Source organism: Bacillus sp. 01N42_2 (assembly GCF_056399565.1).
Window position 1 is genome coordinate 113,490 of record NZ_JBFTRO010000001.1, and the last position, 55,944, is coordinate 169,433.

The following is a 55,944-nucleotide window of genomic DNA, read 5'->3' on the forward strand; positions in this document are numbered from 1 at the left end:
GTAGGGTATTTCAAAACATTTTATTTCATGATTTCGCGATTTTTTTCACGACATCCAGCAGCTCTGCAATCGCCTGCTCTCCGTTTCCGCTTTCAATGGCGCCGGCTACGCAGTGATGGGCGTGATCTTCCAGCAGATGAAACGCGACTTTCTGCATGGCCGCCTGCACGGCTGAAATCTGCACAAGAATATCCACGCAATATCGTTCGTTTTCCACCATGTTCTGAATGCCCCTGACTTGGCCTTCAATCCGTTTCAGCCGGTTCAGAATCTGGTCTTTTTCCTTGGCGCTTTTATGATTTAACGATTGATGTTCGGTATGTTTGTCCATTTTCCACCTCGTTTTTTTCTTCGTTATCTTCATTATACAGACTTGAAAAACCGGTGTAAAAAATTTTCAACACACAAGTTTTACCAGTACACCCGCGGGGTATATATTGTTATCACATATCAAGAGGGGGAAGTTCATTGAAAACGATACAGGTTGGCATATTGGGATATGGTTTGTCCGGGAAAGTCTTTCATGCGCCGCTTTTGGACGTCCTTGATGATTATCAGATCAAAAAAGTCATGACCTCCAGAACGGATGAGGTCAAACGTGATCTGCCGGGGGCTGAAGCCGTGCGCAAGATTGAAGACATCACCGGTGACCCTGATATTGATCTCGTCATCGTTACGACACCGAGCGGAATGCATTATGAATCAGCGATGAAATGTCTCCTTGCGGGGAAACACACCGTCGTGGAAAAGCCGATGACGGCGACTTCAGCAGAAGCGGAGGAGCTGAGAAGAACGGCTGAAAATAAAGGCGTCTTGCTGAGCGTGTATCACAACCGGCGCTGGGACAATGACTTTTTAACGATTCAAAAGCTGATTCGGGACGGGGCGCTTCAAGACATTCATACATATCAAGTCAACTACGATCTATACAACCCGGTTGTCCAAGAAAGATGGCGCGAAAAAAGCGGACCCGCCACGGGAACGCTGTATGATCTCGGTTCACATATTATTGACCAGACACTCCTGCTGTTCGGAATGCCGGAATCCGTCACCGCACATGTGATGAAACAGCGGGACAACAGTGAAACGGCCGATTGGTTTCTGGCCGCCCTCCATTACGGCAAGCTTCAGGTTATTCTTCAATCCGGCTCCATGAATGCGGCAAGCGGCCCGCGCTATCAGATTCACGGACGGAATGCAAGCTTTATCAAATACGGAAAGGACGGACAGGAAGCTGCGCTTTCAGCCGGCCAAAAGCCGATTGACGAGAACTGGGGCGCTGATGACCCTGACAGCTTCGGTGAGCTGACAACCGCAGCGGATGAAAAAAGACATACAGAAACAATCCCCTCTGAGAACGGATCTTACCTTACGTACTACAAACGGCTGGCAGACAGCATCTTAAACGGAAAACCGCTTCCTGTTACGGCGGAAGAAGGCATCGATGTCATCCGTGTCATTGAAGCGGTGATGAAAAGCAGCGAACAAAAACGGACGATCGCCCTTTAATATGAAAAACCTCCCAGCCGTACGGCGGGGAGGTTTTTTTAAGATCAGAATGATTTTCCGGCTTCTTTCGCGCGGGCAATCGCATCTTCTTTAATTTGCTGTGCTTTATTCGGTTCAGCATTATGACCTTCAACGATTAATCCGTCGAAAGAAGGAACGCCGAAGAAGTTCATCATGATGCCGATGTAACGGTGGCCCATTTCCATGTCAGCCGCCGGGCCTTCAGAGTAATAGCCTCCGCGCGCCTGAATGTGGAGCGCTTTTTTGTCTGTCAACAGACCGATCGGGCCTTGTTCTGTATATTTGAATGATTTTCCGGCTACAGCTACAGAATCAAGATACGCTTTCATAACAGGCGGGAATGAGAAGTTCCAAAGCGGTGTAACGAATACGTATTTGTCAGCAGATGCGAATTGATCGCTCAGCTCGTTCAGACGGCCGACTTTCGCTTTTTCATTTTCAGAAAGCTCTTCAAAACCTGTGCCGGATTGAAGTTTTCCCCAGCCGCTGAATACATCCGCGTCGATATGAGGAATGTTTTCTTTGTAAAGGTCGATATGTACAACCTCATCATTCGGGTTTGATTCTTTATAAGAATCGATAAACGCTTTTCCTGTCGCCATGCTGTAAGATGTCTTTTCATCATGAGGATGAGCAGTGATATAAAGTACTTTTGCCATTGTAAACAGCCCTTTCGTTTTCAGATTACACACATATTTATTATGAAATATGAATGTTTTTTTATACTGATCAGTTCTGTAATAATTATAGTTACAAAAAAATCTTTTAGCAACAATAATATCTCGAAATCAGTATATTTTTTTAAAAAGGCTGCAAGAAGTACTTCCAGCAAATCGAAAAAAACCTACGTTAAGCAAAATAAAAGACCGATTTTGACCATGTTAAGGCTAAATCGGCTGTTTCATTTCAGACTTAGTTGTGTGGAATTTATCCATGCGAAATGTTCCTGCTTTTATAATATTAGAGACAAACGAATTCCGCTTAATACATTCGTATTTATCACACTCTTTTATTGCAGGTCTGCTTGCCAGTTTAACAAACGCTTCATTTTCTGTTCTGTTTCTCCCTCTTGGCGAGGTTGGTAAATGGTTAACTTTAGTTCAGGAGCATCGTACACCTGAAGAGTAATATGGTCCATAATCATTTCCCCAACTAAAGGATGCAGCAGTGTTTTTTTGCCGCAAGGAGTACCTAGAACTTCATGCTTGGGCCACCAATTACGAAACTCAGGGCTCTTACTGGTCAGTTCTTTAATGATATCTTTAAACCACTCATCACCGACAAAACGTGTATATGCTAAACGAAATTGAGCAATCAAGCGTTGCGCATGATCTTCCCAATTAAGAAATAGCTCTCGGTATTCTTTAGACGCAAAGCAACGCCAGACTGCATTACGATCTCGATCATTCATTTTATTAAAGTCACCAAAAACCACGGCAGCAGCTTTATTCCAGCTTACTATGTTCAATTTTTCGTCGGTTACATATGTAGGACAGTATTCTAATTGACTCAATAAATTTTTCAGGACGCTATTTACACTTTCAACGAGAGGTCTTCCCACCTTAGATAGCAATGGCTGATTTGCTAATAAAAATAGATGCTCTTTTTCCTCTTCATTTAACCTGAATACACGCGAAATAGCCTCCAATACGTCTGAAGATACCTGTATATCACGCCCTTGCTCTAACCATGTATACCAGGTTACTCCTATTCCTGCCAGCTGAGCTGCTTCTTCTCGGCGCAATCCTTCTGTTTTTCTGCGCGGCCCAATAGGTAAACCAAAGTCTTGAGGAGATAATCGTGCCCGTCGTGTTTTTAAGAAATCCCCTAGTTCTTTCCTTCTTTCTTTGTCACTTAACATGAACTTCTCCCCTTATAAGTAGTAGTTTTAATAATAGGATAAACACACTCCTATTCCCATTATAAACCCTCATCTATTCTAATAAATGAAGGAGGTGAGTTTTATGGTTTTCAAAAATAGGGCTGAGCCTTTTCCGAAAGGATTAGTTCTCCTCATGGCTGCAGCATGTGGTTTTACGGTAGCGAATGTCTATTTAAATCAAACGCTCTTAGTCAGTATGGCAAATACTTTTCACGTTTCTGAAAACTATATAGGAATTGTAGCCACTTTAACTCAAGTGGGATATGCATTGGGAAATCTTCTATTGGTACCATTAGGTGACATTTTTGAACGAAGAAAATTGATCCTAAGTTTATTATCTATTGTATGTATTATTTTAGCTGCAACTGCTTTATCAATGAATGTAACGTGGCTGATTGCAGCAAACTTAATTCTTGGATTTGTTACCATAGTCCCTCAAATTATTGTTCCTCTTGCTGCTAATTTAGCTTCAGAAGAGAACAGAGGAAAAGTGTTAGGGAATGTTGCCATTGGCTTAGTGTGCGGGATTTTAGGCGCTCGATTTATCAGCGGCTTTGCAGATTCCCATTTTGGATGGAGATCAATGTATTGGGCTTCTTTTGCCGGCACAATCATAATGATCATTTTAATGGCAATGTACCTTCCAAAAAGCAAAGGAAATCATGCAATGCAGTATAAAAAATTACTTGCATCTTTAGGCCCGTTATTTAAAAAGGAAAAAGTGTTGCAAAAAGCTTGTCTTAGTCAAGGAATGATGTTTGGTTCCTTTAGTGCCTTCTGGACAACTCTTATTTTTTTATTAAATACTTCTCCGTACTCTTATGGGAGTACCGTGGCAGGTTTAATAGGTTTAGTGGGAATAGCTGGAGCCTTTGCAACTCCCATGATTGGCCGGGTGATCGATAAAAAAGGATCAAAATTTGCTAATACCTTATGTATGTTTATTTCTTTAATCGCTTTTCTAATCTTCATATTCTTAGGATTTTGGTTACCAGGATTAATTCTTGGCGCACTATTAGTAACAGTTGGCACGCAAGCAAATCAAGTTGCTTGTCAAGCTGCTATCTTTCAACTATCTCCTGAAAAGAGAAGCAGATTAAATGGATTATACATGGTATCTACATTCTTAGGCGGATCTTTAGGGTCATATCTAGGTGTACTTGCTTGGAGCAAATGGCATTGGTATGGAGTATGTACAGTTGGGATACTCATGATAGGTATTGCTTTTAGTTCCTTATTGAGCTTGCCTAAACAAAAAACAACAGTAAAAAATAGAGAGTTCGAGAAAGGAAGTCATATAAGATGTCTGAAAATAAAGAAAACTACAAAAAGGGATTAGAAGTATTATCAAAAATAGATCCGGACAACTATCTAAATATCGTGAACAGTTTTAAAGATTCAGCAGCACCTGAATTGGGAACTTTGGCTGTGGAATTTAATTACGGTCAAATTTTTTCCAGACCAGGATTAGACTTAAAATCCCGCCTTCTTGCAGCAGTTGCTGGTCTAACCGCTTTAGGAAATACGGAACAATTAAAGTTTTATATTAACGGAGCTTTAAATGTCGGATGGACCGAAGAAGAAATTGTGGAAGCTATGATGCAAATGTTAATTTATGCAGGCTTTCCTATCGCATTAAATACCATTTTAACAATAGCTACTGAAGTATTTTCTAAAAGACGAAATCAGTTGTCAGCCAATTTATTGGAAGGAGAGTAAAAAATGATTATTGATAGTCATGCCCACGTAGTTCTACCTGTAGAAAAACACATTGAAATGATGGATTCAAGCGGGATAGATAAAACTATTTTATTCTCTACGCTTGTTCATCCAGAAAAAAGTGAAAGCTACGATGAATTTATTCAGGAAATGGATGTACTGAATCAAATTTTAAATAACGAAATAAATCCCCTAGAAGCACGGTCAAAAGCTCTAGAAGAATTAAGGGATACTATCGCAAAATATCCTGACCGTTTTACCGGATTCGGATCAGTTCCCCTTTTAAGTTCCTCCGGGGAACTGCATGATTGGATGGAGAAGATTGTAAAAGATTATAAAATGAAGGGACTTGGAGAATTCACCCTTGGTTCAGGCCAAATTAAAATGCTTGAGCCTGTATTCCAGGCAGCTAGTGATTATAATTCCTTTCCGATTTGGGTGCATACATTCCATCCACTCAATTTAAATGACATTCAGGAATTGTTCGCTTTAACTCGTAAATATCCCACTGTCCCTGTAATCTATGGCCATTTGGGAGGGATTCATTGGCAGCAAGTTATTGCATTAACAAAAGAAACAAAGAACGCCTACCTAGATATCTCTGCATTTTATACAACCTATGCATTATCTTTGGCCATAAAAGAACTCCCAGAGAAAACTTTATTTAGTTCTGATTTTCCATATGGTGATCCATTCCTAAATAAGTTGGCAGTTGAACGCCATGCTTCAAGTGAAGAAGTGGTACAACGAGTACTAGGCGGGAACATTGCTAATCTCTTAAATATTTAACTTATTTTTATAACAATTTCTTAGGGAATATAAGTTTGAAGGATTGCATTCAACAGGTTTTCATTCCTTACGTCTTTTAAATAGTAAAGAGCCGATTTACTCTAAACGGGGTAAATTACGGCTCTTTTCTTATTAATGACGGGAATGGCAAGCAGCAGAAAAAGCAGAAACATTTAGTTTCTGCTCAAAATCGGATTTGGTTTGCAGACCGGAATATCCAATCCGAGATTCCCCCGCAGTGTATCCGCCGGATAGCTTTTTCGGTACAGCCCCTTTTCCTGAAGGATCGGTATGACATGATCCACAAAGGCTTCAAGCATGCCCGGGATGTCAGAGTGAATGATAAACCCGTCCGCCGCTTCCCGCTGAAACCATGTTTCAATTAATGATGCCACACGTTCCGGTGTCCCGATAAAGTTGGTTCGCGGAAACGCGGCTTCGCGCGCCACTTGACGCAGCGTAAGATTCCGGGCTTTCGCCTCTCTTTTGATACGGTCTGTCGTGCTTTGAAACGCGTTTTTTCCGACGTCGCCCAAATCAGGAAACGGCTCATCCAATGGAAACCGGCTCAGATCATAATCGTCAAAAAATCTGGCCACATATTTAACGGCGTTCTCTATCGGAATCAGCTCGGCGAATTCTTGGTATTTCGCTTCCGCTTCTTCTTGTGATCCGGCTATAATCGGACTGATTCCCGGAAAGATCCGCAGTTTGGAAGCGTCCCGGCCGTAATCCGCCGCCCGCTTCTTCACATCATCATAAAAAGCTTTCGTTTCCTCAAGTGAATTGGAGTGCGTAAAGACTGCATCGGCATTCCGCGCGGCAAACGACCGGCCGGTTTCTGAAGACCCCGCTTGGAAAACGACCGGCTCTCCCTGTTTGGACCGGCCGATATTCAGCGGGCCCTCCACTTGAAAATACTCGCCTTTGTGATACAGACGATGCAGTTTGTCAGGATCAAAAAACTGTCCGGTTTCTTTGTTGCGGACGAAGGCATCTTCTTCCCAGGAATTCCACAGACCGCGCACCACGTCCACATGTTCCTGGGCGATGGCGTAACGCCGGCTGTGGTCGGGAAGGCTTTCCTTGCTGTGATTGCGCGCAGCCCCCGCCTGCGGAGAAGTGACGAGATTCCAGCCCGCCCGGCCGCCGCTGATATGGTCAAGAGACATGAGCTGTCTTGCGATGGTGAACGGCTCAGTGAACGATGTGGAAAATGTGCCGATTAAACCAAGATGGGTTGTAGAAGCGGCAAGCGCCGATAAAATGGTGATCGGCTCAAACCGATTTAAGAAATGCGGGATGGACTTTTCAGAAATGAACAAGCCGTCCGCAATAAAAGCAAAGCTGAACAGCCCTCTTTCAGCGGTCTGCGCTTTTTGCCTGTAAAACGCCGCATTCGTGCTTGCTGACGGATCGACGTCGGGATGACGCCACCCGTCCGTTGTACCGCCGACACCGTGAATCATGACTCCGAATTGAATAAGATCCGTCCGGCTCATTTTCTCTCCCCCTTTTTTCCCTCGTAATCGGCAAGCGCCCGTTCTACGTGTTCAATGCCGACTTGAGTAACGGCCTGATACACCCGCCTGTCACCGCTGCCGATTTCAACGACGGGGACATGGCGGATGCCGTACTTCGTGTGAAGCACGTCACGCAATTCATCCCGCTCCGTCACATCAATTGTTTCGTACGCAATGGCCTTTTCCCGCAAATATCCTTTCACTTCCTCGCAATACGCACAGCCCTTTTTGCTCCAAACCACTACATTTGCTTCATGACTCATGTTCATCCCTCCTGTAATTGTGCGGCCGGCTGCACCGCTTCACTTAACAGCCGATAAGACAGCCGTTTTTCTTCAGCGTTTTTGATAGGCGACAAAATCACAAAATCGGTAATGCTGTATTGAACCGATAACCGTCTCAGCTCGGAAGCGGTCTCTTCTTTTGTCCCGGCAATCACACCCGTCTTTTGTGTGATCAGCTTATATGGCTGCGTGACTTGTTCAAGAAACGCATCCGCTTGTTTTCGGGAAGCGACATTCACCTTTTTGCCGTCTTCGAGAATGATTTTGACCGATTCACGCGATACGACGTGTTTTTCCGCTTCCGCTTTTGTATGCGCGGTAAAGACCATCGGCGCAAGGTGAAATTCGGCTTTTGCCCCTTTCGGCAGATGTTCGTCAAAGGCTTGGCGCGCTTTTTCTAACGCAGCGTCTTCACCGTTTATGAAATAGGCGAAAACGAAGGAAATGCCGAGTTTGGCCGCTGTGATCGCGCTTTCTGTGCTGCCGCCGAGCAAAAAGATGTCAGGCGCATACTCAGTATGCGGAGCCGGCCGCAATGACGCGTAGCGGTGCGAGTCCGGAAAATCATTGCGGATGAAATGAGTCAGCTCCTCAAGCTTTTCTTCAAATAAACGGGCGGGCTGAATAAGCTCGCGCTGCAGCGCATCGGTTGACAGCTGAAATCCGCCGGGCGCTTTGCCGACACCGAGCGCTACACGGCCGGGGGCAAGGGCGGATAAAACCCGGAACTGCTCCGCCACTTTATAAGGGCTGTAATGCTGCAGCATCACCCCGCCGGATGCGAGTCGGATTTTTTTCGTACTGGCGGCCAGATATCCCAGGACAATTTCCGGTGCTGATCCCGCTATTTCTTCATTGTTATGATGCTCCGCCGCCCAAAAACGGTCATATCCGTATTGTTCGGCCTCTTGAGCCAATCTCACCGTTTGCCGCAAAGCTTCTTCTGCGGTTTGGTTTTCCGCGGTGACACTTTGGTCTAAAATGCTTAAACGAATCATACGACAGGCTCCTTTATGTGTTCTTTTATGTCATAACCGTAATCAGGAAGAACGCGGCGGAGGAACTTCTTCGTTCTTTCTTTTTTCGTCTTGTAAAAGACCTCCTCAGGCGTTCCTTGTTCCACGATTGCTCCTTCATCCATAAACACAATTTGGTCGGACACTCTTCTGGCGAATTCCATTTCATGAGTAACAATGATCATGGTGGCGCCGGTCCGCACAATGTTAAGCATCACCTCAAGCACCTCGCCGACAAGCTCCGGATCGAGGGCTGCGGTCGGTTCATCAAACAGCATCACATCAGGATGAATGGCAAGCGCCCTGGCAATTCCGACCCGTTGCTTTTGGCCTCCCGACAGCTGATTCGGATAGGCGTGCAATTTATCCTGAAGCCCCACCTTGGCCAGTTCCCGCTCCGCAATGGCGTACGCATCTGTTTTTTTCATTTTCCTTGCGACCGTCAGGCCTTCCATGACATTTTGAATCGCCGTTTTATGCGAAAACAAATGATATTGCTGAAAAACCATCGCCGTCTGTTTCCTCAGTCTGAGAATGTCTTTTTTGGCCGGCTTTTTGCAGTTAATGACTTCACCATGTACGGAAATGGCGCCCTCATCCGGCCGCTCAAGTAAATTAAGGCAGCGCAGAAACGTTGTTTTCCCCGAGCCGCTCGGACCGATGATGGTCACGACTTCCCCTTTCCGGACACTTAAATTGACCCCTTTTAGCACGTGATGACTGCCAAAGTGTTTCTGAATGTTTCGGATTTCGATCATACTGCGCCTCCTTGATATCTGGCCGCTCTTTTTTCCGCCAAAGTGTTTACGGCCTCGAGAATCAGCGTTAATCCCCAATAGATGACGGCCGCCCCGATAAATGCTTCCAAAAACGCATAGTTATCGGATGCCGCAATCGTCGCCGTTCCTGTAATTTCAGGCACTGCAACGATTGCCGCGATTGAAGTGGTATGCAAAAAACCGATGCCTATGTTGGTGAAATTCGGCAGTGATAGCATGAACGCCTGCGGCAGAATCACGCGCCGAATCATCTGGCCCCGTGTCAGGCCGATTGAATAAGCCGCTTCCGCCTGCCCCGTATCGACGGCCATGATCCCTGATCGGAGAATTTCCGTCATATAGGCGCCTGCCGTTAATGACAGTGCCATGATGACAAACACGGCGACCGGAATCTGATTGGCCGACCAGCCGAGATGAAAGGCGCGGCTGAAATGATCGGCAATCAGCGGAACGCCTAAATAAATCAGCATAATATGGAGAATCGCCGGGGTGCTTCGGAAAAAAGACACGTAAAACGCTGTGCAGGCAAGCAGCCATTTGATGCGGAATATACGCACCGTGATATTGCCGAGAGCTATGAAAAATCCGGCAATAATCGGAATGACCGTCATTGCCAGTGTAAGCGGAACGGTTTTCATCATTTGTTTTATCGCAGTGCCGATAAACGGAATGTCCAGCTCCAATGTTCTCCCTCCTTTTCAGCTGTGCGCGCTCATGTCAAAAACCGTCACAAGGCGCGTCTCATCTTTCTTGATTCGTTTTTCACACCATCTGAAGACACATTCAAATAAAAGGGCGGCTGCGTAATACAAAACAGAAAGCGAGATATACACTTCAAGAGAATGATTGCTCGATGTTATCAATGTCTGACCTCTGCCCGACATATCCATCACCCCGATTGAAAAAGCGAGTGACGTATCTTTTAAAAAACCGATCACCATATTCCCGATGTTGGGAAAAGCCTGCACGAGCGCCTGCGGCAGAATGATGCGCCGGAATGTCTGCACCCCGTTCAGCCCGATGCTGAACGCCGCCTCCGCCTGTCCGCGGTCGACACTGTTCACACCTCCCCTGATGATTTCCGCCGCTCTAGCCGCGCTGCTCAGCGCGTACGTGGCGATGGCCGCATACAAAGGGTCCATTTTGGAAGTGTCAATTCCGGCGAGCGCCGTGAGCGCCGGAATGCCGTAAAATACAATAAACAGCTGCACCATAATGGGCGTTCCTCTGAAAAAAGAGATATACAGCTTCGCGATCTGATTCAGCACGGGAATGCGATAGATCCGGGGCAGCGCCAAAAGCAGCCCCAATAGAAAGCCGAACAGCAAAGACACCGCCAATATATACAGCGTGACGGGCAAATACCCGAGCAATGTCGGCACAAAGGATGCGATCATACTGATATCAAACGCTTTTTCCATTGCCGATCCCTCTCTTTTTCACTTAATATTGCTCCTTTGAATAATCCGCGCCGAGCCACTTTTCACTTAGCTTTTTGAGCGTGCCGTCATCAATGATTTCCTTGAGCGCTTTATCAATGTCATCACTCAGCGTTTGCTCATTTTTGTTAAACATAAAGAACACTTTGGCATTTGACAGCACCCCGCCGACCGTTTTTTCTTTGACCGCGCTCGTTTTGTTTTGGAAATCGACGGCAAACGGCGTGGAAATCGTCGCATCGGCGCGGCCGGATTTCAGCTGATTGGCCGCATCGTTGGAGCCTTGGCCCGCATAGGCGATTTCAAACGGACTGCCGTGTTTTTCATTCCATTTCTTCAGCACAAGCGCGCCGTTTGACGTCGGACTCGTAATGACCCGCTTTCCTTTCAAGTCATCAATGCCGTGAATGTTCCCGTTCTCTTGGAGCACCGTGATTTTCAGCGGGAAGTTGTTATACGCGACTTGATTGAACAGAAATTTTTTCTCCCGTTCGGCGCTTTTCTCCATTTGATGAGCCACGATATCGACTTTATGCTGGCCGAGGCTGACAAGCAAATTGGAGAAATCCATCGTTTTAAAAGTGAAACGATAGTCCGGCAGGCGCCTGTCAAGCTCTTTCACCAGCTCAACATCATAGCCCGTCAATTTTCCTTTATCATCGATAAAGCAAATATTCGGAAATTGAGTTCCTGTGCCGACCGTGATGTTCTTCACGTTTTTCTGATTGCCTGATGCCGCCTCCCCGCCCGCGCCGCAGGCTGATAACGCCGCCATTGCGGCAAATGTTAATGACATGACCGCCAGTTTTATTTTCATGTGATCGCCCCGTTTTCTGCTTCAATTATTTCGTGAAACTAGATTTTGAATAATCCGCGCCGAGCCATTTTTCACTCAGCCTTTTCAATGTACCGTTCTTCTCCAGCTTTTGAATCGCCCGATCCGTATCGTCCGCCAGGGTTTGGCTGTTTTTATTGAACATAAAATACACTTCTGTATCCAGCAGCACATCACCGACCGTCTTTTGTTTGAACGCGTGCGTCTTATTTTGAAAATCGACGGCAAACGGCGTAGATACGGTGGCGTCAGCGCGTCCTGTCTCAATTTGGTTCGCTGTATCATTGCTGCCCTGCCCGGCGTATTTCAAATGTATCGGGCTGCCGTGGGCTTTGTTGTATGCCGTCATATAATCCGCCGCGTTTGACGTCGCGCCGACGATGACGGTTTTCCCTTTTAAGTCCCGGAGCGTGTGTATCGCATCATTATCCGCCTTCACCGTGATGTACATCGGCGAGTAGTTATACGGGATTTTGTGATACAAAAAGCGTTTCTCCCGTTCCTTGTTTTTCGCCATATTGTGCGCGATCACGTCAATTTTCCGGTTTCCGAGACTTGTGAGCAGATTCGAAAAATCCATCGTCTTAAAGACAAATTTGTATTGCGGCAGCTGTTTATCAATGGCTTTCATCACTTCAATGTCATAGCCAGTCAGTTCGCCTTTTTCATCCATAAAAGCAATGTTCGGAAAATCAGTTCCCGTGCCGACAATGACGGTCTGCACGCCGCTCCCCGCTTTCGTGCTTTCTCCTTGTCCGCACCCGGCCAGCGCGCCGAGCAGCAGAAGCAGACAGCCGGCTCTGATCCGCTTTTTCATTATTGCGCCCAGGTCGGTGTGCCTAACAGCGACGCGTCAAACCGCTCCGGTATGAGCACCTTTCTCATCATGACCCCGATGTCTCCGTCTTTCTCCTGCTCAAAATACACTTCATAGCCCCTCCGTCTGTACATATCCAATAGCCAGGGATGCTTGCGCGCCGAGGTGCCGAGCGTGATGGCCGGGGCCTTCAGCGTATCCCGCAGCACGTGTTCCTCCACATAAGTCAAAAGTTTGCTGCCGATGCCCTGCCCCTTCAGCTCAGGAAGCGTCGCAAACCACCAGACAAACGGATATTTTGAAGGAGGCGTATCACTCTCCCACGGAAAACGGATCGTAATGGTTGAAAGAAGCCGTCCGTCCCGTTCCAGCACGACGGCTGAATGATTTTCAATATTTTCTGTTACCATGTCAATGTCGGCCCGCGCCGACGGCCAGTCAATCTCCAAATTGCGAATCGGCTGAAACGCGCTGTACAGCAGTTCTAAAAATTCGGGCGCATCCTTTTTCTCAGCCAATCGAAATATGTCTTCACTCATTCCGTTCACTCTCCCCGCAAATATATATAATTCCAATTTGTTTACTAAGCTTTAATTGTTTATACTATAAAGCAAACTGATTTATTTGACTAATCAAAAAAAATAAAGGAAAAGTTCAAGAAAATTAATGAACAGCCGGGAGGGGATTTCGTTGGAATTACGCACCATTAAAACGTTTCATACCATCGTACAGTCAGGCAGCTTTTATAAGGCCGCCGAAATTCTGAACTATTCACAGCCGACGATTTCAATGCGGATTAAACAGCTGGAGCAGGATGTAGGCGCGCAGCTTTTTGAACGGGGAAAGAAGCTGAAACTGACAAGAGCGGGACGGCTGTTTCATGAGCGGGCGGGGCAGCTTCTCGCACAGTATGAGGTGCTTGACCATACTCTGGCCGACATCAGACAGGGGCAGGCCGCACTTATTCAGATCGGCATATCCGAACCGACGGCAAGCCTAATCTTTCCTGCCGTGCTGCGGGAGTTTTTAGATGATTATCCTGACATGTCGGTCAATGTCAGCGTGGACGACGCCAATACATGCAGCCGCAAGCTGCTGGAGGGCGCCATTGATTTTGCAGTATGCGGCGAGCCGGAGCTGATTCTGGAAAATTACTTCGATCCATTTTTCCATGACTCGCTCAATGTCATCGTGTCCGACAGACATCCCCTTGCAGCCAAAACAAGTATCAATCTCGAAGACTTAGAAAATGAATGCCTGATTTTCACGCCTGCCAACTGCCCGATCCGGATTCAAATTGAACAGCACCTGCAGCGGGCCATCGGCAGCCGCTATCGAAAAATGGAGCTGAGCAGCAGCATGGCTCACCAATACTATGTCAGGGAAAATATCGGCGTCTCGATCTTTACGGCGACGGCGCACTCAGAGCCGATCGGAGGCACGAAGGTCATTCCGATCCGTAACTTAACGATTTCACCGCCGGTCGGGCTGTTGACAAACCAAAAAGAAGAGCATTTTGACTCCGCCACAAAAGATTTAATCAGCAGGATCATCAGCCGGTTTCAGCGTGAGCCGCATTAAAAAACCCCCGCCACTTTGCGGGGGTTTTTGTATATTCATCTTATATAATGCTCCGCACCAAGCCGCCGTCGATCCGCAAAGCAGATCCGTTAATGGCTGACGACAGCGGGCTGCTTAAAAAGGCGACAAAGTGGGCGATCTCTTCCGGACGGATCAATCGCTGAATGATCGACGTCGGACGATTTTCCTTCATAAATCGTCTCTCCGCTTCAGCCGCTGTCAGGTTTTCACCCGGATAAAGCGACTCCAGCATCGTTTCGACGCCCTCTGTTTTCGTGGAGCCCGGCATGACCGTATTCACCGTCACATTCGTCCCTTCCGTGAGCTCGGCCAGACTGCGTGACAGCGACAGCTGCGTCGTTTTCGTGGCGCTGTAATGGGCCATTTCCTGAGAAGGCATGACGGCCGCTTCACTCGCGATAAAAATCACCCGCCCTTCCTTCCGTTCAATCATCCGCTTTGCATACCGGCGTGTCAGCCGCACGCCGCTCATGATATTCACCTCGAAAAACCGGAGCCACTCCTCGTCAGGAATATCAAAATATTCCGCGGGTTCAAAGATTCCTAAATTGTTCACGAGAATATCCACATCAGGATACTGCTGAAAAATCTCGCCGCATCCTTCCGCCGTGCCTAAATCAAACGCGGCCGGATAGAGCAGGGCATCCGGCGTCTGTTTCTCTAGTTCCCGGATCGTTTCGTTCACCTTTTCTTCACGGCGGCCGTTAATGATCACCGCCGCGCCTTCTGCAATCAGCGAAGCCGCAATCGCCTTCCCGATGCCTGACGTAGATCCCGTCACAAGCGCCGTCTTCCCTTTCAACTGCAAATCCATCGTCCATTCCTCCCTATCGCAAGTCTCTTCTTATATATGGACAGAAATCGAAAGCCTGAAACCTTCCGTCCCTATTATCGGATAGAAAAATGGATGAGGGGAAGTACGCACTTTTTAGTGCCTGTCGTTTGACCCGGCTGACGGCTGTTCGAGTTGAATGAAAAACTCACCATCTAATTCTGCCTCAGCCTTTTTTAATATCCTTAATACATCATCAGCATCCGAACCCAATGCCTTCTGACTGATCTCAAAATTCTTCCACACCAAAGTCAGCGGATATTCGATCCATCCTGTCAGGCAATCCCATAAGGCATTCAGATTTTCACCATAATAGTCCGGGAAATCTAATTTATCTTTTAAGATTCGGTGTAAAGCTTCTGTGCTTGTAATATCTTTTCCGTCTATGATGACGATTTCCATTCACATTCACTCCTTTATTTCGGCATGAAAAAACCGCAGTGCGGTCATGTGACGGCACTGCGGTTCTTATGTTATGTATGGAGACGGTGGGAGTCGAACCCACGTCCAGAAACATCGATTACTTAAGCGTCTACGAGCGTAGCCTGCATATTTCGTGTTTCACTCGTCTTCGTGCCTGCGGGCGGGCCTTCCGAGAGCTAGTCTGTCAGTCTCTTCTTACGTTCTCAGACGGGAACGTAAGCGTAGCCTACTTGGATGTGCTCTTCACGGACACATAGGCAATGTCAGGAAGAGCTCGCTGCGTTTATTAGGCAGCTAGTGCTAAGTTTTGGTTAAAACTTTTAGTTTTGCCAGTTATATTTAGGTGCGTGTTAACGAGATCGCCTCTCGGCTCGCAGCTCAAGCTCGATCCATCCCTGTCGAATCCGTAACGTCCCCTTGTTAAGGGTATACGGGAGATCTATCAAGCTCTTGCTCAACTGGCTGTACTGTTATTATATCATGATCACAGACAAATTCAATTGGGAATGTCTTCAATAAACAGCCTGTGAATCTGATGTGTGAACAGTATAGCATAGGGCAGTCATCACATCAAGGCTCAGGCATCAGAAGCCTTTTTGTCTGTCTCTGAACGCTCTTTCGATTTCTCTTTTGGCGTCTTTTCGTTTTAAATCTTCGCGTTTATCGTATGTTTTCTTCCCTTTTCCGAGGCCGATTAACACTTTGGCGAAGCCGTTTTTCAAGTACAGCTTCAGCGGCACGAGGGAATAGCCTTTCTCTTTCGTCAGGCCGATCAGCTTGTTGATTTCTTTCCTGTGCATCAAAAGCTTTCTCGTCCGGAGCGGGTCGTGGTTATAGCGGTTTCCCTGCTCGTACGGGCTGATGTGCATGTTGTGGAGGAACACTTCTCCGCGCTCGATTTTCGCAAAGGAATCCTTCATGTTTACGCGGCCGGCGCGGATGGACTTAATCTCCGTCCCCTGCAGCACGATGCCTGTTTCATAGGTTTCTTCTATAAAGTAATCATGGTTTGCTTTTTTGTTTTGTGATAGCACTTTGCCTGATCCTTTTGGCATGCCTTATCCTCCTCTCTCCGCAAAAACCGTTCATGTGTGCGATACGCTTTATTTTAGCAAATGGAGCGTTCCGCGACAATGAAAATGCGGCTTGCGAAAGAAAGCAAACAGAGCATTTTGCCCCATTTGCTTTTCGCATTTACTTCTTCTTTTTGCGTTTTTGTTTCGGCGCGTTTTGGAAACCGCGTTTTTTCTTTTTCTTCTTCGGTTTTGTAAACCATTCCCCTTTTTCCTCCGATTTCGGCGGTGAAGCCGGGGTATTGCTGTTTAACACGCGTTTCCGCGCCGGTCTGCCTCGTTTTCTGCGGTCGCCTGTTGTTTCTCTCGGACGGCGGGTGCCTTTCATGCCGACAATTTCAAAGTCGATGTTTCTCTCATCTTTATTGACGTCGACGACTTTGACCGTGATTTCGTCTCCGATCCGGTAAACGTTGCCCGTGCGTTCGCCGATCATGGCGAAATGCTGTTCGTCAAAACGGTAATAATCATCCGTCATAAAGCTGACGTGCACAAGCCCTTCAATCGTATTCGGCAGCTCGACGAACATTCCGAAGTTCGTGACGGAACTGATCATGCCGTCAAATTCCTCGCCGATTTTATCAAGCATATATTCCGCTTTTTTCAGATCGTCCGTTTCCCGCTCTGCATCAACGGCGCGCCGTTCCATCGTTGACGTATGGTCAGCGATTTCCGGCAGGCGTTCGGCCCACTTTTCCTGAGTCGCTTCGTCCGATTGTCCGTTGATCAAATACGTTCTGATCAGCCTGTGAACGATTAAGTCAGGATAACGGCGGATCGGCGATGTGAAGTGCGTATAAAATTCAGTCGCCAGCCCGAAATGGCCCAAGCTTTGCGGATCGTATTTCGCCTGCTTCATGGAACGGAGCATGACGGTTGAAATCACCGTTTCTTCCGGACGGTCCCGCACTTCGTCAAGAATGCTTTGCAGCGCGCGCGGATGAATGTCTCCGGCTTTCCCTTTGACGATATAACCGAATGTGGTGACGAACTCCAGGAACTTTTGCAGTTTTTCGGCGTTCGGTTCTTCGTGAATCCGGTAAATAAACGGCACGTTCATCCAATGGAAGTGCTCGGCCACCGTTTCGTTTGCCACAAGCATGAATTCTTCAATCAGCTTTTCCGCTACTGAGCGCTCTCTGATGACGACGTCTTTTACGGCGCCTTCCTCATCGACGAGCACCTTCGCCTCTTTGAAATCAAAATCCACGGCGCCGCGGTCCATCCGTTTCGCCCGGAGAATTTCCGCCAGACGCTCCATGTCTTTGAACATCGGGACGAGCGGCTCATACCTTTCTTTCAGCTCGGCGTCGTCTTCTGTGAGAATCCGGTTGACATCTGAATAGGTCATTCTTTCCGTCGTTTTAATGACGCTTTGGAAGATCTCGTGCTCTGTCACCTGTCCCTGCTGGTTGATTGTCATTTCGCAGGAAAGCGTCAGGCGGTCGACCTTCGGATTTAAAGAACAGATTCCGTTAGACAGTCTGTGCGGGATCATCGGAATGACCCGGTCAACCAGATACACGCTTGTCCCTCTTTCCAGCGCTTCTTTGTCAATCGGGGAATTCTCCGTGACGTAATGGCTGACATCGGCAATATGGACGCCGAGCTTGTAGCTGCCGTTATCAAGCTTTGTTACAGTGACGGCGTCATCCAGATCCTTCGCATCCGCGCCGTCAATGGTGACAATGACCTGATCGCGGAGATCACGGCGGTTTTTGATGTCTTTTTCATCGATGGTATCGGGCGTGCTTGTTGCCTGCTCCATCGCTTCAGCCGGAAAATCTCCCGGCAGGCCGTGCTTATGGATGATGGATAAAATATCGATGCCCGGATCATTTTTATGGCCGAGTATTTCAACGATTTCTCCTTCGGCGTTCATTCTGCCTTCAGGGTAGCTTGTCAGTTTGACGACGACTTTATGGCCTTCCGCAGCGCCGTTATTGGCATGTTTCGGAATAAAAATATCACTCGTGATTTTCTTATCATCCGGGATGACAAAGCCGAAGCTTTTCGTTTCTGTGTATGTGCCCACGACGCGGTCGATGCTTCTTTCCAAGATGCGGATGACCGTGCCTTCCTGTCTCGATCCGCTTGACTGGGAATTGAGCCGCACCATGACGATATCGCCGTTCATAGCTGTATTCAGCTCATTCGGCGGAATAAACACATCGCTTAAAGAGGTATCCTCCGGCAATAGGAACGCGAATCCCTTTGCATGCGCGGAAATTTTTCCTTTTACTAAATTCATTTTTTCCGGAAGCCCGTAGCGGTTGCTTCTGGTGCGGACGATCTGTCCGGTCTCCTCGAGCGCCACCAGCGCTTTAACCAGTTCTTTAAATTCTTCGGCTTCCGTGATGTTCAGCATCTCCTCAAGTTCCTGAACGGTAAGGGGCTTGTACGCCTCTTCCTTCATAAACGCGAGAAGACGGTCCATAAACGCTTCTTTTTCCATTATCCGACCTCCTGTTTGTTACCAATCGAGTTTCTCTAAAAATTCGTACACATCCTGATGAACGAGGTCCCGTTCTTTGTCCAGCGTAATGACATGTCCTGACTCTTCATACCATTTCAGCTGTTTGTCGTCCGTTTCCACCTCGTTGTAAATGATGTCTGCACTGTCTGTGTTAATCATATGGTCATGCCGTGCCTGAACCACAAATGTCGGGGAATAGATCATGTCGACGTTTTTGCGCACATCGGCAATCAGCTCCTGAAGCGATTTGAGCGTATTCATCGGCGTTTTTTCAAACTCCTTCATTTCCTTTTCAATCTGCTCCGGCTGTTTTCCTTCGAATTTTTTATAATTGCGCGCGTAGGAGAGAACTCCTTCGTACATAACCTCTTCACTTTTAATGTGCATCGGAGCACACATAGGAACAATTCCCTTTATGGGTACAGTGTAACCCAATTTCAATGAAAAAACCCCGCCAAGCGACAGTCCGCAGGCCGCAATGTTTTCATAGCCTTCAGATTGTAAATATTCATACCCGTCCATGACGTCTTTCCACCAATCTTCCGGCCCCGTATGTACCAGCTCTTCCGGCGGAACGCCGTGCCCTTTATATTGAGGCGCGTGACAAGTGTAGCCGCGCTCATTTAAGTAGCGGCCGAGCATTCTGACGTCTGCCGTATTTCCCGTAAACCCGTGCAGCAGAAGCACCGCCTTGTCTCCGCCTTTAAATGTAAATGGTTTTGGTGTCACAATTTTCATGCTCATAACCCCTTTTTTGCACATTCAATTTAGTTTTCCACAGTTTTGCGAGAAACAAACGCCGTCTCTCAACAAGAAAAAGGCCTGATATTAAATCAGACCTTATACAAACATTGCCTTATACGATATACGCCAGCGAAATCGTCAACACGAAAAACAAGACTGCCAGCACAACGGTTGTGCGGTGAAGAATCAGATCAAGGCCCCTTGCTTTCTGTTTTCCGAAAAGCTGCTCCGCCCCGCCTGAAATCGCACCCGATAAACCGGCGCTTTTGCTGGATTGAAGCAATACGACAATAATAAGTGCAATACTGACGATAACCAATAAGGTAATCAATAAAGTGTGCATCCCATACACCTCCAGACTGACTGGCCTACATTGCTTCTATTTTACATGAAAAGCAAAGGCATGTCACGCCGTATCGGTGCATATCATGTCAGAAAAACGGAAATGCAATTTGAATCTTTCATCACTGTTGACTTTTGTCAACAAAATCGTAGTAAAAAAGATCTTCAAACTTCATGTCAAAGTAATAGAGCATCTTTCCGATGACCAGCTGGCCCGGCCTCCGCTCTCCATTCAGTACACGGCTCAGTGTGGCGGGAGATATTCCGATCTCCAGGGCGAGCTGGTTTAACGAGTAGTCATTATTGACCATATACTGCAGCACATAATCTCTTCTGATCTGTATCTTTTCGACCACTTTCTTCACCTTCCGTTCTGTCAAATACTTTCTTTCTTATACATAAGATACGGCTTTTGTTAACTTTTGTCAATACTTTTCCAGCCTGACTATTCCCTTTAGTCAATAAACATACTAGAATATAAATAGACCGCGGGAGGGGGAGAGACTGTGGAAAGCTTCGGGAAACAATTACGGACATTGCGGGAAAAACGGCATCTGACAGTGAACCAGCTGGCAACGTATTCAGGCGTCAGCGCCGCGGGAATCTCGCGGATTGAAAACGGCAAACGCGGGGTGCCGAAACCTGCAACCATTAAAAAGCTCGCAGATGCGTTAAAAATCCCGTATGAGGAATTGATGCAGACGGCGGGATACATAGAGACCGTTCAGGAAACGAGAGCCTCATACGACACAGGCTGCACCTTGCTGGAAAAAGCCGAAACGTATGAGCTGGATGATTTATCACTTTTGGAGCGGGAGAACTGGCGGCACCTGTCGAAAGAAGACTTGGTTCTGCTTGATAAATACTTTGCGTTCTTGTCAGCGGAAGCCAAAAAAAGAAAAAATGAAGACTCATGACTTTGCACATGTGAGGCGATCTTATTGAATACATTCGGAAAGCAATTAAGAGAGCTGCGCCGCGCCCGGAAGCTTACCGTCAATCAGCTTGCCGTCTATTCCGGCGTCAGCTCGGCGACCATTTCCAGAATTGAAAACGGGCACCGCGGCATTCCTAAACCGGCGACTATCAAGAAATTGGCGGACACATTAAAAATTCCGTACGAAGAGTTAATGGCGCGGGCCGGACACATCAAGGCATTTCAGGAGGAAATCCGCGAAACATCCGAAAGCTATCAATCCATCCGCGCCATCTATCAGACCGCCGTTGACAGAGGCGCGGAGCATCTGCCGCTGTTTGACAGCAAAAAGTGGCAGCACTTCACAAAGGAAGATATTGAAAGCGTCAGCAAATACTTTGATTTTATCGCGGCTGAAGCGAAAAAGCGCTCCCCAGATTCCTCATCCTCTTTTTGATCCTCTCCTCAACTTAACAAGCGCCAGACGTACGTTCCCTCTGATTTTGCGGTATAATAGCAGAAGACGAGGTGAAAAAGCATGAACCAATCAGAAATGTGCCCCAGATTCGAAAAAGCGGTCGACATCCTAAGTAAACGCTGGGTGGCTCTAATCGTCTTTCAGTTATTGAACGGACAGCAGCGATTTAGCGAAATTGAAGCGGCGCTTCCGAATTTAAGCGGAAGAGTCTTGTCAGAACGTCTGAAAGAACTTGAAACAGAAGGTGTGATCAAACGGGATGTTATCCCCGAAACGCCTGTCCGTATTGAGTATTCTTTAACGAAAAAAGGCTGCGCATTAGCCCCTATTTTAGAGGAAATTTCCAAGTGGTCTTCAACATGGATTGATCCTTCCTGATAAACGCTTTTCCGCATAAGCGGCTGATCTCTCAAACGGACAGCCGTTTTCATTTTGCCTTTCTTAAACAGGAAAACAAGCCCTCATGCGTGCAGGGCTTGTTTTTGTCTGATGCCTTCCAGCGGAATTCGGATTTCCGCACGGGCTCCGCCAGACTCTTGATTTTCAAGTATTAATTCGCCGTGGTGAAGATGCACGACATGATGGGCGAATGTAAGCCCCATGCCGTGATGCCCCGCCGAATGTCTGCTTTTATCCTCCGTGTAAAAAAGCTGTGTCGCCCTTTTCAGCGCTTCCTGCGAGAACCCGCTTCCGCTGTCAGATACGGCAATACTGAGTGCGGTATCGGTGCATAGGACGTCCACACGGATTTCTCCTCTTTCCGGCGTATAGTCGACGGCATTCGCCGCGATATTCATGACCGCCCTGCGAAGCAGTTCTTGATCAATCGGCGCTTCTTTTCGGTCAATGCCCCGCTCTCTGAGGACGAGATCAATCTGTTTCGGCCCCGCAAGCGCCGCTGCGTCACGATATATGTTTTGAGCCCACTCTTTGAGATCGGTATATTCCAGATGAACGGCAACTGCCCCCTCCGCTTTAGAAAGCTGAATCAGCTGCCCGACATATTGCTCGATTTTGTTTCCGGCATCAAGGATATACTGCGTGTATTCCGTCTGTTCCTCATCAGGTTCTGTTAACTGAAGCAGCTCGGCATTTCCTTTAATGATCGTTGCCGGAATTTTAATATCATGCGCAAGCGCGCCGATCTGTTCCTTCTTTATCCGCTCCGCCTCCCATTGCGCAGCCAGAGATGCCTGAAGCGCGTCTTTCATTTTCAGCAGAGAGTCAATGACATCGTCAAATTCCTTTATGCGCGGCCTTTTTGGATTGATATTTAAATTCTGTTTTTGAATGCTTGCCGTAATGGAGCTGAGTGTGCTGAAATGCCGTCTCAGCTGATTGGCGAATCGCGTCGTCACGATAAACACAGTTAAAAGAAGCAAAGTGATCAGAACCGCAAGACCCGTCCATTCATAATTCGGCAGATAGCGCCTTAGCAGCGGCGACTGAAATTCCGACCTGAGTGAATATTGGAGAACGCCGTATTCATTTTTCCGATCAACCACCATGAATCCTTTTTGAGCATAATTAAAATACGGCTGATGCTGGATCTTTTTTCTGGCGCTGGCCGCGTCTTTTTCCGTCATCGTTCCTTTCGTCATCCGCTTCGTTTTTTTATCAAAAACGGCGTATGTCATACCGTCGGGAATCATGTCTTCTGTTATCTTTTCCGCCGATTTCAGGCGGGGCTTGATCTGTTCCGCCTCATGCTCGCTGTAATTTGCCGGCAGGATCGCTCCGGCATTCAGGGCAATGGCATTTAAGGCGACGCATAATGCCGCCACCCCCATCGTGCTCAGACACAGCGTGATGGTAAATTTGACAAGCTCTTTGCGGATGCTGGATTTTCCTTTTGCTATTCCCATTTGTATCCGACACCCCACACCGTTTTGATCGGATCAGCCCCGTGTTCTTTACATTTTTTCCGGATGGTTCTGATAAACTCCGTAATGGTTGAATAGAGCGCATCGCCGTCCAAGCCGTACACTTCCTCGTAAATCTGCTCCCGTGAGAATGTTCTGTTTTTATGCTGTGCCAGAAATTCTACGATTTTATATTCGTTTTTCGTAAGAGGCAGTTTCCGGTCATCAAACCATACTTCTTTATTGTCAAAATCAAACATGAAGCCTGATATCAGACGTTTTGTCTGACGCTTTTCCCGCTGTTCCCTTCTGACATGAGCGTTTACCCTTGCCATCAATTCCTGTACGCCGAACGGCTTTGTGATGTAATCATCAGCGCCTGTCATGAGGCCTTTCACAATGGATTCTTCGTCAGACTTTGCCGTTAAAAACAGGATCGGGCTGTCCACCAGCGGCCGAATCCTCCGGCAGAGTTCAATTCCGTCGGTTCCGGGCATCATGACATCAAGAAGAATCAAATCATAGCCTTGAAAAAAATCCAATGACTGATCTTCCGCTTTTTCCAGAATCGTTACTGTATGCTGATCACGCTGTAAAATATTTCTGATCAGAACGAGAATATCTTTTTCATCATCTACCGCTAAAATGTTTGCCACCGGCCGAATCGCTCCTTGCCTTTATTCATATGAACGCCGCCCTTCCCATCTTCTGCACCAATGGAAGCCGGCCAGACATAATATCACTATAGAGAAATATAACATTATTTCTCCGAATCTCATATCGTATCTCACATAAGGGAGAAACTCTTTTTTGACTTTGTCAAAATGCAGCAGTCCTGCAAGGCCCGACAGCCGTACACTCCATGCCCACGGGAAAAAACGCCAGATGACATCGCCCAATCCCGTATTCATCAGCGCCGCCATTAATAAACCCGCTCCCCCTAAAAGCCCGGACGGTCCCATGCCGTACTGTATGCCGACAAAAAAAGACATCATATAAAGCGGAATACTGCCGGCAATCAGCCACACCCCTCCCTTTAAAAAGAGAAAGTACGGAAGGTCATTGATGTGAAGAACAAATTTCATCCCCGCCAAATAAAGACAGATGGCAAGACCTATCGATAACACATTCAAGAGCAGCAATAGAAGCAGCTTGCCCGCAAAACTGACGATTTTCGAATGCGGAACCGCGAGCATCATCTGAAAATAACCCGCCTGTTCCTCGACGGAGGCAGACATGCCGCAGACAATACTGATGATTAAAGGGTATAAAACGGCAATCACGTTGAAGAAGACGCTGTACAGCTCATAAGGCTCCTGAATCCTTCCATACATCATATATAACAGGAAAAATCCCGCGCATACGGCCGGCGCCGCAACATGCATCCATATGAGCGGCGTGCGCTTCATTTTTAATACATCGGCCCACATATATCGTAAAAGCACGGTCATGACCGGTTTCCCCCTTTTGCAAAAGGCACGGCGGAAATCAAACTTATTGCGATAAAAGAAAGGATAGAAAGAATAATAGCCGGAAAGATCACGTTTCCGTTTAATAAGCCGCTGTCTGCGGGAAGCGGAATTCCGTTCGGATGGATCCCGAGAATCGGTGACATCACCCGGACTGACCAGCTCCACGGACTCAGCCACCACAATGAACCGGACGCCGGCACAATACCCAAAACAAAGGCGGCGATCATATTCACGAGAATGACTGCCGTAAACCCGAACTGTCTGGCAATCCATAAGCACAATGGGATTTCCCAAAGCGTCGTCAGCCATAAAAGGGAGCCCGCTTCAACGCCTTTCAGCTGCAGCGCAGCAATTCCCGGAAACACAAGGCCAAGTAAAAACATGATGATGAAAAAGACGATTTGCGACAGGAGTGAATACAGCGCGATCAAGCTTATTTTTGAGAGCCATATGCTTTTTAAGTCTGCCGGCAATGAGTACACCGCGCGGTCATTCGCAGATTTTTTCTCTTTTTTAACAGATAAACCGCACATTAGAGCAATCATGAGCGGCATGAAAATAACCGCCCACCAATTGAACGTGCCCGTCATAAAATAGGCGGCATTCAGCAGAAAAGAAAAAGCTGTGTTCAGAAGCGGAATCAGAATGATCAGCTTTCTGATAAATGTTCTTTTAGATGTAAGGTGTTCCGCCTGCATGTACTGAATCATTTTCCTGCCCCCGCTTTCTCCCGTGTTGATTTGACTACCTCCAGAAACAGCTGCTCCAGATCGTCTTCCCGGCTGATTTCTCCCTGATATCCCAAAACACCGTCACTGATGATTCCGATATGGTCTGCGATCTGCTCGACTTCTGATAACAGGTGGCTTGATAAAATTACCGTCATTCCCTGTCCGGGCAGGGAGCGGATAAATTCCCGCAAATCCTGAATCCCCATCGGGTCCAATCCGTTTGTCGGCTCGTCAAGAATTAAGAGCGACGGACGGTTGACTAATGCCAACGCAATGCCGAGACGCTGTTTCATTCCCATGGAAAATTGGCCGGCGCGCTTTTTTCCGGTTCCCGTTAATCCCGTGATTTCCAGCACCTCCGCAATTCTTGAATCAGGGAGCCCGAGCATCACGCAGCGGACTTTCAGGTTTTCAGCGGCTGTCAAGTTGCTGTAAAGCGGCGGCGCTTCAATCAGGGAACTGATCTTTTTCAAATCTTCGCGCTTCCATGGATGCCCGTCGAACAGAACCTCGCCGGATGTTTGCTGCAAGATGCCGGTCAATATTTTAAGAGTCGTTGATTTTCCGGCGCCGTTCGGACCGAGCAGGCCGTAAATACTGTTGCGCTTAACCGATAGAGACACATCAGCCACTGCCTGTTGTCTGCCGAATGATTTTTGCAGCTGTCTCGTTTCTAAGATGTTGCTCATATGATTACCCCTCTGCTTTGTTATTTGATATGTAAGACTTTACAGCGCAGTTATCAAAATTTAATCAAGAAATCAAAAAAAGCATCCTTCACGCAGAAGAATGCTTTTTTTCATGAGGCTGAGCGTACGATCAGCTTTCTTTTTTGTTTTTTCACAGGGCTGAGGGCTCGTTCCAGCCACGCCATCAGCAGGTCTGCGGCTACCGCCATCAGTGCGGTCGGAATGGCGCCCGAAAGTATAATGGCGGTTCCGTTTGTCGCGTTCGAGCCTCTGACGATCATATCCCCGAGACCGCCTGCGCCGACGAAGGTGCCGATTGCCGTGATGCCGATCGCAATGACGAGCGCCGTTCGAAGACCCGCCATAATGACGGAAAGCGCAAGCGGCAGCTCCACCATGCGGAGCACTTGATATTTCGTCATGCCCATCGCTTTTCCCGACTCAAGATAAGCGTGATCAATATTAATAATGCCCGTGTGCGTATTCCTGAGAATCGGCAGCAGTGAATACAGAAACAAAGCCGTGATGACCGTATTGGCGCCAAGTCCCATGACAAGCATCAGGACGGCGAGCATCGCCAGCGCCGGAACGGTTTGAATCACGTTCGCCACAGCAAACACCCAGCCGGAGAGACGCCCGTGCCTCGCTGTCACAATGCCGGCCGGAATGGCGAAAGCGGCGGCGAAAACGACGCCGTACGCCGACATGAGAAAATGCCGCCAGCACTCATACAGAACATAGCTGCCGTTTTGAGCGTAATACGTAAACAGCTCTTTCAGCGTGTCCATCCGCACATCTCCTTTCCGTTATTCAAAGTAATGATGCTTTTCTAAAAATTCCTTTGCCACGACGGACGGCTCTTTTAATTGGCCGTCGACTTCGTAATTCATTTTCTGCATCATCTTTGTATCAATCGCGCCGATCATTTGATTGATCACGCCTTCCAGCTCGGGATGCTCGTTTAATACACGTTCCGGAACGACGGGTGAACAGTCGTACGGAGGAAAGAACCGCTTATCATCTTTCAGCGTTTTCAGTCCGTAAGCAATGATTCTTCCGTCGGTGGAATAAGCGAGCGCGATATCCATCTTCCTGCTTTTCAGCGCGTCGTAAACGAGGCCGATCTGCATCGGATACGTGCCTTCAAATGACATTCCGTATGTGTTCATAAAATCCTGATATCCGTTGCCTCTGAGCTTCATCCAATAGTTATCAACGCCGAATTTCAGATGAGACGCCTCTTTTTTGACATCGGATACCGTTTCTAAATGGTATTTGCGGGCAAGCTGTCCGGAAACGGTAAAGACGTATGTATTATCAAAGCCGTAAGAATCAAACCATTTCATATCATATCTGTTCTGAAATTCACGCTGAACGAGCCGCAAAGCTTTATCCGGGTCTTTTTCCGGCTCCATACGAAGCGTGCCCGTCAGCGCGTCCCCCGTATAGCGCGTCGCGGCGATATCAATATCACCGTTTAACAAGGATTGCTGCTGTACGGCATTGGAGCCGAGATTTTTAATAACGGTTGTTTTCAAATCGCTGTGATGTTCAATCATCTGTCCGAGCATACTCGCGATGATTTCTGATTCGGTCATGCTTTGCGCCCCGATTTTGATGGTATCCTCCGACGCGGCGCTCAATCCCGGAAGCGAACAGCCGCCAAGGAGCAGCACGCCGATACAGGCGAATGTGAGCAGCCGTTTTTTGCATCTATTCCCCACGAGAGATCTCCTCCTTATGAAGCATTTTTTATGTCCTTCAGCCCGTCAGGCGTGACTTTCCGTTCTGTCATCCCGAGCATGCAGTCAACGGCGGCCGCTAACATCGTGACCGGAACGGCGCCGGCGATAATATACTCGGGCTGATAAAGGTTCAAGCCGATAAAAATGTAATCCCCCAGTCCGCCTCCGCCGATAAAGGAGGCAAGCGTCGCCCAGCCAATCAAATAAATCGCGGACGTCCGGATACCCGCCATGATGACCGGAGCGGCAAGCGGGAGCTCTACAAGCCTGATCTGCTCCCATGCGGTCATGCCGATCCCTTTTCCCGATTCAAGAAGATGCCGGTTGACACCGAGGATTCCCGTATACGTGTTTCTGAGAATCGGCAGCACGGAATAGAAAAACAGCGCCGCAATGGCCGGAACCTTTCCCACGCCTAAAAGCGGAATAAAAAATGCGAGAATGGCAAGGCTCGGCAAAGTTTGGATGATATTGACGATGCCGATGACTGTGCCGGCGCCTCTTTTCATCCTCGTCAGCAGGACGCCGAGCGGAACGGCGGCGAGAATGCCCGCCATGACGGCGATTAAGGAGATGTACAAGTGCTCCCATGTTTTATAAAGCAGTTCTGCTCCGTTTGTCTGTAAAAATTGCACGGTCTGATTCATATCAATTGAAGCCTCCTCATGACATCACCGCGAGTTCTTTCTCTTCTCCCCAAATGGAGTCATAGACGATGTCAACGAGGCTTGCCCTTGTCACGATTCCCGTTAAACGGCCGGCTTCATCAATGACGGGCACAAATTTCATGCCTCTTTTTAAAATTTTATGGACGGCGTCGCGAAGCAGGGTGCCGCTTCTGACCGTGTATAGATCGCGCTCGAGCACTTCCGCGACGGTTGCCGCCTGTCTTCGTTTGCGGTCAATCATTTCCACATCGACATAACCTTGGAGAACGTTCTTCTCATCAATGACGAGCAGCGAATCCACCCGCTCGGCGCGCATCAGCTGAATGGCGGCTGACAGCGTTTTCTCAGGTGTTACCGTCACAGGAGCGGAATTCATGATCTGCTCCACCCGTTCAATATCAGGGCTGGATGATTGAATCAGCCGTTCTTTGCCGATAAACTCCTCGACAAATTCATTCGCCGGAAATCTGAGAATGTCATCAGGCGTTCCGGCTTGGACGATTTCTCCCGCTTTCAGAATGACGATTCTGTCCGCAAGTTTGATGGCTTCGTCCATATCATGGGTAACAAATACGATGGTTTTATGTAAGGTTTTTTGCAGTTTTTTAAATTCTTCCTGAAGGGAATCCCTCGTAATCGGGTCAAGCGCCCCGAACGGTTCATCCATTAAGATAAGCGGCGGCTCTGCGGCAAGTGCCCGTAATACACCTATTCGCTGCTGCTGTCCCCCGCTCAGTTCATGAGGGTAACGGTCTAAATATTCAGGCCCCATATCAACGAGCTTTAAAAGCTCCCGCGCCCGTTCCTTCCGTTCTTTTGCAGGATGTTTTAAAAGTTTCGGAACGAGGGTAATGTTCTGCTGAATGGTCATATGCGGAAACAGCCCGATCTGCTGAATGACATAGCCGATGCTTCTTCTGAGTTCCACCGGGTCTTGTTCCATAATGTTTCGGCCCTCTATCAGGATTCTGCCTTCCGTCGGTTCAATTAAGCGGTTGATCATTTTCATCGTCGTCGTTTTCCCGCAGCCGCTCGGTCCGATAAAACAAATAAATTCGCCCTTAGCGATATTCAGATTGATGCTGTTGACGGCTTTTTTTCCGCCTTTATACGTTTTCGAGACATTTTCTAATGTCAGCAAACACTCACACCTCCATGATTAAGTTTATTCAATTCGTTAAATTTGTATTTAACTTTTCAGACAATTGAATGTTTCCCATTATAAATTAAACTTTATAAATAAAAAAGTTTACAATTTGTCCATATTATATATAAAGGTTGTGTAAGCACTGATTTACCCGTATTGACCGGCAAAGTTCTTCTTATTGCTCCGAATTACTGCCAAATTCTCTCGGAAGAGCATTTCCGCCGGTTTAAAAATATGGTATATTGACATCGGAATTGCTGACTGAAAGGATTGAAACTGTTGGAGAAAGATCCGTTACACGTAATCGAACAAGCCGAAGATCATTTAATAGAACGAATCGCTGAAAATATGCATACATTCGGGATGCCCGCGACGGTGGGACGCATTTTAGGCATTATTTATATGAACCGCAAGCCGATGACCTTAACTGAATTATCAGAAGCGACCGGCATGAGCAAAACGAGAATGAGCCAGGCCGTCCGTGAAATGCTTGACGTCAATCTGGCGGAAAAAGTGTTTGAAAAAGGCGTCCGCAAAGATTTATACGACGTCGAGCAGGATTATTACCAAACCTTTATTACGCTGTTTACGGCCACATGGAGCAAGGTCGTCAGCAAAAATAAGATGATGCATAAAAAGCTGAACCGCGAACTGACGGCCGTTCTTGAAAACGGCGTGCCGGAGGAAGCTGAGGAAAAAATCAATGAACTGCTGAAAGAATTAAAGGATTGGCTTGATTACTACAATTGGATCAGCCGCCTGATCGAGTTTTTCGAAAGCGAAGAAATTTTCAAGCATGTTCCGAAGCCATAAGAAAAAACGCCCTGACCCGCAAGGCGTTTTTTTCATGCCGCATTCGGCGCTTTGGTTCGTTTTTTCTTTCTCCCCGGGCTCAGCGCCCGCTCCAGCCACGCCATCACAAGATCTGCGATAACGGCCATCAGCGCTGTCGGGATGGCGCCGGCTAAAATAATCGCGGTTCCGTTCGTGGCGTTTGAGCCTCTGACAATAATGTCACCGAGGCCGCCTGCGCCGACAAACGTACCGATTGCCGTAATGCCGATCGCGATGACGAGCGCCGTCCGCAGCCCCGCCATGATGACGGAGAGCGCAAGCGGCAATTCCACCATGCGAAGCACTTGAAATTTGGTCATGCCCATCGCTTTTCCCGATTCAAGATAAGCGTGTTCAATGCTGGCGATTCCCGTGTACGTATTCCGGATGATCGGAAGAAGCGAATATAAAAACAGCGACAAAATCACCGTATTGGCGCCGAGCCCCATGACGAGCATCAGCACCGCGAGCATCGCAAGCGCCGGCACGGTCTGAATCACGTTTGTCACCGCGAATACCCAGCCGCTTAATGTTCTGTATCTGGCAATGAAGATGCCGAGCGGAATCCCAACGATCGCCGCAAATAAAACGCCGTATACCGACATGAGAAAATGGCGGTAAAACTCCTGAAGCACATAGGCGCCATTTTGAGAATAATAAGTGCCGAGCTGCTGCAGCACTTCCATTTGCCCCACCTCATTTCTTATTCAAAATAATGATGTTTCTCCAAAAATTCTTTAGCGACGACGGACGGTTCTTTCAGCTTGCCGTCCACCTCGTAATTCAATTCCTGCATCGTTTCCGTATCAATTTTGCCGATCAGTTTATTCACAATGCCTTTCAGTTCCGGATGCTGCTTCAGAACGCTGTCGGGAATGACCGGCGAACAGTCATACGGCGGGAAAAACTGCTTGTCGTCTTTTAAAATTTTCAGATCGTATGCTTTGATCCGTCCGTCCGTTGAATAAGCGAGAACGGCATCCATTTTCCCGTTTTTCACGGCATCGTATACAAGTCCGATCTGCATCGGATAGGTTGTGCCGAATTCATAACCGTATGTGTCGGTGAAGCCCTTATAGCCGTCGCCTTTTCGTTTCAGCCACGCATTATCTACACCGAGCTTAAATTGATCCGCATACTTCTTAATATCTGATACTTTGTCTAAATGGTCTTTTTCCGCAAGCTCTTTCGTGACGGTAAAAGCGTATGTGTTCTCAAACCCGTAAGAATCAAACCATTTGTAATGGAAGCGTTTCTCAAATTCCTTCTGGACGATGGATAATGCTTTTTTCGGATCTTTTTCCGCCTCCATGCCGAGGGTGCTCGTTAAGTCAGTTCCTGAGTAGCGCGTCGCGGCGATATCGATTTCACCGCCGAGCATCGCCTGCTGCTGGACATAGTTTGATCCGAGGTTTTTAATTAATGCCGTATTCAAATCTGTATTGTGCTCAATCATCTGTGCGAGCATATTGGCGATAATTTCTGATTCCGTCATGCTTTGCGCCCCGATTTTAATCGTATCATCGGAAGCCCCGCTCAGCCCGGGAAGGGAACAGCCGCCTAAAAGCAGAGCAGCCGACAGCGCCAGCGCGCACATCCATCTCTTTAGGTTTCTTTTCAAAACAGCCAACTCCTTATGATACTTCCTTCAGTCCTTTCAGCCCTTTCGGCGTCACCTTCCGTTCCGTCGCCGCCAGCAGATAATCGATGATAATGGCTAAAATGGTGACGGGCACGGCGCCGCCGATAATATATTCAGGCTGATAGAGGTTCAGGCCGATAAAAATATAGTCTCCGAGCCCGCCGCCCCCGATAAAAGAAGCAAGCGTCGCCCAGCCGATCAGATAAATGGTGGATGTGCGAATGCCCGCCATGATCACCGGAACCGCAAGCGGCAGTTCCACAAGCCTGATCTGCTCCCAGACCGTCATCCCGATGCCTTTTCCCGATTCCAGCAGATTTTTGTTTACGCCTTGAATGCCGGTGTACGTGTTCCGGAGAATCGGCAGCACCGAATAGAAAAACAGCGCGACGATCGCCGGCAGCTTTCCCACCCCTAACAGCGGGATAAAGAATGCCAGTATCGCGAGACTCGGCAAGGTCTGCACAATGTTGACGGCGCCGATGACAGCGCCTGCGCCCTTTTTCATTCTCGTCAGCCCCACTCCGAGCGGAACGGCGACGAGAATGCCTAATATGACGGCGATGATTGAAATATATAAATGCTCCCACGTTTTATATAAAAGCTCTCCGCCGTTCGTCTGCAAAAACTTGATCATTTCATTCATTGTAAGCGTTCCTCCCCTTGTCAGCCTGTCACCAGCTGGTCTTCCTCGCCCCAGATTGAATCGTAAACGATGTCGACAAGGCTCGCTCTCGTGACAATCCCGACCAAATGCCTTTGTTCATCAACCACGGGTACATATTTCATTCCGCGCTTTAAAATTTTGCGTACGGTATCGCGGAGCAGCGTCCCCTGTTCGACCGTATACAGATCAGAGCGGAGCACGTCGCCGACGAGGCTTGCTTTTTTCCGGTTCTGATCAATGATTTCGACATCTACATATCCTTGCAGCACATTCAGGTCATCAACGACAAGCAGGGAATCGACACGGTGCTCCCGCATCACCTGTATCGCCTGCGAAAGCGTTTTGTCCGCCGTAACGGTGACAGGCTTTTTGTTCATCATTTGCTCGACGCGTTCAATGTCCGGTCTTGATTGCAATAACCGTTCTTTGCCGATAAATTCTTCGACAAACTCATTAGCCGGATTTCGGAGGATGTCATCAGGAGTGCCGGCCTGAACGATCTCTCCCGCTTTTAAAATGACGATCCGGTCAGCCAGCTTAATAGCTTCATCCATGTCGTGGGTTACAAACACAATCGTTTTATTCAGTGTTCTTTGCAGTTTTTTGAATTCTTCCTGAAGCGAATCACGTGTAATCGGATCAAGCGCTCCGAACGGTTCATCCATGAGAATAAGGGGAGGTTCCGCTGCCAGGGCGCGCAGCACGCCGATTCTCTGCTGCTGTCCGCCGCTCAGCTCATGAGGATAGCGGTCTAAATATTCCGGGCCCATATCGACGAGCTTCAAAAGCTCCCGCGCCCGTTCCTTCCGCTTTTGTTCCGGCCATTTCAGCAGTTTCGGCACGAGGGAAATGTTCTGCTGAATGGTCATGTGGGGGAAAAGTCCGATCTGCTGAATGACGTAGCCGATTTTCCGTCTCAGCTCCACGGGGTCCTGCTCCATGATGTTTTCGCCATCGATAAAAATCTTTCCTGATGACGGCTCAATCAGTCTGTTAATCATTTTCATCGTCGTTGTTTTTCCGCAGCCGCTCGGCCCGATAAAACAAATAAACTCGCCTTTTTCGATATTTAGATCAATGCTGTTGACGGCTTTTTTTCCGCCTTTATAGATTTTTGATACATTTTCTAATCTCAGCAATCCGTGCACCTCCGAAGGATTCCGTTATTTTTCTGAAAAGTATAATCTTTATTATAAGATGAAGTTTATAAAATAAAAAGTTTACAACGTGTTGAAATTATATATAATACACGTATTATTTGATGTTATCCCGCTGACAACGGGGACGTTCTTACAATCGCTCCGGATAGCTCGCATATCCTGCCGCATCATCTTTTTCAACAACTGTAAAAAATATGATATATTGTCAGCATGAAAAGCCAGTGAAGGGATGATCAGCCGTGGAAAAAAACGCTCTTGATATCATCGGTCAAGCTGAAGAGCATCTCATTGAGAGAATCGCCGAGAATATGCATACATTCGGAATGCCGGCCACACTGGGGCGTGTGCTCGGTATTATTTATATGAACCGAAAGCCGATGACGTTAAATGAGCTGTCAGAGGCGACCGGCATGAGCAAAACGAGGATGAGCCAGGTGGTCCGCGAGATGACCGATGCCAATCTGGCTGAAAAAGTGTTTGAAAAAGGCGTTCGGAAAGACCTTTACGACGTGGAGCGTGATTATTACCAGACGTTTATCTCCCTGTTTACGGCAAATTGGACAAAGGCGGTCAGCAAAAATAAAATGCTGTATAAGAAGCTGAACCGTGAGCTGACTGAGCTTCTGGAATCGGAAAACCTCAGTCCCGAAATTGAAGAAAAAGCCCGTCAGCTTTTGAACGAACTGACGGACTGGCTCCATTATTATGACTGGCTGAGCCGTTTGATAGAATTTTTTGAGAGTGAAGAAGTGTTTCAGCATGTGCCGAAAAGAGAAAAAAGCAGCGCCCGCAGATAACCGGGCGCTGCTTTTTTTAAGTCAGGAAACCAATATCGGGAACATGCCTTTCAGACCGGCGCCGATCATGCCGATCGCCACTACCGCCAAAATCAAACCCATCAGCCGGGTAATCACGTTCATTTCGGTTTTCCCGAGCTTGTTGCTGATGAAAGAAGAATAGTGAAAGAAGATGAACGTCATCGCGATGACGGCCGCAATACCGATCAGCACGCTGATGTAATGGAAGATGCCGCCGTGGCCGGCCGACAGACTCATTACCGTCGCAATCGTACCGGGACCGGCGATAATCGGAATCGACAGAGGCGTCACGGAAATATCCGCTTTCTCCTTGCTTTCCCCCTTCTCTTCATGATGAAGTGACTGTACATGAGATTTCTTCGCGTTCAGAAGATTATAAGCGATGCCGAAAATAAAAATACCGCCCGCGATACGCAAGGCATGAATGTTAATGTCGAACAGTTTAAAGATCAGATGGCCGAAGATTAAAAATGCCGCCAAGATGATAAACGACAGCACGGACGCCTTGCGTGCGATCGCCGTCCGTTCTTTCTCCGGGTAGCCCTCTGTCAGTGAAAGAAAAATCGGCACGTTTCCGATGGGGTTGGAGACTGCAAACAGGGAAATGAAGACATGAATGATAAATGAAAACATGCGTACCTCCTTATGACTTGCCGTTGTGATTTATGTTTTGTTTTCCGCTGTTTCTTATGCATGATTTTTACCCCGGTGCCTGCTTCTTGTAACCTCAGCCGGCCGATCCGGAAACAGAAAAAAACCGTCCTTACAGGACGGTTTTTTCCGTTTGCTATCTCCATAAGCCTTTTCCGAATTTCAACAGCCGATAAAGCATTTTTAATTTTTTTAGCATCAGTTAATTTCCTCTATCACCCTGATCAATACTCTCGTTAAAAATTCTACCATAATGGGTACTTTTTCTCTATTATCAAATAATAGAGAAAGTGAATAGTATATCTTTAGAAATCTCCGTTACATCCGCCCTATTTTCTTTTATAATGTAAATATTGAACAAAATCCCTATATTACATGTAAAAGGAGTTTTAGAATGTATTGTCCTCAATGCGGCCATCATACAGATGGCGGAAAGTTTTGTGAAAAGTGCGGTGCGCCCCAGCCCAACCAGACCGGTTCAGGCCAAATGCAGGCCGGCGCCGCTGCTAAACAGGCTTCAAAGCAATTTGCCTTATTCGTGCTTAATGTGTTAAAGAAACCGTATCAGACATGCAAAACGACAGGCAGTGAACAGCTTGTCAGCAGCATAATCAACATGGTGCTTTTCTGTCTGATAACGCCGATTATGATGTATATTCTCTTATCAGACGGCTTTCGTGACGTCAGTTTTACCGCGGTTGTGATCAAACCGGCGCTTACCTTTGCAATATGTGTATTCTGCCTGTATCTCTTGATTTTTATCGCGTTGAAGGCCGGCGGCGCGCAGGTGTCATTTAAAGATTCGCTGTCCAGATTCGGGGCGTTTTTGATTCCGTTTACGGCTATTTTGCTTCTCGCACTCATTTTTATGCTGATGCACACAACCTTTTGCTTTACCATTCTGGCTGTCGGTCTATTAGGAGCGGCGTTTGCCGTGCCTCCGCTCATGCTGGCGAGCTACCAGCATCAGCTCACGGCTAAAGCGGATATCACTTATGCTGTTATCGTCATCTATTTCATCATTTGCGTAACGTTTCAATTCACGATCAAGCATTACACAAAAGAACTTATGAATTATTTTTTCTTTTAAAAACGAAAACCCCCGCCGCCTGGTTGGCGCGGGGATTTTTTTATTGAATGGATGTTAAATAAATTCTTCCGTCTTTCACAACGCCGCCGTACGTCCAATGATATGTTCTGAGCTTCGGGCTGCCGCCGGCTTTCGTAATATAAAACTCCTCATACGTATGAATCGTCAGATGGGAGCCGTTCTGCGAAAAGCTTTTTACATTCACTTCATTAAATACTTCTGTCGTTCCCTCGCCGTATAGTTTTTTAACCAGTTTTTGCTGATCAGCATACAAAGGGCTTCCCTCTTCCAAATTGCCCGCCATGATGGCGAAATTGTTCAGGCTGACGGCGCTTGATTGATTTGTCAGGTAATCAACCATAAACGATGTGACTTGTTCATTCGTGAGGCTGCCTGAAGCTGCCTTTCCTTTGGATGACGCCCATGCGGATGTGTAGGTTTTCGGCTGGTCATTTTTTATTTTTTTCACATTTGCCCCAGAGGAATCTGAGGCTGGATCAGCTTTTTCAAAAACCCATTTTTTATGCTTTGGATCATATGACAGTACATAATGAAAGCTCGGTTCAGCCTCTTCCATATCAGGCTTCGTATTCCCGTCGAAATAAGCAGACTCATGAAGCTCTTTACCTGTAACAGTTACTTGCCAGCGGCCGTTCTCTTGTGAAATCGCAAATGAGTCCAGATCAAAGCTTGTCTCTTTATACTGATCCTTCAAAAAAGTGCCGGAACTCTTCATGCCGGAAACCACTTCTTTCGTCTGCTCCTTCCACGCTGAACCAGCCTCTGTCATCTGGTCCGTATTTCCGTCTGCCATGGCTTTTGTATACTGCTTCGTTGTTTTGACAATCGTGTCCATGATTGTTTTTTGTGTATCTTGATCGGGAATTAGCGTTAATTCCATATCAGTGCCGTTGATCGGAACATCGGCAGTTTTTGTTTCCCCCCAAGGAAAATCAGCCTCCACGGCGGCTGTCATGGAGCCGTCAGTTAAGAGCGGGCCGTATGTAACCGACTTAAAAGGGTCTTTATGGACGGACTTGCCGTTTATCAGCAGATCGCCTTTCGCGTTTTTGAAGCTGTCTGCCGGAGTGAACGTCACATCCTCGGCGTCTAACGGCAGGTCCAACTCAACATTCCGGCTGCCGGCCGCCTCCGCCTCTTGCTTTTTGCCAACGTCAACCGTGTCATTTTGAAGCTTGGCTTCCGCCGTATAGACACCCGGTGCATACGGGCCGAATGTTTGGGTTTCATCGGCTTTTTTGACCGTACCGGTTTTCTCGCTGTTGATGTAAAGATCGGCGCCTTTATAATTACTTGTGATGCGGAAATAAACCGGATCGACTTTCAGTTCATAATGGTCGAACAAGAGAAGGGTTTTTCCCTCTTTTTTGACGTATACCGCATCTTTTTCAGATGAATTGCCGCGAAGCGATTCCATCAGTTCACCGTGTTTCTTTGCGTATGCAAGGAGCGGTTTGACATTGGTCTCATTCAGCTTCAGTTTTTTGTCTGAAGGGGTGAGAAGGGCTGCGAGCTTTTTCGTATCCCCGTCATGAACCGCCTGTTCGAATTGATCCGTGAGCCTTTTTTCAGATGTCAGCCAGGCTCCGGTTTTATATGCGGCAATCAATAAGATCAGCGCTGCGGCGATGCCTCCCCATAGGAAGAGCGTTTTTTTAGGGATCGGCTTTCTCGGCTGTGATGCGGATTCAGCCGCCTGCCGCTCCAGCCGGCTTCCTTTCCCGATCGGCTTTCCGCATTCTTTACAGAAATGCGCCTCTTCATTATTCTGTCGGCCGCAATATTTACAAAAAAACATGACTTTCCTCCTATTCAATCTGCAAAACTTGTATAACTTTTCCTATGTTTCATATTTTATAATAAAGTAGAATGATTTTGGAGTTATTTTGAAAAAATAGCTGCCGATCACAATGAAGGAGGAGAAACGGACATGCAAAAACTGAGCATCCGAAAAGCGGCAGAGCGGGATGAAGCGCTGTATGAACTATTGCTGCTGGCCGATCCGTCGAGGGAAATTGTCGATGATTATCTTGCCAGAGGCGAATGCTATACGGCTTGGACGTCAGACGAGCTTGCAGGGGTCTTCGTCCTTTTAAAAACAAGACCAAAAACGGTGGAAATCGTCAATATTGCGGTAAACGAATCAATGCAGAACAAAGGCATCGGCAGAAAGCTCTTAGAAGAGGCCGTGAATAAGGCAAAACAAATGGGAGCGGCGACTATTGAAATCGGAACGGGCAACTCCAGTATAGGCCAGCTTGCCCTTTACCAAAAATGCGGCTTCAGACTCCAAGCCATCGACCATGATTTTTTCATCAGGCATTATGAAGATGAGATTTTCGAAAACGGGATACAGTGCCGCGATATGGTAAGGCTTTATGCAGACATATAAAAAAACCTCCCCTTGGGGAGGTTTTTTCGATTACTTATTCAAGTTATAGAAAGAGTTGATACCGTGGTATTGAGCAGTTTCAGCCAACTGATCTTCGATGCGAAGAAGCTGGTTGTATTTCGCAACACGGTCCGTACGGGACGGAGCACCTGTTTTGATTTGTCCTGCGTTCGTTGCCACAGCGATGTCAGCGATTGTGCTGTCTTCAGTTTCACCAGAACGGTGAGAGATAACAGCAGTGTAGCCTGCGCGTTTCGCCATTTCGATCGCATCGAATGTTTCAGTCAATGTACCGATTTGGTTTACTTTGATCAGGATAGAGTTGCCTACGCCGTTTTTAATACCTTCAGCAAGCTTTTTCGTGTTTGTAACGAAAAGGTCGTCACCGACAAGCTGAACTTTTTTGCCAAGACGCTCTGTAAGAAGTTTGTGGCCTTCCCAGTCGTTTTCGTCAAGTCCGTCTTCGATAGAGATGATTGGGTATTTAGAAACCATTTCTTCATACCAGTCAACCATTTCAGCAGATGTTTTCACAACGCCTTCGCCAGACAGATGGTATTTGCCGTCTTCTTTGTTGTAGAACTCAGAAGATGCAGCATCCATAGCAAGTTTCACTTCTTCGCCAGGTTTGAAGCCGGCTTTTTCGATTGCTTCAACGATTGTTTGAAGCGCTTCTTCGTTAGAACCAAGGTTCGGAGCGAATCCGCCTTCGTCACCTACAGCTGTGTTCATGCCTTTAGCAGAAAGAACTGATTTCAGGCTGTGGAAGATTTGAGCGCCCATGCGAAGCGCTTCACGGAAGTTAGGCGCGCCTACAGGCATAATCATGAATTCTTGAATGTCTACGTTGTTGTCAGCATGCTCTCCGCCGTTTACGATGTTCATCATCGGTACAGGAAGCGTTTTTGAGTTGAAGCCTCCAAGGTACTGATAAAGAGGGATCTGTAAGAAATCAGCAGCTGCGCGCGCACAAGCCATAGATACGCCAAGGATAGCGTTCGCACCGAGTTTGCCTTTGTTTTCAGTTCCGTCAAGCTCGATTAAAAGCTGATCGATTGCGTTTTGTTCTGTTACGTCAAAGCCGAGAAGCTCTGGAGAAATGATTTCGTTTACGTTGTTAACAGCAGTTAACACGCCTTTTCCAAGGTAACGGTCTTTGTCGCCGTCACGAAGCTCAACCGCTTCGTATTCGCCTGTAGAAGCTCCGCTTGGCACTAATGCGCGGCCGAAAGCTCCTGTTTCTGTATATACTTCAACTTCAACTGTCGGGTTGCCGCGGGAGTCAAGGACTTCGCGTGCATAAACATCAACAATGTATGGCATGAGTTTTGTCTCTCCTTTTGATTTCAAATTATTTTTGAATTAAAGATGTTCCGGTCATTTCTTTCGGTTTTTCAACACCGAGAAGGTCTAATAACGTTGGTGCGAGGTCGCCTAGGATTCCGCCTTCGCGCAGCGTCACGCCTTCTTTCGTCACAATGACAGGGACTGGATTTGTCGTATGGGCAGTGTGCGGTTCGCCTGATTCTGTAATCAGAATGTCTGCATTACCGTGATCAGCGGTAATGATGGCATGCCCGCCTTTAGCGATGATGGCGTCAACCACTTCGCCTAAGCACTCGTCCACTGCTTCAATTGCTTTAATCGTCGGTTCGACCATTCCGGAGTGGCCGACCATGTCAGGGTTTGCAAAGTTCAGGATGATCGCGTCATGCTTGTCAGCGGCGATTTCTTTTACAAGAGCATCCTTCACTTCATACGCACTCATTTCAGGCTTCAGGTCATATGTCGCGACCTTCGGCGAGTTAATAAGGATGCGCTCTTCGCCCGGGAATTCTTCTTCGCGGCCGCCGCTCATAAAGAACGTAACGTGCGGATACTTTTCAGTTTCTGCAATGCGAAGCTGTTTTAACCCGTGCTGTGCTAATACTTCACCAACCGTATTGTCAAGGTTTACCGGTTTAAAAGCCACATATCCGTCAACAGATTCACTGAAGTGAGTCAGGCAGACGAAATACAGGTTTTTCGGATGATGTTCACCGCGGTCGAAATCGCGGAAATCTTTGTTGGTAAACGTGTTCGAAATCTGGATGGCGCGGTCAGGTCTGAAATTATAGAAAATCACAGAATCGCCGTCATGAATTTTCGCAACGGGTTCACCGTTTTCTTTTGTGATGACGGACGGGATGACGAATTCATCATGAATGCCGTTCGCATAAGAATCGTCGACGACATCCATCGCGCTGCGGTAAGACGGGCCTTCGCCGTAAGCCATTGCGCGGTACGCTTTTTCCACACGGTCCCAGCGTTTGTCGCGGTCCATGGAGTAGTAGCGTCCGGAAATGCTGGCGATTTCGCCGACACCGATTTCTTCGATCTGCTCATTCAGCTGCTGAATGTAAGTTTTCGCAGTTTGCGGACCTACATCGCGGCCGTCGAGGAAACCGTGGATATACACCTTCGTCAGCCCTTCACTTTTCGCAAGCTTCAGCAGCGCGAATAAATGATTGATGTGACTGTGTACGCCCCCGTCAGAAAGAAGGCCGAACAGGTGCAGCGCTTTGTCGTTGTCTTTCGCGTTTTTGATGGCGTCAAGGAACGTTTGATTGCGTTCGAATTCGCCTTCGCGGATGGCAACGTTCACGCGTGTTAAGCTTTGGTACACAATACGTCCTGCGCCGATATTCAAATGTCCGACTTCAGAGTTCCCCATCTGTCCTTCAGGCAGTCCGACTGCTTCGCCTGATGCCGTCAGCGTCTGATGAGGGTATTGGTTCCAATAACGGTCGAAATTCGGTTTTTTCGCTTGTGCGACTGCATTTCCGACTGTTTCATTGCGTAATCCGAACCCATCAAGAATGATGAGTGCAGCTGGTTTTTTACTCATATTGACCTTCCTCCAATAATTGAACGAATGACTGCGGTTCAAGGCTTGCGCCGCCGACCAAAGCACCGTCAATATCGGACTCTGCCATATATTCTTTAATATTTGCAGGTTTTACGCTGCCGCCGTATTGAATGCGGAGCTTGTCAGCAGTTTCCTGGCTGAAGCTTTCAGCAACGACTTTACGGATATGCGCGCAGACGTCGTTAGCATCTTTCGCTGTAGAAGATTTGCCTGTTCCGATTGCCCAGATTGGCTCGTACGCAATAACGGAAGCAGCAACTTGCTCTTCAGAAAGACCCGCAAGACCTTTTTTCACTTGATCGGCAACAAGATCATTTGTTTTTCCGGCTTCGCGCTCTTCAAGCGTTTCACCTACGCAAATGATCGGCACAATGCCGTGTTTGAAAGCGGCATGCGCTTTTTTGTTAACAGTTTCATCTGTTTCAGCGAACATTTCACGGCGCTCAGAGTGGCCGATGACACAGTATTCCACGCCAAGGTCTTTCAGAGCAACCGGGCTGATTTCGCCTGTGAACGCACCGTTTTCTTCAAAATGCATGTTTTGGGCGCCGACTTTTAAGTCAGTTCCTTTAACAGCAGAAGTCAGCTTTTCTAAGAAAAGTGCTGGTGCGCAAACAACGGCTTCCGCTTTGTCTGCTGCTGGAATGGAAGATTTCACTTCTTCAACGAAGCTGACAGCCTCGCCGAGTGTTTTGTTCATTTTCCAGTTACCGGCTATAATTGGTTTTCTCATCTGTTCCACTTCCTTATAGCAGTTTTATTTATCGTTCAGTGCAGCTACCCCTGGAAGCTCTTTGCCTTCCATAAATTCAAGGGATGCGCCGCCGCCTGTTGAGATGTGGCTCATTTTGTCAGCAAGGCCGAATTTTTCAACGGCTGCCGCAGAGTCTCCTCCGCCGATGACAGAGTATGTATCATTCGCCTCTGCCAATGCTTCTGCAACCGCTTTTGTGCCTTGAGCGAACAAGTCGATTTCGAATACGCCCATCGGTCCGTTCCACACGACAAGTTTGCTGTTTTTGATAACGTCAGCATACGTTTCGCGTGTTTTCGTACCAATGTCGATGGCTTCTAAATCACTTGGAATCTCAGAGATCGGCACGATTTGAACGTTTGCATCGTTAGAGAAATCATCAGCAACGAGAACGTCTTCCGGCATATAGAATTTAACGCCTTTTTCTTTCGCGCGGTCCATGAATGATTTTGCAAGCTCGATTTTATCTTCTTCAAGAAGAGATTTACCGACTTCATAGCCAAGCGCTTTAACGAATGTGTAAGCAAGACCTCCGCCGATGATCAAGTTGTCCACTTTATCAAGCAGACTTTCGATGACGCCGATTTTGTCTTTTACTTTCGCTCCGCCGATGATTGCCGTAAACGGGCGCTCAGGATTTGTCACGGCTTTGCCGAGAACGTCAAGCTCTTTTTCCATCAGGAATCCTGCAACCGCCGGCAGATGCTCGGCAATTCCGGCTGTAGATGCGTGAGCACGGTGGGCAGCACCAAATGCGTCATTGACATATACATCCGCAAGCTCAGCAAATGCTTTAGCAAGCTCAGGATCATTTTTCTCTTCGCCAGGGTAGAAACGTACGTTTTCCAATACAAGAACGTCTCCGTCCTTCATATCAGAAATTTGTGCTTTTACAGCATCACCGTAAGCTTCATCTGCTTTTTTCACTTCTTTGCCAAGCAGTTCGCCTAAGCGTGCAGCGACAGGAGTTAAACGAAGCTCCTCAACCACTTCGCCTTTCGGGCGGCCTAAGTGGCTCGCAAGAAGGACTTTCGCGCCTTGGTCTGCAAGATGTTTGATTGTCGGAAGCGCAGCACGGATACGAGTATCGTCTGTTACTTCCCCGTCTTTCATTGGAACGTTAAAGTCAACGCGGCAGAATACGACTTTGCCTTTTACGTCGATGTCTTTTACTGTTTTTTTATTCATGCCTTAGGAGATCCTCCTTCAAAATGGTTTGCATAGCACGAAAAACGTGAAACGTGAAACCGCCTTATGGATGCTTCCGCCGCGGGGCAGATTGCAGCTTCCGGGCACGGGGCAGATCGTCTTCTGAGCCAGGGCAGGCGGCCCGAAAACGAAAGTGCCGCTGAAACTGCAAAACGCGGACGTTCTGCAGCAATCCGGCGCTTTCTGAAAGCCGGTTCTCATGGAAAAAGGGAAAGGGAGTCCGTCCCCTTCCCTTGTCCGCTTTCATTATAGCGTTTCTGTCCGAAAGAACCAAGTCCGGTCCTTTCCGGGAGCTATGAATTAAAGACCTTGTTTTGCGATGTAAGCTGCAAGGTCAACAACGCGGTTAGAGTAGCCGCTTTCGTTATCGTACCAAGAGATTACTTTTACCATGCTGCCTTCCATAACCATTGTAGAAAGAGCATCGATTGTAGAAGAGTTAGCATTGCCGTTGTAGTCTCCGGATACTAATGGCTCTTCGCTGTAGCCAAGGATTCCTTTAAGATCGCCTTCAGCCGCTTCTTTAAGAGCTGCGTTTACGTCTTCAACCGTTACGTCTTTGTTAAGTTCAGCAACTAAGTCAACAAGAGAAACGTTTGGAGTCGGCACACGCATTGCTCCGCCGTTCAGTTTGCCTTTTAGTTCAGGAAGAACTAGAGAAACTGCTTTAGCAGCACCAGTTGATGTTGGGATGATGTTTTCAGCTGCTGCACGCGCACGACGGTAGTCTTTGTGCGGAAGATCAAGGATTTGCTGATCATTTGTGTAAGAGTGAACAGTTGTCATCATACCGCGTTTGATGCCGAATTTGTCGTTAAGTACTTTTGCAAACGGCGCAAGGCAGTTTGTTGTGCAAGATGCGTTAGAGATAACATCGTGGTTAGCTGCATCGTATTTATCTTCGTTAACACCCATAACGATTGTGATATCTTCTTCGTTAGCAGGTGCAGAGATGATGACTTTTTTCGCGCCGGCTTCTAAATGTTTCGCAGCGTCTGCGCGTTTTGTGAAGAAACCAGTAGATTCAACTACGATTTCAACGCCTTGTTTGCCCCAGCTGAGTTTCGCAGGATCGCGCTCAGCAGAAACTTCGATTGTTTTGCCGTTAACAACAAGGTTGCTGCCGTCAACTTTAACTTCTGCGTCTAATTTTCCGTGTACGGAATCATATTGTAAAAGATGAGCAAGCATGTTAGCGTCTGTTAAATCGTTAACCGCCACTACCTCAACTTCAGGATTGTTTAATGCTGCGCGGAATACGTTACGTCCAATACGACCAAAACCGTTAATACCGACTTTTACTGCCATGATTATTTCCTCCTTTTAATAAGTGAGAGATATTTATATTGAGGGACTGTTATCCCTTAATAACTTCTTTGCGGCTCCTTCGTCCGTGACGAGAACCGTGTTTCGCTGCTTTTTAAAATAAGCTTCGATTGCTTCTGCTTTTGATGATCCGCCCGCTACTGCGATAATGTCGGGAATGGCATCGAGGTCATCGAGCTGCATTCCGACTGAATGCACCTTGTGAACGACTTCTCCGTCCGCATTAAAGTAGTAGCCGAATGCTTCTGTCACCGCATGATTGTCATCTATTTTCTTCAAATCTTCCAAAGGCGTGTTTCTTCGCTCCGCCATTGTTCTAGCTTCGCCGATTCCGTGAATGAGCATACTCGCTGATTTAATCGTCTGAAGCACCTCTTTTACGGAAGGTTCTTCAATAATAGATGAATAGGCGCCTTGTGACAGCTGTCCGGGAACAAACAAAAGCCGGTAAGTGCCTGAAGCCTTTTCCGCCATATGCGCGCATATGGTGTTCGCCTGGTTTTTCACGTCTTCGCCTAAACCGCCTCTTGCAGGCACAAACAAAAGCTCGCGGTTTTTAGAATCCGGCGTCATCATATCGGCGACAGCTTCAATTGTCGTACCGCCGGTTACAGCGACGATATTTTTGCCTGAAAATCTCTTTTTCATACACGCAACGGCCGCTCTCCCTAATTCTTTTTTGACCCAAGGAGATTGGTCGCTGTCTCCGGAGACGATAATGGCATCTTTCAGATTAAGCCGCTCTTTTAATGTCTTTTCCAAAAGCGTCAATCCTAAAACATCCTTCATCGTATCTTCCAGAATCGAAAGCAGTGAATAGCCTTCTTCCGTCATTGTCATGCCGTTTGTTTTAATATCAATGAGATTCTGTTCTTTCAAAAACTGAACCTCGCTTCTGAGAACGCGCTCGGTCAATCCGAGACTGGCTGCGAGACTTCTGCGGCCGATCGGTTCGGTAAGCCTGATATACTGCAAGATTTCAAATCTTTTCTGCATGACAAGCAAAAGATCAGGCAATAATTTTTTTTGAGCTTGTATTAACTGGTTCATGACTCAAACGTTCCTTCCTATTCATACTGGACAGAAAATGTCCCGCTATGACAAAAAACGTCCCATCATAGCCAAAAAAAATTATGTCTGCTTTCTTTAATTATTTTAACAGGATGACTTTGTTAATTCAACTGTTAAAGGTCAATTCCTCGACATTCTTCGCAGGATTTACCAGTATCTCCTTGATACAGTCATTATATACAGAAACAGACTGAAGGTGACAGACAAAAGCCCGCCGGAGCGGACTTTTGTCGTAAAACGCTTTCATTTTATCCAGAGTTTTTCTATTTCCTCTAATGATTTATTTTTCGTCTCAGGGCAAATCGTCACGACAAACAAGAAACAGAGAATATTAATGACGGCGAATATCCAGAAAGTGTACGCGAGACCCAGCCCGCTGATCATCATCGGCACGAACTGACCGATCGCCCAGTTCGCCCCCCACAGGAATATCGTCGCAATACCGGCGGCGCGTGCGCGGAGGTGGTTCGGAAAGATTTCTGAAATCATGATCCACGTAATCGGCCCGACTGAAACGCAGAAAGCGGCAACGAATCCTAATATAATGACGACTAAAGCCGGACCGCTTGCCAGCTGAAAATAAAAGGATGCCCCGATTAAGATCATGAACAGCGCCATAAAGGCTGATCCGACCCCCATCAGCTTTTTCCGGCCAACTTTATCGACTAAAAGAACCGCGATAATGGTGAAAATCACTTCGACGACACCGACGATGCATGTCGTGACAAACCCCGCATTCTGCCCGAAGCCCATCATTTTGAAGATTTCCGGCCCGTAATACGTAATCGCGTTCATGCCGATGACCTGATTGAACAAAGCCAGCAGAATCCCGATCACAAGCGCTTTTCTCAGCCCCGGTTTAAACAGCTGAGACAATGAACCCATTTTTTCTAATTGTAAAGACGTTTCAATTTGTTTGATTTCTTCTTTCGCGGTCTGCTCGCCGTTAATGCGCGTCAGCACGGCGAGAGCTTCATTCCTGCGCCCCGCTTTTGCAAGCCAGCGCGGACTTTCCGGCACGATAAGCAGCACGATAAAAAAGATGACAGACGGAATCATGCCGTAAGCGAGCATCCACCGCCAGCCGGTGTGCACCCCCCATTCATATGAGCCGGACTGCTGGACGGCGAGGTTAATAAAATAAGTGCCGGAGATGCCTAATATCGTAAACAGCTGATACAGTGAGGACAGACTGCCGCGTATGGCCGGAGGAGCGGCTTCGGTAATATAGGTGACAGAAAGCGAGGAGCCCATTCCGATCCCCAGACCGCCGATGACTCTGGCGATAATTAAGGAAGACACACTTTGAGAAAGCGCAGAGACAACCGCTGACACCGCAAACAAAAGGGCCGCTGCCATCAGAACCTTTCTCCGTCCGAAACGGTCACTCAAAAATCCGGAAATACCGACGCCGAAAACACCGCCGATCATAATGCTTGAAATCACGAGTCCTTCCATAAAAGGACTTAAACGGTACAAGTCTTTCAGAAAACCGATGGCGCCGGAAATAACCGCCGTGTCATAACCGTACAAAAGCCCTCCGAGTCCGGCCGCGCATGAGATAAGAATGACAAACCACTTCGAATGCTCCCGAGTGACAGGTACATTTGAGCCAATTGGTGCCGGGTGATTCTTCATGAATTTTACCCTCCCGCGAATAATAGAATAAAAACGCTTACAAATTAGAGTGTTGTTACATTTGTACGTACTTATAAAGAATTTTATCTAAAAATAAGGAAAATTAGTACGTACAAATAAAGAATAAGCAGTTTTTCAGAATCTGTCAATTGTTTTTACGACTTGATGAAAGGGCTTACTATGTTATACTGGAATTTGTCCGTATACATTTTGGAGGAATTGATATGCTACCGAAATATGCTCAAGTAAAAGAAGAAATTTGTTCATGGCTGAATCAAGGAAAAATACAGCCTGACCAAAAGCTGCCTACGGAAAATGAGCTGATGCATCAGTTCGGCGTCAGCCGCCATACCATCAGAAAAGCGATCGGGGATTTAGTCTCGCAGGGGCTGCTGTACAGCGTTCAGGGCGGAGGCACCTTTGTCGCTTCACGCACGGCGAAATCAGCCATGCATTCAAACAAAACGATCGGCGTCATTACAACGTACATATCAGACTATATTTTCCCGAGCATCATCAGGGGAATCGAATCTTATTTAAGCGAACAAGGCTATTCCATGCTGCTGACGAGCACCAACAACAATACAGAAAGTGAACGACGCGGCCTTGAAAACCTGCTGTCTAAAAATATAGACGGGCTGATTGTCGAGCCTACGAAAAGCGCGCTGCAGACGCCCAACATCGGCTATTATCTCAATCTGGAGAAAAACGGCATTCCGTTTGCCATGATTAACGCTTCTTATGCGGAGCTGGCCGCACCGAGCTTTTCCGTCAATGATGTCAAAGGCGGCATGATGGCTTGCGAATACGTCATGTCCCTCGGGCACACGCACATTATGGGAATTTTTAAAGCGGATGACACGCAGGGCGTCAAACGAATGAACGGCTATCTGCAGGCGCATCGGGAGCGCGGGATCTTCCCGTCTCCGGACATGATCGTAACTTACACGACTGAGGAAAAAGAAACCGTGCTTCTCCAAAAGATTAAGGATACCCTTGAGCAAAACAGCGGATCATACCCGACGGCCATTCTTTGTTATAATGATGAAATTGCGCTGAAGACAATTAATCTTCTCAGAGAATTCGGCTTAAAGGTGCCTGATGACGTGTCAGTCATGGGCTATGATGATTCACATTTCGCCCAGATTTCCGAGGTGAAGCTCACCTCTGTCAAGCACCCGAAATCCATTATGGGGAAAGCGGCGGCAAAATACGTCATCGACTGCTTAGAACATAAAAAACCGAAGCAAGATGACGTCGTGTATGAACCGGAACTCGTCATCCGGAATTCCGTCAGGCGGATCGGCGAATGAAAATGGGCAGATACAATAGTATCTGCCCATCAGTCATTAAATTGAAAACTGAGCTGAAAATCATGAGGTGGAAGAACATCATCTATATTTTCTTTATTAAAATGCTTTAAAATATAATAAAATAACGAATCTGAAATATATAGTCTTTTATCATAGTATGTAAAGACCTTTGGAAAGATATCCTTTTTGGATTGCAATTCATCGAAGTGGTTAAGTACAGAGGTCAGTGCACCATGATTTATTGACTTTTTCTCATGGATTCGGTGAATATTCTCATATAAATACTGAAAAGAAAATCCTCTCCTCGCTATATCTTGATCAGACGTTAACACAATTTTCATTATATAATAGTATAACTTCAGCTTCGCTTTTCTTTCTCCATCTGCAATGTCTTGAATTTTTGTCAGATATTCCTCGCTTACTCTTTTATAATACAGAGCATTACATTCCTTAGCTAATTCAAGACTGTCAAGAACAATGTAATTCTGACTTCTCTTTCTTATCCCACTTTCACGACAATAATCAAAAAGAAGTTGTTGATATACAGCAACTATTTGGCTAGATGCCTCTATAAAATAATTTATTACATTTTCACTAATGTCTATATTCAGCTCTTTACAGCCTCTACTCTTTATCTTCAACAAATCTGTAGTAGACCATTTAGTAGCATCAATATAATCAATTCTTTGAGATAATTCTCCATTGAATTTTTCAAAATAGCCATTTATAATTTTCGTCCCGATTATAATGAATCTTAAGCCACTTTGATAGAACATTTTCAGGTCAAAAGCCAACAGATATTGATCGACTAAATTTAAATAATGAAAGTCATCCAGTACAATAAACTGAATGCCTTTTTCCTTCAGTGATTCAGCCACTCTGACACTTACGGTCTTAGGAAGATCCATTTTCCCTGATTCACTTAATAACTCTTTTTCTGATGAATCTCCGGTCACTTTCGCTTTTAAAAATTGAAATAGATTTGCCTCTACTTGACTATCAATTTTTGAGCACTTTTCAATACTTTTGGAAAAGTTATCAGATATCTCCACGCCGGATTTGTATAAAATTTGTGTGTAAATATCAGCTAAATCAACTCCCTTCGTACAGTCTATCACTATAGTGTTTTCAGCTTTGGTTACATATTTTTTTCTTAATAATGTTTTTCCGACTTTTGTTTCACCATAAATTACGATGTGATGATCCGTTAGTTCAATTTTATCTTGATAATCCTCATCAATTTGTTGTCTATCGACATAACTTTTTAAAACATTCCGCGATATACCAAAAACATCTTTCAAAGAAACATCCAAATCTTTATTCCCTCCCTACGTTTCAAGAAAATTTTTCTAATAAATGATACCACAATAGTATGAAATTTCATATTATTATACAAAAACAGGCAGCACACTATAAAGAGTGTGCTGCCTGTTTTTATCTTTTTAATTCGGCGATGATTTCAAACGACCGCATTCTGTCGGCATGCTCAAAGCTTTCTGAATTCACCATGATTTCATCCGCCTGTGTTGTCCGGATGAAGCTTTCCAGTTTTTCCTTCACACGCTCCGGTCCGCCGACGATCGTTGAACTGAGCTGTTCATTCACCATCGCTTTTTCATACGGCGACCAGATTTGATCCATGTCTTCAACAGGGGGCTTCAGCTGGTTCGGCGTGCCGCGGACGAGGTCTAAAAATCTTTGATAATGCGATGTCGCCAGATGCTCCGCCTTTTCATCCGTGTCTGCGGCAATAACGGTGACGCCGACCATCGCGTACGGTTTATCCAGTACGTCTGACGGACGGAAGGAGCTTCGGTACAGCTCAAGAGCCGGCACTGTGTTTTTCGGTGAGAAGTGAGCCGCAAAGGCGAACGGAAGCCCGAGCTCTCCGGCAAGGCGTGCGCTGAAGCCGCTTGAGCCCAGAAGCCAGATCGGCACGTCCAGCCCTTCGCCCGGAATGGCGCGGACTTGATTGCGCACATTGCCTGTCGGTTTGAAGTAATTTCTCAATTCTTCAAGCTGCTCCGGAAAATCTTCCCCGCTGTTTATGTTTCTTCTTAAGGCTCTTGCCGTTAATTGGTCGGTTCCCGGCGCACGTCCGAGTCCGAGGTCAATCCGCCCTGGATATAACGTTTCAAGGGTTCCGAATTGCTCCGCGATTATAAGTGACGAATGATTCGGCAGCATAATGCCGCCTGAACCGACGCGGATTTTTTTCGTGCCGCCGGCGATGTGGCCGATCAGCACTGACGTTGCCGAGCTGGCGACGCCTTCTATATTATGATGCTCCGCCAGCCAATAGCGGTTATAGCCCCACTCCTCGGCGCGGCGCGCTAAATCCATGCTGTTGCGGAACGATTCAGCAACCGTTCCCCCCTGTACGACCGGCGATAAATTCAATACGGAAAACGCAGTATCTTTCAATGTATGTTCAGCCATCGTTTTCTCCTTTATGGTTTAGTGTAAGCAGATCTTAAACAAGGTCTCTACCACACACCTTACCACAGCTTTTCCCGTGAGTTAAACAATTTGATTCGATGATATTCGAACAATCAGTCAGCGGTCGTCACTAGTGAACTCTGTATGAATGAATCTATTACATTCAGATATGAAGAGCCTAGAATGATATAAAAATGAAAAGATATCATTGAAAGAACAGAACCAATAATGTTAACATATGTAATATATTGAATAGGAAGGAAGTCATTCTATATGCGTAAAAAACTCTTAATGGCACTCACAACAGCTTTACTGGCAGCAATCTTTTTTACAGGAAACACCGATAAGGCATACGCCGCAGACTTTTATGACGGCACTCAGCAGCATTTAAATGTAAGCGGATTTACCGATGCCTCCTACTACACGAAAAAAGCGAAAACTGTCGATTTTACTCTCAGTACACCGTATCCGTCTAATCGAACCTTTAAAGGAAACCTATACTTACAGCGAAAGTCAGGAAAGAAATGGACGACTTGCAAAAAAACAACCTTTTCATTCTCAGTAAGGGTGACTAAGTCATTCTCTTTAAAAGGATGCAAGACAGGTTATTATCGTGTCAAAGCCACGTTCAGCGGTTCAAAACTTGTCAATACGACAAACTCTTTTAAAATTAACCGATAAGATTCAGGACCCTAAGATGATTAGGGTCTTTTATTCATTCTTTGTGAGTTCCTGCGCGATTTGAATAAAAAGTTTTGCCGCCAATGAAGCCTCTTTTACGGAAGGAACGGCAAGCAGAACATCGCGGTACACCTCCTGATTCAGATCTCTCGTCACGACATTGTCCGGCAGCGATATTCCCGACATAGACATTTGTGATAATATCGCGATTCCCAGCCCTTCTTTAATCATGCTGATGGACGTATTGACGTTGTAAACAGTGAATGCGGCAGTCAGCACAGATCCTGCCTCCCTAAACATATCAATAAGCGGTGATTCGTACCCTCCGTCACAGATGATCATCGGCTGGCAGTCAAGGTCTTTCAGAGTGATTGACTCACAGCTGCAAAGCGGATGATCATTTCTAAGCACGACGGCCATTTTATCTTTTTTCAGCGGCAGATATTCCATATCTTCCGTAGGAAAAAGAGTAATACCTGCATCTATTACCCTGGAACGGAGCCATTCCTTTACTTCGTTGACCGTTCCTTCATGAAGCACCAATTCAAGCTTCGGATACCGCTTTTTAAACATACTGATCAGCTTTGGAATGAAATAAGCGGAAGCGGCGGGAAATGTGCCGACGTGAATCGTTCCCTGTTCAAGCCCTCTTTCCGCGGCCGCCAGCTGCTCGGCTTTTTCTATGCCTTTGAGCACCTCTCTGATATGGACGAGAATTTTTCCGCCCGTGTCCGTGAGTCTTAAGCCGTTGCGGCGCTCGCGGATGATCAGCTTAATGCCGAGCTCTGACTCAAGCGCCGAGATGGCATGGCTGACGGCGGGCTGCGTCATATTCAGCGCCTGCCCTGCTTTTGTAAAGCTTCCCGTTTCAGCAATTTGAACAAAAACCCGCAGTTGTGTAATCGTCATAACGTTTTACTTATGCTCCTTATAAAAAAGATTCATTTTATTTATCTTGCTGATTACCGTATCATATGATGGAATTGTTCTACAAGGAGTGAACGTCGTGAAACAGCTTTCGAGAATACAGACAGCTCTCATGCTGGCGTTTTTAGTTACGGTATGGGGGATTAACTGGCCGCTGACAAAGGCCGCGCTCGCCTATTCCCCGCCTCTTCTGTTTGCCGGAATCCGCACGCTGATCGGCGGACTTCTATTATTAATGGTGGCGCTGCCCCGTTTTAAAAAGCTGCGTTTTAAAGAAACGTGGCCGATCTATCTGATTTCTGCTATTTTAAATATTACTTTATTTTACGGCCTGCAAACGGTCGGCTTGAATTACCTGCCTGCCGGCCTATTTTCAGCCATTGTGTTTTTCCAGCCTGTTTTAATGGGTGTTTTTTCTTGGCTGTGGCTCGGGGAATCGATGTATCCTTTGAAAATAGCTGGGCTTATTCTAGGCTTTTCCGGTGTCGCCGTCATCAGCTCAGCCGGTTTCGGAGGTCATATTTCCATCGCCGGCATTCTTTTGGCCTTAGGCTCCGCAGTCAGCTGGGCGCTCGGCACGGTATATGTGAAAAGAACGGGCGGACGCGCGGACTCGATCTGGATGGTCGCTCTTCAGCTTCTGATCGGCGGCGTGCTGCTTGTGAGCTCCGGCAGTTTTTCAGAAAGCTTTTCAGCGATTCAATGGAAAGCTCCGTTCATTCTGAGCCTTCTGTTCATTTCGGTATTTGTCATCGCGCTCGGCTGGCTCGCCTTTTTTACGCTTGTCGGTTCAGGGGAAGCAAGCAAGGTTGCCTCTTACACCTTCCTGATCCCGCTCATATCCATTGTCGTCAGCTCGATATTCCTGCATGAGCCGCTGACCGTCAGCCTTTTAGCCGGACTGCTTCTGATTGTCACAAGCATTTGCTTTGTGAATATAACACCAAAGAGACTGAAAACACCTGCTTTGGCCGCAGAAAAAAAGGCCGCTCATTAAAAAAACTCTTGCCGCGGGGCAAGAGTTTTTTTGTTTATTGATGTCTCCCTTTCACGAGATACGCAGCCGTAATAAGCAGGTAGATGGCCGCGGTGATGCATGTGATGACAATGGATGTCGTCGCAATTACGCCGATCAGGATGGCCAAAAGCGCAAGCACCGCAAACCAGGTCGTGTACGGGAACCATTTGACGTAATAAGCCGGCTGTTCTGTTGAATGTTTTCTTGATTTCAAATGGGCGAATCCGATAATCAGCCAGATGAACAGCACGGTATAGCCGAGTGAACCCATCAAATAATTAAACGTCTGGCTTCCTGCAAATAAAGAAATCAGAACGCCTACATATAAAAATGACGTACAAGTCAGAATCGCATAGACGGGAACCTTTTTCTTCGATAGTTTTGAAAAGATTTTCGGCACCCGGCCGTCAGAAGCCTGCGTAAATAAGACGCGGGATGACCCGTACAATCCCGAGTTCATAGACGAGATAATCGCAAGAAGAATGACGGCATTCATAATATGGTCTGCACCCGGAATTCCGATCATCTTAAATACTATGACAAACGGGCTTTCGGGAACGCTGTTGACTTGATTCCAAGGAATCAGGCTGACGATGATGAAAAACGGCAGCAAATAAAAAGCGACAATCCGCGTTAACGTGCTTCGGACAGCTTTCGGAATCACCTTTTCGGGGTTTTTTGTCTCCGCCAGCGTGACGCCGATGATTTCCGTTCCGCCGTATGAGTAGATCACGACGAGCATCGCCGTAATGACGCCCCCCGCTCCATGCGGGAAAAATCCTCCGTGATCCGTTAAATGAGACAGGCCCGGCGCCGTATGATTGCCGAATGAGAAAAATAAAAGCAGAATTCCGCATAAAATAAAGATGACAATCACCGTAATTTTAATGAGCGCAAGCCAGTACTCTGTCTCGGCAAAAAGCTTCACAGAAAGCATGTTTACGACCGTTACCACAATGGAAATAATCAAAGCGAGTATCCATATCGGACATTCCGGCAGCCAATATTGAATGAAAATGGCGGCTACGACCGCCTCTGCGGCAATATTGAGCACCCACATTTTCCAATAGATCCAGTCTAAAAAGTATGCAGCGTACGATCCGAGAGACTGCTCAACCAAATCACGGAACGTCCTTGCATGTTTGTTTCTGACAGCCATTTCGGCCAGCCCCTGCATAATAAACAGCAGAATGATTCCGCCGAGGAGGTAGGCCAGCAGCACGGAAGGCCCGGCTTCATCAATCGCCGTGCTGCTGCCTTTAAAGAGCCCGGCCCCAATTGCGCCTCCAAGCGCCATCATCATAATGTGTCTGGACGACATCGTCCGTTTCAACGTTTGCTTGTCCTTTTCCATCTATCACACGCCCTCTCGCAAAAAGTGTTCATCACATAAAAAAGCACGCCGCCTCTTTTTAAAAAAGAGACGGCGTGCCTCAGGCAGCCGCGGTACCACTCTTGTTGATCCCAAATATCCGGAATCCAGCTTGAAAACCTTTTAACGAAGGTCAGCCGTTAGGACATAGGGAATATTCCGATAATTCCGTTCCGCCCTGCCACTTCCGGGCGAGTTCA

General features: G+C 46.9%; 60 protein-coding genes, 1 other RNA gene and 1 other annotated feature (1 of these 62 cut by a window edge). Of the genes, 15 read left to right on the forward strand and 46 right to left on the reverse strand.

Annotation, left to right across the window (positions count from 1 at the left end; genetic code table 11):
* Positions 1-25: 25 nt before the first annotated feature.
* Positions 26-331, reverse strand: a complete 306-nt coding sequence (gene csoR / locus AC1DN5_RS00610; protein ID WP_013353610.1) for a copper-sensing transcriptional repressor CsoR — start codon at positions 329-331, stop codon at positions 26-28.
* A gap of 137 nt (positions 332-468) precedes the next feature.
* Here csoR and AC1DN5_RS00615 point away from each other — a divergent pair, with 137 nt between their 5' ends.
* Positions 469-1,509 carry an oxidoreductase gene (locus AC1DN5_RS00615; protein WP_013353611.1) on the forward strand — a complete coding sequence of 347 codons (1,041 nt, stop codon included), beginning with the start codon at positions 469-471 and terminating at the stop codon, positions 1,507-1,509.
* A gap of 44 nt (positions 1,510-1,553) precedes the next feature.
* Here the strand turns inward: AC1DN5_RS00615 and azoRB are convergent, their stop codons facing one another.
* Together azoRB and AC1DN5_RS00625 are read right to left on the reverse strand one after the other, a co-directional pair.
* A complete protein-coding gene (azoRB, locus tag AC1DN5_RS00620; RefSeq protein WP_003151719.1) occupies positions 1,554-2,189 on the reverse strand; it encodes an FMN-dependent NADH-azoreductase AzoRB in 636 nt (211 codons plus the stop codon).
* Between the two features lie 350 nt (positions 2,190-2,539).
* Positions 2,540-3,391, reverse strand: a complete 852-nt coding sequence (locus AC1DN5_RS00625) for a helix-turn-helix transcriptional regulator (RefSeq protein ID WP_264819150.1) — start codon at positions 3,389-3,391, stop codon at positions 2,540-2,542.
* 103 nt (positions 3,392-3,494) lie between these two features.
* Here AC1DN5_RS00625 and AC1DN5_RS00630 point away from each other — a divergent pair, with 103 nt between their 5' ends.
* The 3 genes from AC1DN5_RS00630 to AC1DN5_RS00640 are packed head-to-tail and all read left to right on the forward strand — an operon-like array spanning position 3,495 to position 5,920.
* Positions 3,495-4,751 carry an MFS transporter gene (locus AC1DN5_RS00630; protein WP_269774294.1) on the forward strand — a complete coding sequence of 419 codons (1,257 nt, stop codon included), beginning with the start codon at positions 3,495-3,497 and terminating at the stop codon, positions 4,749-4,751.
* Positions 4,715-5,131 carry a carboxymuconolactone decarboxylase family protein gene (locus AC1DN5_RS00635; protein WP_264819152.1) on the forward strand — a complete coding sequence of 139 codons (417 nt, stop codon included), beginning with the start codon at positions 4,715-4,717 and terminating at the stop codon, positions 5,129-5,131. The genes AC1DN5_RS00630 and AC1DN5_RS00635 overlap by 37 nt, the downstream gene beginning before the upstream one ends.
* A gap of 3 nt (positions 5,132-5,134) precedes the next feature.
* Positions 5,135-5,920, forward strand: coding sequence for an amidohydrolase family protein (locus AC1DN5_RS00640; RefSeq protein ID WP_060964267.1), 786 nt, complete (start codon positions 5,135-5,137; stop codon positions 5,918-5,920).
* Between the two features lie 173 nt (positions 5,921-6,093).
* On the opposite strand, the gene AC1DN5_RS00645 is transcribed toward AC1DN5_RS00640, so the two are convergent.
* From AC1DN5_RS00645 to AC1DN5_RS00685, 9 genes are read right to left on the reverse strand one after another with little or no spacing between them, the layout of a single operon-like run.
* Positions 6,094-7,422 (reverse strand): LLM class flavin-dependent oxidoreductase, encoded by a 1,329-nt coding sequence (locus AC1DN5_RS00645; protein WP_264819153.1) that lies wholly within the window; start codon positions 7,420-7,422, stop codon positions 6,094-6,096.
* Positions 7,419-7,706 carry a glutaredoxin family protein gene (locus tag AC1DN5_RS00650; protein WP_045925956.1) on the reverse strand — a complete coding sequence of 96 codons (288 nt, stop codon included), beginning with the start codon at positions 7,704-7,706 and terminating at the stop codon, positions 7,419-7,421. The genes AC1DN5_RS00645 and AC1DN5_RS00650 overlap by 4 nt, the downstream gene beginning before the upstream one ends.
* Positions 7,707-7,708: 2 nt before the next feature.
* On the reverse strand, positions 7,709-8,725 hold the full coding sequence (locus tag AC1DN5_RS00655; RefSeq protein WP_366969792.1) for an LLM class flavin-dependent oxidoreductase: 1,017 nt from the start codon (positions 8,723-8,725) through the stop codon (positions 7,709-7,711).
* Entirely contained in the window at positions 8,722-9,501 is a 780-nt protein-coding gene (locus tag AC1DN5_RS00660; RefSeq protein ID WP_366969793.1) for an amino acid ABC transporter ATP-binding protein, read from the reverse strand. Before AC1DN5_RS00660 ends, AC1DN5_RS00655 begins: the two co-directional genes overlap by 4 nt.
* A complete protein-coding gene (locus AC1DN5_RS00665) occupies positions 9,498-10,205 on the reverse strand; it encodes an amino acid ABC transporter permease (RefSeq protein ID WP_366969794.1) in 708 nt (235 codons plus the stop codon). Before AC1DN5_RS00665 ends, AC1DN5_RS00660 begins: the two co-directional genes overlap by 4 nt.
* A gap of 15 nt (positions 10,206-10,220) precedes the next feature.
* Positions 10,221-10,943 (reverse strand): amino acid ABC transporter permease, encoded by a 723-nt coding sequence (locus tag AC1DN5_RS00670; RefSeq protein ID WP_016937921.1) that lies wholly within the window; start codon positions 10,941-10,943, stop codon positions 10,221-10,223.
* A gap of 22 nt (positions 10,944-10,965) precedes the next feature.
* Positions 10,966-11,778, reverse strand: coding sequence for an amino acid ABC transporter substrate-binding protein (locus tag AC1DN5_RS00675; RefSeq protein ID WP_366969795.1), 813 nt, complete (start codon positions 11,776-11,778; stop codon positions 10,966-10,968).
* A gap of 25 nt (positions 11,779-11,803) precedes the next feature.
* The gene (locus AC1DN5_RS00680) at positions 11,804-12,613 is read right to left on the reverse strand and encodes an amino acid ABC transporter substrate-binding protein (protein WP_045925953.1); all 810 of its coding nucleotides are present in this window, start codon (positions 12,611-12,613) and stop codon (positions 11,804-11,806) included.
* Entirely contained in the window at positions 12,613-13,152 is a 540-nt protein-coding gene (locus AC1DN5_RS00685; protein WP_047477166.1) for a GNAT family N-acetyltransferase, read from the reverse strand. The genes AC1DN5_RS00680 and AC1DN5_RS00685 overlap by 1 nt, the downstream gene beginning before the upstream one ends.
* Before the next feature lie 151 nt (positions 13,153-13,303).
* On the opposite strand from AC1DN5_RS00685, the gene AC1DN5_RS00690 reads away from it, so the two are divergent.
* On the forward strand, positions 13,304-14,194 hold the full coding sequence (locus AC1DN5_RS00690; protein ID WP_366969796.1) for a LysR family transcriptional regulator: 891 nt from the start codon (positions 13,304-13,306) through the stop codon (positions 14,192-14,194).
* Positions 14,195-14,234: 40 nt separating this feature from the next.
* On the opposite strand, the gene AC1DN5_RS00695 is transcribed toward AC1DN5_RS00690, so the two are convergent.
* The 8 genes from AC1DN5_RS00695 to AC1DN5_RS00730 all read right to left on the reverse strand — a co-directional run bounded on the left by AC1DN5_RS00695 (position 14,235) and on the right by AC1DN5_RS00730 (position 20,416).
* Positions 14,235-15,029, reverse strand: a complete 795-nt coding sequence (locus tag AC1DN5_RS00695; RefSeq protein WP_366969797.1) for an SDR family NAD(P)-dependent oxidoreductase — start codon at positions 15,027-15,029, stop codon at positions 14,235-14,237.
* A 114-nt stretch (positions 15,030-15,143) separates the two neighbouring features.
* Positions 15,144-15,449, reverse strand: coding sequence for a barstar family protein (locus AC1DN5_RS00700; RefSeq protein ID WP_049627377.1), 306 nt, complete (start codon positions 15,447-15,449; stop codon positions 15,144-15,146).
* Between the two features lie 75 nt (positions 15,450-15,524).
* Positions 15,525-15,887, reverse strand: a transfer-messenger RNA (tmRNA) gene (gene ssrA / locus AC1DN5_RS00705).
* Positions 15,888-16,054: 167 nt separating this feature from the next.
* Complete coding sequence (gene smpB, locus AC1DN5_RS00710; protein ID WP_003151688.1) at positions 16,055-16,525, reverse strand: SsrA-binding protein; 471 nt, start codon at positions 16,523-16,525, stop codon at positions 16,055-16,057.
* A gap of 139 nt (positions 16,526-16,664) precedes the next feature.
* Positions 16,665-18,998, reverse strand: a complete 2,334-nt coding sequence (gene rnr, locus AC1DN5_RS00715) for a ribonuclease R (RefSeq protein WP_047477172.1) — start codon at positions 18,996-18,998, stop codon at positions 16,665-16,667.
* A gap of 18 nt (positions 18,999-19,016) precedes the next feature.
* Positions 19,017-19,757 carry an alpha/beta hydrolase gene (locus AC1DN5_RS00720; protein ID WP_016937913.1) on the reverse strand — a complete coding sequence of 247 codons (741 nt, stop codon included), beginning with the start codon at positions 19,755-19,757 and terminating at the stop codon, positions 19,017-19,019.
* Between the two features lie 118 nt (positions 19,758-19,875).
* Complete coding sequence (secG, locus tag AC1DN5_RS00725) at positions 19,876-20,106, reverse strand: preprotein translocase subunit SecG (RefSeq protein WP_013353627.1); 231 nt, start codon at positions 20,104-20,106, stop codon at positions 19,876-19,878.
* A 121-nt stretch (positions 20,107-20,227) separates the two neighbouring features.
* Positions 20,228-20,416 (reverse strand): helix-turn-helix domain-containing protein, encoded by a 189-nt coding sequence (locus AC1DN5_RS00730; protein ID WP_101605598.1) that lies wholly within the window; start codon positions 20,414-20,416, stop codon positions 20,228-20,230.
* A 195-nt stretch (positions 20,417-20,611) separates the two neighbouring features.
* On the opposite strand from AC1DN5_RS00730, the gene rghR reads away from it, so the two are divergent.
* The 3 genes from rghR (at position 20,612) to AC1DN5_RS00745 (ending at position 21,877) form a co-directional block, all read left to right on the forward strand.
* Positions 20,612-21,022 carry a transcriptional repressor RghR gene (rghR, locus tag AC1DN5_RS00735; protein WP_045925948.1) on the forward strand — a complete coding sequence of 137 codons (411 nt, stop codon included), beginning with the start codon at positions 20,612-20,614 and terminating at the stop codon, positions 21,020-21,022.
* 24 nt (positions 21,023-21,046) lie between these two features.
* Positions 21,047-21,478, forward strand: a complete 432-nt coding sequence (locus AC1DN5_RS00740) for a helix-turn-helix domain-containing protein (protein WP_016937910.1) — start codon at positions 21,047-21,049, stop codon at positions 21,476-21,478.
* Positions 21,479-21,559: 81 nt separating this feature from the next.
* Positions 21,560-21,877 (forward strand): winged helix-turn-helix transcriptional regulator, encoded by a 318-nt coding sequence (locus AC1DN5_RS00745; protein ID WP_016937909.1) that lies wholly within the window; start codon positions 21,560-21,562, stop codon positions 21,875-21,877.
* An 83-nt stretch (positions 21,878-21,960) separates the two neighbouring features.
* Here the strand turns inward: AC1DN5_RS00745 and AC1DN5_RS00750 are convergent, their stop codons facing one another.
* The 9 genes from AC1DN5_RS00750 to AC1DN5_RS00790 form a co-directional block, all read right to left on the reverse strand.
* Complete coding sequence (locus AC1DN5_RS00750; RefSeq protein ID WP_099744249.1) at positions 21,961-23,364, reverse strand: sensor histidine kinase; 1,404 nt, start codon at positions 23,362-23,364, stop codon at positions 21,961-21,963.
* Complete coding sequence (locus AC1DN5_RS00755) at positions 23,355-24,017, reverse strand: response regulator transcription factor (protein WP_016937907.1); 663 nt, start codon at positions 24,015-24,017, stop codon at positions 23,355-23,357. Before AC1DN5_RS00755 ends, AC1DN5_RS00750 begins: the two co-directional genes overlap by 10 nt.
* 21 nt (positions 24,018-24,038) lie before the next feature.
* Positions 24,039-24,812: a lantibiotic immunity ABC transporter MutG family permease subunit gene (locus AC1DN5_RS00760; protein ID WP_366969798.1), complete on the reverse strand. Its 774-nt coding sequence runs from the start codon at positions 24,810-24,812 to the stop codon at positions 24,039-24,041.
* Positions 24,809-25,543 (reverse strand): lantibiotic immunity ABC transporter MutE/EpiE family permease subunit, encoded by a 735-nt coding sequence (locus AC1DN5_RS00765; protein WP_342007074.1) that lies wholly within the window; start codon positions 25,541-25,543, stop codon positions 24,809-24,811. Before AC1DN5_RS00765 ends, AC1DN5_RS00760 begins: the two co-directional genes overlap by 4 nt.
* Positions 25,540-26,253: a lantibiotic protection ABC transporter ATP-binding protein gene (locus AC1DN5_RS00770; RefSeq protein ID WP_016937904.1), complete on the reverse strand. Its 714-nt coding sequence runs from the start codon at positions 26,251-26,253 to the stop codon at positions 25,540-25,542. Before AC1DN5_RS00770 ends, AC1DN5_RS00765 begins: the two co-directional genes overlap by 4 nt.
* A 110-nt stretch (positions 26,254-26,363) precedes the next feature.
* Positions 26,364-27,041: an ABC transporter permease gene (locus tag AC1DN5_RS00775; RefSeq protein ID WP_099743844.1), complete on the reverse strand. Its 678-nt coding sequence runs from the start codon at positions 27,039-27,041 to the stop codon at positions 26,364-26,366.
* Positions 27,042-27,059: 18 nt separating this feature from the next.
* Positions 27,060-27,977, reverse strand: coding sequence for an osmoprotectant ABC transporter substrate-binding protein (locus AC1DN5_RS00780; protein WP_436627803.1), 918 nt, complete (start codon positions 27,975-27,977; stop codon positions 27,060-27,062).
* A gap of 14 nt (positions 27,978-27,991) precedes the next feature.
* A complete protein-coding gene (locus tag AC1DN5_RS00785) occupies positions 27,992-28,645 on the reverse strand; it encodes an ABC transporter permease (protein WP_095241321.1) in 654 nt (217 codons plus the stop codon).
* A 16-nt stretch (positions 28,646-28,661) separates the two neighbouring features.
* Positions 28,662-29,807: a betaine/proline/choline family ABC transporter ATP-binding protein gene (locus AC1DN5_RS00790; RefSeq protein WP_016937900.1), complete on the reverse strand. Its 1,146-nt coding sequence runs from the start codon at positions 29,805-29,807 to the stop codon at positions 28,662-28,664.
* Between the two features lie 285 nt (positions 29,808-30,092).
* Here AC1DN5_RS00790 and AC1DN5_RS00795 point away from each other — a divergent pair, with 285 nt between their 5' ends.
* The gene (locus AC1DN5_RS00795; protein WP_003151660.1) at positions 30,093-30,626 is read left to right on the forward strand and encodes a GbsR/MarR family transcriptional regulator; all 534 of its coding nucleotides are present in this window, start codon (positions 30,093-30,095) and stop codon (positions 30,624-30,626) included.
* A gap of 32 nt (positions 30,627-30,658) precedes the next feature.
* Here the strand turns inward: AC1DN5_RS00795 and opuCD are convergent, their stop codons facing one another.
* The 4 genes from opuCD to opuCA are packed head-to-tail and all read right to left on the reverse strand — an operon-like array spanning position 30,659 to position 34,095.
* Positions 30,659-31,333: a glycine betaine/carnitine/choline/choline sulfate ABC transporter permease OpuCD gene (gene opuCD / locus AC1DN5_RS00800; protein ID WP_045925940.1), complete on the reverse strand. Its 675-nt coding sequence runs from the start codon at positions 31,331-31,333 to the stop codon at positions 30,659-30,661.
* 17 nt (positions 31,334-31,350) lie between these two features.
* Positions 31,351-32,244 carry an osmoprotectant ABC transporter substrate-binding lipoprotein OpuCC gene (gene opuCC / locus AC1DN5_RS00805; protein WP_047477309.1) on the reverse strand — a complete coding sequence of 298 codons (894 nt, stop codon included), beginning with the start codon at positions 32,242-32,244 and terminating at the stop codon, positions 31,351-31,353.
* Between the two features lie 37 nt (positions 32,245-32,281).
* Complete coding sequence (locus tag AC1DN5_RS00810) at positions 32,282-32,935, reverse strand: ABC transporter permease (RefSeq protein ID WP_047477185.1); 654 nt, start codon at positions 32,933-32,935, stop codon at positions 32,282-32,284.
* A 20-nt stretch (positions 32,936-32,955) separates the two neighbouring features.
* Entirely contained in the window at positions 32,956-34,095 is a 1,140-nt protein-coding gene (opuCA, locus tag AC1DN5_RS00815) for an osmoprotectant ABC transporter ATP-binding protein OpuCA (RefSeq protein WP_016937896.1), read from the reverse strand.
* A 260-nt stretch (positions 34,096-34,355) separates the two neighbouring features.
* Between opuCA and AC1DN5_RS00820 the strand changes: the two genes are divergently transcribed.
* Positions 34,356-34,913, forward strand: coding sequence for a GbsR/MarR family transcriptional regulator (locus AC1DN5_RS00820; RefSeq protein WP_366969799.1), 558 nt, complete (start codon positions 34,356-34,358; stop codon positions 34,911-34,913).
* 21 nt (positions 34,914-34,934) lie between these two features.
* On the opposite strand, the gene AC1DN5_RS00825 is transcribed toward AC1DN5_RS00820, so the two are convergent.
* Positions 34,935-35,567 carry an NAAT family transporter gene (locus AC1DN5_RS00825; RefSeq protein WP_015418237.1) on the reverse strand — a complete coding sequence of 211 codons (633 nt, stop codon included), beginning with the start codon at positions 35,565-35,567 and terminating at the stop codon, positions 34,935-34,937.
* Between the two features lie 412 nt (positions 35,568-35,979).
* On the opposite strand from AC1DN5_RS00825, the gene AC1DN5_RS00830 reads away from it, so the two are divergent.
* Entirely contained in the window at positions 35,980-36,675 is a 696-nt protein-coding gene (locus AC1DN5_RS00830) for a zinc ribbon domain-containing protein (RefSeq protein ID WP_045925936.1), read from the forward strand.
* Between the two features lie 40 nt (positions 36,676-36,715).
* Here AC1DN5_RS00830 and AC1DN5_RS00835 read toward each other — a convergent pair whose 3' ends face one another.
* Entirely contained in the window at positions 36,716-38,494 is a 1,779-nt protein-coding gene (locus AC1DN5_RS00835) for a zinc ribbon domain-containing protein (RefSeq protein WP_366969800.1), read from the reverse strand.
* A 132-nt stretch (positions 38,495-38,626) separates the two neighbouring features.
* On the opposite strand from AC1DN5_RS00835, the gene AC1DN5_RS00840 reads away from it, so the two are divergent.
* Positions 38,627-39,088 (forward strand): GNAT family N-acetyltransferase, encoded by a 462-nt coding sequence (locus AC1DN5_RS00840; protein WP_047477191.1) that lies wholly within the window; start codon positions 38,627-38,629, stop codon positions 39,086-39,088.
* A gap of 30 nt (positions 39,089-39,118) precedes the next feature.
* Here the strand turns inward: AC1DN5_RS00840 and eno are convergent, their stop codons facing one another.
* The 7 genes from eno to AC1DN5_RS00875 all read right to left on the reverse strand — a co-directional run bounded on the left by eno (position 39,119) and on the right by AC1DN5_RS00875 (position 47,994).
* Positions 39,119-40,411, reverse strand: coding sequence for a phosphopyruvate hydratase (gene eno, locus AC1DN5_RS00845; protein WP_007409956.1), 1,293 nt, complete (start codon positions 40,409-40,411; stop codon positions 39,119-39,121).
* A 28-nt stretch (positions 40,412-40,439) separates the two neighbouring features.
* Positions 40,440-41,975 (reverse strand): 2,3-bisphosphoglycerate-independent phosphoglycerate mutase, encoded by a 1,536-nt coding sequence (gpmI, locus tag AC1DN5_RS00850; RefSeq protein WP_016937891.1) that lies wholly within the window; start codon positions 41,973-41,975, stop codon positions 40,440-40,442.
* Positions 41,968-42,729, reverse strand: coding sequence for a triose-phosphate isomerase (gene tpiA, locus AC1DN5_RS00855; protein WP_016937890.1), 762 nt, complete (start codon positions 42,727-42,729; stop codon positions 41,968-41,970). Before tpiA ends, gpmI begins: the two co-directional genes overlap by 8 nt.
* 24 nt (positions 42,730-42,753) lie before the next feature.
* Positions 42,754-43,938 carry a phosphoglycerate kinase gene (locus AC1DN5_RS00860; protein WP_016937889.1) on the reverse strand — a complete coding sequence of 395 codons (1,185 nt, stop codon included), beginning with the start codon at positions 43,936-43,938 and terminating at the stop codon, positions 42,754-42,756.
* Between the two features lie 321 nt (positions 43,939-44,259).
* Complete coding sequence (gene gap, locus AC1DN5_RS00865) at positions 44,260-45,267, reverse strand: type I glyceraldehyde-3-phosphate dehydrogenase (RefSeq protein WP_016937887.1); 1,008 nt, start codon at positions 45,265-45,267, stop codon at positions 44,260-44,262.
* A gap of 33 nt (positions 45,268-45,300) precedes the next feature.
* On the reverse strand, positions 45,301-46,335 hold the full coding sequence (gene cggR / locus AC1DN5_RS00870) for a gapA transcriptional regulator CggR (RefSeq protein WP_016937886.1): 1,035 nt from the start codon (positions 46,333-46,335) through the stop codon (positions 45,301-45,303).
* Positions 46,336-46,599: 264 nt separating this feature from the next.
* Positions 46,600-47,994, reverse strand: a complete 1,395-nt coding sequence (locus AC1DN5_RS00875) for a sugar porter family MFS transporter (protein WP_095241316.1) — start codon at positions 47,992-47,994, stop codon at positions 46,600-46,602.
* A 224-nt stretch (positions 47,995-48,218) separates the two neighbouring features.
* On the opposite strand from AC1DN5_RS00875, the gene AC1DN5_RS00880 reads away from it, so the two are divergent.
* Complete coding sequence (locus AC1DN5_RS00880) at positions 48,219-49,307, forward strand: arabinose utilization transcriptional regulator AraR (protein ID WP_269774272.1); 1,089 nt, start codon at positions 48,219-48,221, stop codon at positions 49,305-49,307.
* 29 nt (positions 49,308-49,336) lie between these two features.
* Here AC1DN5_RS00880 and AC1DN5_RS00885 read toward each other — a convergent pair whose 3' ends face one another.
* Together AC1DN5_RS00885 and AC1DN5_RS00890 are read right to left on the reverse strand one after the other, a co-directional pair.
* Entirely contained in the window at positions 49,337-50,620 is a 1,284-nt protein-coding gene (locus AC1DN5_RS00885; protein WP_045925931.1) for an ATP-binding protein, read from the reverse strand.
* A gap of 121 nt (positions 50,621-50,741) precedes the next feature.
* Positions 50,742-51,746 (reverse strand): LLM class flavin-dependent oxidoreductase, encoded by a 1,005-nt coding sequence (locus AC1DN5_RS00890; RefSeq protein ID WP_327814596.1) that lies wholly within the window; start codon positions 51,744-51,746, stop codon positions 50,742-50,744.
* Between the two features lie 273 nt (positions 51,747-52,019).
* Between AC1DN5_RS00890 and AC1DN5_RS00895 the strand changes: the two genes are divergently transcribed.
* Positions 52,020-52,427, forward strand: a complete 408-nt coding sequence (locus AC1DN5_RS00895) for a hypothetical protein (protein WP_016937882.1) — start codon at positions 52,020-52,022, stop codon at positions 52,425-52,427.
* Between the two features lie 30 nt (positions 52,428-52,457).
* On the opposite strand, the gene AC1DN5_RS00900 is transcribed toward AC1DN5_RS00895, so the two are convergent.
* On the reverse strand, positions 52,458-53,336 hold the full coding sequence (locus AC1DN5_RS00900; protein WP_366969801.1) for a LysR family transcriptional regulator: 879 nt from the start codon (positions 53,334-53,336) through the stop codon (positions 52,458-52,460).
* Between the two features lie 97 nt (positions 53,337-53,433).
* Here AC1DN5_RS00900 and AC1DN5_RS00905 point away from each other — a divergent pair, with 97 nt between their 5' ends.
* Positions 53,434-54,351, forward strand: a complete 918-nt coding sequence (locus tag AC1DN5_RS00905) for a DMT family transporter (RefSeq protein ID WP_047477201.1) — start codon at positions 53,434-53,436, stop codon at positions 54,349-54,351.
* Positions 54,352-54,385: 34 nt separating this feature from the next.
* Here the strand turns inward: AC1DN5_RS00905 and AC1DN5_RS00910 are convergent, their stop codons facing one another.
* A complete protein-coding gene (locus AC1DN5_RS00910) occupies positions 54,386-55,726 on the reverse strand; it encodes an amino acid permease (RefSeq protein ID WP_047477202.1) in 1,341 nt (446 codons plus the stop codon).
* Between the two features lie 62 nt (positions 55,727-55,788).
* Positions 55,789-55,944, reverse strand: a binding site (T-box leader) (it continues 84 nt past the right edge of the window).

Bases quoted from the DNA above. Each gene is read 5' to 3' on its own strand.
- AC1DN5_RS00770 (WP_016937904.1), bottom strand. From the start codon at position 26,253: ATGAGCAACATCTTAGAAACGAGACAGCTGCAAAAATCATTCGGCAGA.
- opuCD (WP_045925940.1), bottom strand. From the start codon at position 31,333: ATGGAAGTGCTGCAGCAGCTCGGCACTTATTATTCTCAAAATGGCGCC.
- AC1DN5_RS00700 (WP_049627377.1), bottom strand. From the start codon at position 15,449: ATGGAAATCGTCATCATAGACGGAAAAGATATTACAAGCACAGAAGCT.
- azoRB (WP_003151719.1), bottom strand. From the start codon at position 2,189: ATGGCAAAAGTACTTTATATCACTGCTCATCCTCATGATGAAAAGACA.
- AC1DN5_RS00635 (WP_264819152.1), top strand. From the start codon at position 4,715: ATGTCTGAAAATAAAGAAAACTACAAAAAGGGATTAGAAGTATTATCA.
- AC1DN5_RS00910 (WP_047477202.1), bottom strand. From the start codon at position 55,726: ATGGAAAAGGACAAGCAAACGTTGAAACGGACGATGTCGTCCAGACAC.
- AC1DN5_RS00675 (WP_366969795.1), bottom strand. From the start codon at position 11,778: ATGAAAATAAAACTGGCGGTCATGTCATTAACATTTGCCGCAATGGCG.
- AC1DN5_RS00750 (WP_099744249.1), bottom strand. From the start codon at position 23,364: ATGGGAATAGCAAAAGGAAAATCCAGCATCCGCAAAGAGCTTGTCAAA.
- AC1DN5_RS00650 (WP_045925956.1), bottom strand. From the start codon at position 7,706: ATGAGTCATGAAGCAAATGTAGTGGTTTGGAGCAAAAAGGGCTGTGCG.
- cggR (WP_016937886.1), bottom strand. From the start codon at position 46,335: ATGAACCAGTTAATACAAGCTCAAAAAAAATTATTGCCTGATCTTTTG.
- AC1DN5_RS00745 (WP_016937909.1), top strand. From the start codon at position 21,560: ATGAACCAATCAGAAATGTGCCCCAGATTCGAAAAAGCGGTCGACATC.
- csoR (WP_013353610.1), bottom strand. From the start codon at position 331: ATGGACAAACATACCGAACATCAATCGTTAAATCATAAAAGCGCCAAG.
- rnr (WP_047477172.1), bottom strand. From the start codon at position 18,998: ATGGAAAAAGAAGCGTTTATGGACCGTCTTCTCGCGTTTATGAAGGAA.
- AC1DN5_RS00625 (WP_264819150.1), bottom strand. From the start codon at position 3,391: ATGTTAAGTGACAAAGAAAGAAGGAAAGAACTAGGGGATTTCTTAAAA.
- AC1DN5_RS00890 (WP_327814596.1), bottom strand. From the start codon at position 51,746: ATGGCTGAACATACATTGAAAGATACTGCGTTTTCCGTATTGAATTTA.
- AC1DN5_RS00685 (WP_047477166.1), bottom strand. From the start codon at position 13,152: ATGAGTGAAGACATATTTCGATTGGCTGAGAAAAAGGATGCGCCCGAA.
- gpmI (WP_016937891.1), bottom strand. From the start codon at position 41,975: ATGAGTAAAAAACCAGCTGCACTCATCATTCTTGATGGGTTCGGATTA.
- gap (WP_016937887.1), bottom strand. From the start codon at position 45,267: ATGGCAGTAAAAGTCGGTATTAACGGTTTTGGTCGTATTGGACGTAAC.
- AC1DN5_RS00730 (WP_101605598.1), bottom strand. From the start codon at position 20,416: ATGGTCAATAATGACTACTCGTTAAACCAGCTCGCCCTGGAGATCGGA.
- AC1DN5_RS00655 (WP_366969792.1), bottom strand. From the start codon at position 8,725: ATGATTCGTTTAAGCATTTTAGACCAAAGTGTCACCGCGGAAAACCAA.
- AC1DN5_RS00840 (WP_047477191.1), top strand. From the start codon at position 38,627: ATGCAAAAACTGAGCATCCGAAAAGCGGCAGAGCGGGATGAAGCGCTG.
- AC1DN5_RS00680 (WP_045925953.1), bottom strand. From the start codon at position 12,613: ATGAAAAAGCGGATCAGAGCCGGCTGTCTGCTTCTGCTGCTCGGCGCG.
- AC1DN5_RS00760 (WP_366969798.1), bottom strand. From the start codon at position 24,812: ATGACCGTGCTTTTACGATATATGTGGGCCGATGTATTAAAAATGAAG.
- AC1DN5_RS00640 (WP_060964267.1), top strand. From the start codon at position 5,135: ATGATTATTGATAGTCATGCCCACGTAGTTCTACCTGTAGAAAAACAC.
- tpiA (WP_016937890.1), bottom strand. From the start codon at position 42,729: ATGAGAAAACCAATTATAGCCGGTAACTGGAAAATGAACAAAACACTC.
- secG (WP_013353627.1), bottom strand. From the start codon at position 20,106: ATGCACACTTTATTGATTACCTTATTGGTTATCGTCAGTATTGCACTT.
- AC1DN5_RS00775 (WP_099743844.1), bottom strand. From the start codon at position 27,041: ATGGACACGCTGAAAGAGCTGTTTACGTATTACGCTCAAAACGGCAGC.
- eno (WP_007409956.1), bottom strand. From the start codon at position 40,411: ATGCCATACATTGTTGATGTTTATGCACGCGAAGTCCTTGACTCCCGC.
- AC1DN5_RS00720 (WP_016937913.1), bottom strand. From the start codon at position 19,757: ATGAAAATTGTGACACCAAAACCATTTACATTTAAAGGCGGAGACAAG.
- smpB (WP_003151688.1), bottom strand. From the start codon at position 16,525: ATGCCAAAAGGATCAGGCAAAGTGCTATCACAAAACAAAAAAGCAAAC.
- AC1DN5_RS00825 (WP_015418237.1), bottom strand. From the start codon at position 35,567: ATGTTTTCATTTATCATTCATGTCTTCATTTCCCTGTTTGCAGTCTCC.
- AC1DN5_RS00875 (WP_095241316.1), bottom strand. From the start codon at position 47,994: ATGAAGAATCACCCGGCACCAATTGGCTCAAATGTACCTGTCACTCGG.
- opuCC (WP_047477309.1), bottom strand. From the start codon at position 32,244: ATGTGCGCGCTGGCGCTGTCGGCTGCTCTGCTTTTAGGCGGCTGTTCC.
- AC1DN5_RS00785 (WP_095241321.1), bottom strand. From the start codon at position 28,645: ATGAATCAGACCGTGCAATTTTTACAGACAAACGGAGCAGAACTGCTT.
- AC1DN5_RS00660 (WP_366969793.1), bottom strand. From the start codon at position 9,501: ATGATCGAAATCCGAAACATTCAGAAACACTTTGGCAGTCATCACGTG.
- AC1DN5_RS00880 (WP_269774272.1), top strand. From the start codon at position 48,219: ATGCTACCGAAATATGCTCAAGTAAAAGAAGAAATTTGTTCATGGCTG.
- AC1DN5_RS00695 (WP_366969797.1), bottom strand. From the start codon at position 15,029: ATGGATTTGCAGTTGAAAGGGAAGACGGCGCTTGTGACGGGATCTACG.
- AC1DN5_RS00630 (WP_269774294.1), top strand. From the start codon at position 3,495: ATGGTTTTCAAAAATAGGGCTGAGCCTTTTCCGAAAGGATTAGTTCTC.
- AC1DN5_RS00830 (WP_045925936.1), top strand. From the start codon at position 35,980: ATGTATTGTCCTCAATGCGGCCATCATACAGATGGCGGAAAGTTTTGT.
- AC1DN5_RS00835 (WP_366969800.1), bottom strand. From the start codon at position 38,494: ATGTTTTTTTGTAAATATTGCGGCCGACAGAATAATGAAGAGGCGCAT.
- AC1DN5_RS00895 (WP_016937882.1), top strand. From the start codon at position 52,020: ATGCGTAAAAAACTCTTAATGGCACTCACAACAGCTTTACTGGCAGCA.
- AC1DN5_RS00645 (WP_264819153.1), bottom strand. From the start codon at position 7,422: ATGAGCCGGACGGATCTTATTCAATTCGGAGTCATGATTCACGGTGTC.
- AC1DN5_RS00765 (WP_342007074.1), bottom strand. From the start codon at position 25,543: ATGATTCAGTACATGCAGGCGGAACACCTTACATCTAAAAGAACATTT.
- AC1DN5_RS00900 (WP_366969801.1), bottom strand. From the start codon at position 53,336: ATGACGATTACACAACTGCGGGTTTTTGTTCAAATTGCTGAAACGGGA.
- AC1DN5_RS00810 (WP_047477185.1), bottom strand. From the start codon at position 32,935: ATGAATGAAATGATCAAGTTTTTGCAGACGAACGGCGGAGAGCTTTTA.
- AC1DN5_RS00860 (WP_016937889.1), bottom strand. From the start codon at position 43,938: ATGAATAAAAAAACAGTAAAAGACATCGACGTAAAAGGCAAAGTCGTA.
- AC1DN5_RS00670 (WP_016937921.1), bottom strand. From the start codon at position 10,943: ATGGAAAAAGCGTTTGATATCAGTATGATCGCATCCTTTGTGCCGACA.